Source organism: Rhizobium sp. 10N414 (assembly GCF_056394785.1).
On sequence record NZ_JBFTIN010000042.1, the window covers coordinates 1 to 42,464 of the forward strand.

The following is a 42,464-nucleotide window of genomic DNA, read 5'->3' on the forward strand; positions in this document are numbered from 1 at the left end:
CGCCCGACAACGGCATTGCCCTTCAGAGTAAGACCTTCCTCGCCGACTGCCACGCCATAGCGTGTCGCGCGGCCTTCGTCCTCAACGTAGTAGAGGTAACGTTCGTAGGTGTTGACGACGATACTGCCCGGCGCCTCGCCGCCCGAATAYGCAACCTCCCGTCGTTGAATAGGGGAAGTTCTTGAGGCATAGGGATTCCGGACTGAAGAATTCAACGTGCTGCACGAGGTCGCCATCATCGCCAGACAGCTCAAGAGTAGGCTCCGGCGCGTAATATGGTCTTTATCCATTGTTACCTGCTGATTGTGGTGTGCCCTGGTGTTTTATTAGCAGCGACGCATGTTAATGCCAAGTCATTGCTCTCCCTATAGTTGCCAAGTCGTTCCGATCCGATCGATGGTTAGAATGCGTCCGAACGCATGAAGCTGGCTCAAATTTGTGGGCTGTGCCGCATAGACTTCATGAAGCGTCAGCATGCGAAGGGAAGCCTTCTGTACCTGGTTCAACACCACGCGCATGCGGGATATTTCGACGCCCTGACCCGATGAAGAATGTGATACAATAGTCGGCCCTCTCCCAGTAACGGAACCGCGAACAGCTTTCGCAGTGATCGGCAAGCCAGCTCAGTCACGGCCGAGTTCACGACTGAGCCAGCCATTAGATTAAGCAGCGTCGGGACGGTGAAGTGTTTTCACCTCTAGAAAATCTTCCAATCCGAATACCCCGCCTTCGCGGCCGTTGCCCGACTGCTTGTAGCCGCCGAACGGACTCCCATAGCGATGGGGCGCGCCGTTGATATGAACCATGCCGGCGCGCAGTCGTCCTGCCACACGCTCGGCGCGGGCTGGATCGCTGGTCTGCACGTATGCCGCCAGCCCGTAGCTGGTATCGTTGGCGTTTGCGATCGCCTCCTCTTCGGTCTCAAACGGCATGATAGCCAAGACCGGACCAAACACTTCCTCCCGGGCAATCCGCATGGAGTTGTTGACGTCGGCAAAAATCGTCGGCTTGACGAAATAGCCGGTTTCGAAGCCCGACGGCTTGCCGGCACCACCGACGAGGAGGCGCGCGCCCTCCGCGATGCCGGCCTCGATCAATGCCTGCACGCGGCCATACTGGACGTCGCTGACAAGCGGCCCGATGTGGCCACCTTCCTCCGCGGGGTTTCCCACGGTGGCACTGCCGCCAACGCGCTGAGCGATCTCGACGGCCCTGTCGTAGACCGATTTCTGTACCAGTAGACGAGTTGGCGCGTCGCAGGATTGTCCGGAATTGTTGAAACATTCGAGGACGCTGCCAGTGATGCGGTCTTCGAGATCGGCGTCCTCAAAGACGAGGTTGGGAGACTTGCCGCCGAGTTCCAAGGTGACACGCTTGACGGTATCCGCTGCGTCCTTGCTGACGGCGATGCCGGCACGCGTCGATCCGGTGAAGGACATCATGTCGACGTCCCTGTGCCTCGAAAGGGCGGCGCCAGCATTAACACCGTCGCCATTGACGAGGTTGAAGGTGCCGGCTGGGAAGCCCGCCTCATGTACCATCTCCGCATAGAGCATGGCGTTGAGCGGAGTGAACTCGGAGGGCTTCAGCACGCAGGTCGAGCCTGTTGCCAACGCCGGAACCACCTTCAGCGCGATCTGGTTGATCGGCCAGTTCCAGGGGGTAATGAGGCCGCAGACCCCGATCGGCTCCCGCAAGAGCACGTCGCCGTTCGACAAAACGTCGCGCACCTTCAATTGCTTCAGTGCATCGATGAAGCCCTGCAGGTGACCTACGCCGACATCAGCCTGCTGCTCGCGGCTCATGGTGATCGGCGCGCCGAGTTCGAGCGTGATCGTCTGTGCCATCTCCTCGTAGCGGCGCTTGTAGATCTCAAGCAGCCTTTCGAGAAGCGCAAGTCGTTCCTCCACACTCGTGCGACTGTACGTGGCAAACGCAGTCTTCGCGGCAGCAACCGCACGATCGATATCGGCGGGCGTGCCCATGGAAATCACCGCGACCGGCTTCTCGGTCGCCGGATTGATAACCTCCAGATCGTTGGCAGCAAGCGGCGCTACCCATTCGCCATTGATATAGAATTTGCGCTTGTCGAGCATGTCGTTACTCCCGTCATACTTTGTTCTGTTTTGCGTTCAGCCAGTCCGTGACCAGGCGGCGATACTTCTCGCCGCTGAAACTTGGAAAATGGCCGCCGTGTACCGTTCTGGCCGGAATTCCCAGGAGCCGCTCCATCGATGCGAGGTAATCATCGGCATTCGAGTGGTAGGTGTCCTCGATCAACGGCCCGTCGTAGAGGATGTCTCCCGAAAACAGCGTTTCTGTTTCGGCTTCCCACAACGCGATTCCGCCTGGTGAGTGACCCGGCGTGTGGATAACCTCGAACCTACGGTCGCCGAGATCGATCACATCGCCATCCTCCAGAATGCGCGTGGCCGGCGCCTTTTTCACGCCATAGCACTTCGAGCAATAGGGCTCGGGCGGCAGCGCGTCGAAGATATCGTCGGTCACGTATGGATCAGCAAGCGTGTTTTGCCGGGTAGGGTCGGCGAGCAGATCGGCCTCCGCCGAATGGACGGCCCGGCATTCAAACTCGTGATGGCAACCGATATGGTCGAAATGGGTGTGGCTCGCGACGGCAATCAGATCCCGCTCGGTGACGAGCGGCACCCATTCGCGCAGCGAAACGACGCCCATGCCGCTGTCGACCAGCATATCCCGATCCCGTCCGCGCACATGCCAGACGTTGCAGCGATAGAACTCCTGGATGAAGGGCTCGGAAATCTGCGTGACATCGTCGGCCAGCCGCTTCAGCTCATACCATTTGTGCGCAGCGATCCGTTCCATCGTCTGGGCCTATGCCTGTTTCGACGGCAGGGCGACGATATCACCAACGTTGACCGCAAGCGTGAGCACTTGACCTTCGGCGACGACGGTTGATTGCGGCATATGCGCGACGATGCTGATATCAGGAGCGCCATTGGGCGCCAGATGGCATCGATAGTGGGTTCCGAAGAAGGCGCTGTTGGACACCGTGGCCTGCCCGAGCGCCGTAACGGCGCCATCGCCTTCGCCGGCACGGCGGAAATGTTCCGGCCGGATGCAGAGCATTGTCCCCTGCCCGGCGGACGGCGAGCCAGCCGTGAAGCAGGCTTTCGGCAATGTGACCTTCCCCAGCGCTGTTTCGACGACCGCCCCGGTGCCGTCGATATCTCTGATCTTGCCGGGAACGAAGTTGACCTCGCCCATAAAGCCTGCCGCAAACAACGAGCGTGGCCGCATGTAGATTTCCGACGGTGGTCCGAAGTCTTCGATTTTACCCTGGTTCATCACCACGATCCGATCGGCAATTGCCATGGCCTCTTCCTGATCGTGGGTTACGTGGACGAACGTCGTGCCGACACGCTTCTGGATGGCTTTCAGCTCATCCTGCATCTGCCGGCGAAGCTTGAGATCAAGCGCGCCGAGCGGTTCGTCGAGCAACAGGACGTCAGGGTCGACGGCGAGGGCCCGGGCAAGTGCAACACGCTGGCGTTGCCCACCCGAAAGCTCATGTGGTTTCTTGTCCCCCGAAGCCTTGAGCCCAACGAGGTCGAGAAAGCTCTTTGCGCGCTCCTCGCGCTCGGCCCTGCCGATGCCGCGCATTCTGAGGCCAAACCCGACATTGTCCTTTAGCTTCATGTGCGGGAACAGCGCGTAGTCCTGGAACATCGTCGTCGTTGGACGTCTTGCCGGTGGAACGTGGGTCATTTCCTTGCCCCCGATCGCAATTCGACCGCTACTCGGCGACAGAAAGCCTCCGAGAATGGACAGAAGCGTGGTCTTGCCACAGCCGGACGGTCCCAGCAGAACAATGAATTCGCCTGCAGCAATGTCGAGAGAAACATCGTCGAGAGCGGTGGAACTGCCGAAAGTCTTCGTTGCGTTTTCGATTAAAACCGCAGCGGTCATGATTTTTTCGTCCTTTTGAACAGGAACAGTTCCAGCATGATCAGCAAGGTGACAGAAACGAGGAACACCAGCGATCCGATGGCATTGGTCTTGGGATTGAGGCCCGAACGAAGCAGGCTCCRGATTTCGACCGGGAGCGTAACGTCGAAGCGCGACAGCAGAAAAGCGATGATGAATTCATCCCAGCTAAACGTCATCGACAGGAAGAAGGAGGCGAGCAGCGACGGCAGCAGCATTGGCGCCGTCACCAGCACCATCACCTTGATATCGCTGGCGCCGAGATCGCGTGCGGCGCGTTCAATGTTGATGTGATGGTCCCCCATCGACGAGTAGATGATCGCAAAGCACAGCGGCAGATTAATCACCACGTGACCGATGCCGACCGTCCATAGCGATAGGCCAATTCCGAATGCGTTGAGGACGGTCAGGAGTCCGAGCGCAATGATGAGGTAGCTGACTGTCATTGGCGCGATCAGCAAGCCGCGCTGCCAGGCCGAGCCCGGCAGCTTGAAGCGGGCGAGCGCGTAGGCCGCCAGGAAGCCGAGAAGGCACGCGACGAACGACGATATCGTCGCCACCAAGAAGGAGTGCAGCAGTGCCGACATCAGCTTGCGATCGGCAAAGACTGCTTCATACCATTGCAGGGAAAAGCCATTGAATGGCGGTACCGGCAGGCGCCCATCCTGGAACGAAAATAGCACCAGCACGATAACAGGCAAAAAGATGAAGCCGAAGATCAGAACCGCGTAGGCGCTGCAGGCGATACTGGTGATCCGGTTGCGTATCATCACGTTCTCTCAATCTTCAGCCAGCGCGCGCAAGCGACATAGGCTGCGGTGACCGCTAGCATCAGAATGATCGAGAGTGCTGCGGCCATCGGAAAGTCCGCGCGGCGACCAAGTTGCAGCATGATGATCTGAGGCAAGACAAGTTCGTTGTTGCCGCCCAGGATCTGCGGCGTGACATAGTCGCCGATGCAGAGCACGAAGGTGAGGAATGCTCCCGTCATGATGCCCGGCATGGTCAGGGGCAAAATGACGTGCCAGAACGTCTGAAATGCATTTGCGCCGAGGTCGGCAGCAGCGCGGCGGTAATTTGGCGAGAGCTGCACAAGGTTTGCGTAGATCGTCAGCGTCAAAAGCATGACGAAGAAGTGGACGAAGCCGATAACGGTCGCCGTACGGTTGCTGGCAAGCTCCAGCGGCTCGCTGATCACGCCGATGTTCATGAGTGTCTGATTGATGACGCCATTGCGCGACAGCACGAGCAGCCACGAATAGGAACGGACAACATAAGAGGTCCAGAACGGCAGGACCGCAAGAATTAACGCCGTTCGCTGGAACCTTTGCGGCACCCGCTCTGCAATGATCCAGGCCAGGGGATAGGCGAGCAGGATGGAGAGGGCCGTCACGATCGCGGTGATCTCGAGGGAATTCGTCAGCCCGCGAAACAGCGCATCCTTCTCGAAGAAGGCGATGTAGTTGCCAAGGTTCCAAACGCGGACGATCGAGCCGCCCTGTTGCGCCCAGAGACTCATTGCCGCCATGAACAGAAAAGGAGCAACGAAGAAGACGATCGTCCAGACGAGCGCCGGTGCCACGAAACCCCAGGCCTTTCGACGTTCGACATCTTCAAGTGAATGAGCAGCCACAGGCAAGTCTCCGACTTCCCTCTCCCATCCACGGGGAGAGGGTCTTGTGATTCAGTATAGAGGGGTCGAAGCTGTCAGTTTTGCAGCATTTCGGTCCAGGCGTCCTGCATCTTTGCGTCCAGTTCCGCGCTTGGGATCGGGTAAAGCTGCGTGCGCTTGAGATAGTCGGCCTGCTCGTCCCAGCGCAAAGCGGTTTTCTGTTCGGCACTCAGCTTCTCGCCGGCCTTGGCATTTGCGGGCATCGCCCAATAGCAAGAGGACGTCGCAAGTCGCGCCTGCCCTTCCGGGCTTACAATGTACTGCACGAATTTGAGGGCGAGGTCCTTTTTCGTGGAGTCCTTCATAACGCCGATCGACTGGGCCCAGCGCACTGCGCCCTGCTCAGGGATGACCCAATCGAGGTTGGGTTTGTCTTTCACCAGACCGGCCGTCAGCCACTCGCCTCCGCCAAAGACGATATCAACCTCGCCCGTCGCAAGTGCCGTTTGCGACGAGACGACGTCGCTCACCTGCTTGGCGTTGGCCTTGAGAGCAAACAGCTTGTCCTTGATTGCCGGCAGGTCGGCATCCGTCAGGCTCGCCGTTGCCTTGCCCAAATCGATACCGGTCAGTCCGATCATCGGCAGGTAGTAGTCATAGACCGCGATGCGGCCCTTGTACTTGTCGGACCAGAGCTTCGACATATCCTTCATGTCGGCCGGATCGACTTTTGTCTTGTCATAGGAAACCGTGTTGTAGCCGAACTTTTCGGTGACCGCATAGGTCTTGCCGTCGCGGGTGTTGTTGGGTTCCATGCGAACTTCAGGGAAGATATCTGCATTAGGAAGCGCGTCGGCCGGTATCTCCGCAAGAATGCCCTTGTCGACCGCGCGTTGCACGTCGACGCCATCGATAACGAGCACATCCCAGTCTCCCGGGCGCGACTGGTCGATGATGGAGAGACCCGCACCCGTACCCTCATATTCCTTCAAATTGACCTTTACGTTGTTCGCCTGCTCGAAGGGCTCGATCAGTGCGGGATCGGTGTGATCGCACCAGACAAGCGCATTCAATTCCTCCTGCGCCAGTACCGGCGCCGGGGTGATCGTTATTGTTGCGGCACCCAATGCGAGGATGGCAGCGGAGGCGAGGAGTCTGCGCGCAAAAGCGCCTTCAGTAATATCAATCATCATGTGGCCCTCTGTCGGTGACGCTCATTTCGGCGCCTTCATGAAAAAGATTGAATGAGTTCATTTTTTTAGTCAATATGATTTTTGAGGACATTCATTATTCGAGAGAGTCGCATATGACGGGACTGCGCGCCAAGCAGAAAGCCGATCGCAATCGCCGCATACTGGAGGCGGCGACGAGCCTTTTCCGGGAGGTCGGATATGACAGCGCCCGCATCGAAGACATTGCCGAGCGCGCGGAAGTGTCGGTTGGCACGTTCTACAACTACTACGAAAACAAGGGCGACATTCTCGTCGCCACCGTTTCGATGGAAGTCGAGGAAGTGTTGGCTTCCGGCAAGGACATCGTTGAAAATCCGCCGACCACTACGCTCGAAGCCCTGCAAGTACTGATCGACCAGTATTTTGACCATTCGCTGGTCTATCTCAGCAAGGAGATGTGGCGTACGGCCATGGCGATCTCCATCCAGCAACCCGAGAGCCCATTCAGCCGTCGATATACCGAACTCGACGGGCGCCTGTGCGATCAGGTTTCGACGCTGGTCCAGAAATTGCAGCTTCGCGGCGCTGTCATGCCTGGGATCGATGCGATTGCGGTGGGCCAGATGGTCTTCAATAACCTCAACATGATGTTCCTTGAGTTCGTCAAAGACGAAGCGATGACGCTGGATAGGCTCAAGGAACGCGTAGCACGGCAGAACCGGCCGCTTGCCGTCTTAATCAGCAGCCCCAAAATTCAATAGCAGGGAACATCAGGGATGGAACACCAGCAACAAGCTGTGCTTGCCGCAGCGGATCGCCTCGTCGAAGCCTTTGGCAGGCATGATCGTGATAGCTACTTCGCGGCATTTGCGCCCGCCGCCACCTTCATATTTCACAATCTCGACCGCCGCCTTCATACGCGTGCGGAATATGAGGCCGAATGGGCATTGTGGGAAACGCGCGACGGATTTCGTGTGCGGGCCTGCCGTTCCAGTGACCAGGATGTTCAGATTGCCGGCTCCGTCGCCATATTCACTCATTCCGTCGAGACGGATCTTGCTTTCAACGGTGAGCCGTCGACAAGCACCGAGCGCGAGACGATCGTCTTCGAGAAGCAGGCGAGCGGAGAATGGCTGGCGATCCACGAGCACCTTTCGCCGCAGCCCTGAGGCGACGATCGGAACCGCCCACAACGCTTTTTGCCCAGGTCTGCGCCCCTTGGTCGTATTGCCGGGAAATTTCATAGGAAAGACAAGAACGATGGTTGAGTTGAAGAAGCACCTTGAGGATCTACGCAAGAAGTTCGCCGATAGCGCCGAGTTCTTCGATCCGCGCTTCCGCCGTGTGGCCGAGAAGATCTTTAGGGGCGGCACACGCGCTGCACCTTATTCGGGCATTTCGACCTTCGCAGGCTTGCCCTACAGGGAGGTCAATTTCGCGGCCCCTGACTTCGGCGACCTGCAGGTCGCGGCAGTCGGCATTCCGATGGATCTCGGCGTCAGCAATCGGCCGGGTTCGCGATTTGGACCGAGGGCTGTGCGCGGCATCGAACGCATCGGTCCCTACAATCACGTGCTCGATTGCGCACCGGCCTATGATCTACGCGCTGCCGATATCGGTGATATCCCGTTCGGGAGCCGCTATCGGTTGGAGCAATGCCACGAGAATATTGAGGCAGCGATCCGCAAGATCGTCGAAGCCGGCGTCATTCCGCTCTCCGTCGGCGGCGACCATTCAATCACACACCCGATCCTCAAGGCAGTCGGCGCCAGAGAGCCCGTCGGCCTCATCCATATCGATGCCCACTGCGACACGGGGGGCCCGTTCGACCAGACGAAATTCCATCATGGCGGTCCGATGCGCAACGCCGTTCTGGACGGCGTCCTCGATCCGACCCGCACGATCCAGATCGGCATTAGGGGACCTTCCGAATATCTCTGGGAGTTTTCCTACGAGTCCGGAATGACGGTCATCCACGCCGAAGAGGTCGGTGGCATGGGTATCCCCGCCATCATCCAGAAGGCCCGAAAGATCGTCGGAGATGGCCCGACCTATCTGTCCTTCGATATCGACAGTCTCGATCCTGCGTTCGCGCCGGGCACCGGGACGCCAGAGATTGGTGGCCTGACGAGCCGTGAGGCGCTGGAACTGCTGCGCGGCCTCAAAGGTCTCAATTTCGTCGGTGGCGATGTCGTGGAGGTGGCTCCGCAGTATGACAATACCACCAACACCGCACAGGCTGGTGCGCAGGTATTGTTCGAGATCCTGAGCCTATTGGTTTTCAGCCCGGCTGTCGCGAGCGTACGGTGAACGCCGTCGCCTCGGGCCGCTGCTAGACTTCCTTACTCACGGGTGACGGCGTCCATGACGCCGTCACCCGCAAGCCACTGTTATGTCGTTTTGCCTTGCGGCCATCTCTTTCGTTTCACTGCGGATTGGGCAGACCGTAGCGGTCGCGTATCGTCTGCCCCTCGTATTGGCGGGGATACACGTTTCGATCCTGAAGGATCGGGATGATCTTGTCCACGAACTCAATGATGTCGTCCGGCGCCCGAGGCGGTTGCAGAGTGTAGCCATCGACCGTGCCGTCTTCCCAAAAGTCTATCATTTCGTTTGCTACCTCCTCCGGAGTGCCGAGCAAAAGCCGATGATGCCCCTCTGAACGACGTATGGCCTGCCGCGCAGTCAATTTCTCGTGGCGCAGCAGGTCGGATAGACCAAGCCCCATTCCCACCGCTTGCTGCCTGTTCGGGTCGGGGACGAAGCGTTCGTAGTCCAACACGGCATCCGGATCGAAACGGTCACGGTCCAAGCCATGCTCGCGCACGAAGCGTTCAAGCAGGCCATCTTCCGATCCGGTGCCGCTGTAAAGCTCATGCTTGCGAAGAGCCTCTTTTCGATTCGGCCCCAGGATGACAACAAGGCCCGGAACGATACGAATCCCGGATGGATCCCTGCCGAGCACAGCAGCTCTGCCGCGCACCTTGTCGCCGAAGGCTTTCCCTGCGGGTTTGGAAAGGATGTTGCAGTAGATGATCTCGCCGTGCCGCGCCGCAAGCTCGATGCCGCCGTCCGATGCGCCGGCCTGGGCAATCACGGGATGTCCCTGCGGTCCGCGCGGCACATTGAGCGGCCCGCGCACCTGAAAGAATTCGTCCTCGTGATTGATCGCGATTGCGCTGGCGCTATCCCAGAAGCGATCGGAGGCAACCTCACTCTCGCGGCGTGGGTCCCAGCTCGACCACAGCTTCTTCGCCACATCGAGAAATTCGGTCGCACGCGCATAGCGCTCGTTGCGTGGCGGAAGCGCCGCGCTGCCGAAATTGGCGGCGACGTTGGGATTGAACGACGAGACGATATTGACGATCAGGCGCCCGCCCGAAACGATATCGAGCGACTGGACGCGCCGCGCGAAGTTATAGGGCGAATTGTAGGTAGAGGAGACCGTGACGACAAAGCCGATATCAGGTACTTGAGCGGCTAGAGCCGTACACAGGATCAACGGATCGATCGTGTGGAAGGGGCGCCCGAGCGGTTCCGTCATCAACGCGGGATGGTCGGAAAAGAACACGGCGTCGAACAGCCCCTTGCGGGCGATTTCCGCCAAGCGCCGGTAATAGGCGGGATCGTTGATATCATGCCGACCACCGCTACGATATTTCCACGCATTCGCGAGATAGCCGGTGGAATTCAGCCCCACGTTTAGGTTCATGCGACGTTTTTGAATGCTCATGCGTCAGTCCGTTCTGCCTCTTCTTCTCTTGCAACGCCCACGCCCGCCTGCGGGCCCGGGATCGTACCGTTGACGGCGAAATCACCGACAATGCGATCGTGGTAGATACGTGGATTGTGGGACGCGATCGTGCGGGCGTTGCGCCAGTGGCGGTCGAGACCGTGGCCGCGCTTGACGGCGGATGCTCCCAACGCGTCAAACAGCACCGTGCTGGCGTCAAGGATCAGCGAGGTGACGACGGTCACGGACTGGCTGACCTCGAGTTCGGCATTGCGACCGGCCAGCGCGATCTGCTCCTGATCACCGCCCTGGTTGGCCTCATAGGCCCGCTGCAGGGCCCTTGCCGCCTGCAGTACGATCGCACCTGCACTGTAAGCGGCGCCCCTCACCTTCCCCACGACCTGCTGGACCTGGGAGTCCTGTGCCGATCGGGACGCATTGCCACGGCTATAGACCCTTTTTCTCGCCGCGACATGCCGCGCCAGATCGTTTGCCGCAGCGCGACCGATGCCGGCGAGCGAGGCGAGATGGACCAGTTGGAAGAACCCGCCGGAATAGCTTAAGCGCACCGCGCTTGGCTTGATCAGATCGTCGGCGACCTCGACGTCGCGGAAACGGGCAGTGCCGCTCGCTGTCAGCGACTGGCCGAAGCCATCCCAGTCGTCGATGATTTCGACGCCCGGCGCCGATGTCGGCACCAGCGCGCCGATCGGCTGCCCGTCCCCGTCGATCGCACCGAGCGTGATCCAGTCCGCGTAAAGCGAGCCGGTGGTGTAGAATTTCTCGCCGTCGAGCCGCCAGTTGGCGCCATTGCGGACCAGTCGCGTCGAATAGCTGCCGAGCGGCGTGTCGCCGACTTCGGAGAACCCGCTTCCGATCGTCTCGCCCTGCCCAAGCCTCTTCAGCCAAGCATCGCGCCAAGCGCTTTCGGGTGCATTCAGCAGATCCTCGGTAAAGCCGAAGTGGCTCCGATAGGCATTGGTGAGGTTCGGATCGGCTGCAGCGAGCTCGATGATGAGGCCGAAGAGTTCCGGCAAGGTCGCGCCTAGGCCACCGTTCGCGACTGGTAGCCGCAATCGCGAAAAGCCGGAGGTTTTGAGCCACTCATAGGCATCGAATGGCAATTCGTGCGCGAGGTCACGATCGACCGCACGCTCGCCAATCCGGGCGAAAACCGACCTGAAGGTTTCTGCGAGCCGCTCGAAGCGTTCGCTGGGCGGCGCGCCCCAGGCCCCATTGATATCAGTCATGACGTTGTTTCCTATTCAAAGCCGCACTACCGCCGGCTGACGACGGCGGTATCCGAGGCTCGGTTCCCGTTCCGGCCAAGGCGAGCCTCGCCTCAAGCGGCTGCCCGCTTCTCCGCCTCGAAATCGTGAAGCAGGATCGCGATTTCGAAGCCGCGGCGGGCCAGCCAGTGGGCGACGATGCGGGCACGCGATCCCAGCAGATCGTCGATCAACACGACACGGGCGCCGCGAACGGCGATTGTCCTATAGGCAACGCCGAGAAGCTGTCCGCCCTCGGACGAGATCGATCCGGGAAGGCTCGCGCGCGCGAATTCCTCCGGCGTGCGAACATCGAGCAGGTAGGTCGTGCGCGCCGGATCGGCGTTCCATCGCTCGGCAGTCTGTCGATCGATGAACGTCAGGCCGTCCTTTGCAGAAAGGCTATCACCGCGCTCAAGCGCAAATTGGCGCGCCTCTTCGCTTGGCTCACCGTAAGAGGCGGTGCGCCCGGTCTCCAGTTCGAAACCCGCATCCGTCCAGCCACGCGTGCCGTCGTCGAGATAGGAGACGGCGTTCGCAACGCCGGCATCGATCAGCGTCTGGGCGCCGAGAATGGCGCGTGGCAGGCCGGCGCAGGAAACGACGACCCTTGTTTTCGCCGAGGGGACGAGGTCCTGGAAGCGCAGCAACAGTTCGGCCCCGGGAACGCCGACGGCACCCGGCACATGAGCCTTCTCGTATTCGGCGAGCGTGCGCGTATCGAGGACGATGACGTCCTGACCCTGATCGCGCAGCGCTTTCAGTTCCACAGCGGACGTCACCGGCGTCTTCTTCTCCTTACGCGCCCTGGTGACAAAGGGAACGCCGGGAATATCGAATGTCGGAAGCTCTTCGCCGCCTTCCACCCAGGCGGGAATGCCCCCTTCCAAGAAGTGGATATCCGTCCAGCCCGCTTGCCGCAAACGGCTGACCGCCGCTTCGGCATTGCCGTCGCCGCCATCGGCCAGAACCGTGCGAACACTACGGCGCGGCACGAAGCGGTCGAGTTCGACGTCCAGGCGCCCGGCCGGCAGGTTCGTCGCAAACAGCGGCGACGCATAGCCGACGTCTTCGGCCGGGCGGATATCAAGCACCGCCAATTCCAGCTCATCGCCCAGCCAATCGATCAATGTGGCCTTGTCTATCAGATATTTAGACATGTTTCCTGCTCCTCGACATCAAGCGTTCGGATCCAGCCACAGATCGCCGAAGCTCCAGTTGAGGCCCTGCGATCCGGTGACGTAGTTCTTGACCCGCTTGTTGGCGACGATCTGGGCGCCGGCGGCGACGAGGTCGACAGAGGCGACTTCGTCGTGGATGAGGTGCTGGAACTTGCTCCAGACCTCCCAGCGCTTCTTCTCGTCGGGCTCGATCGCGGCCGCCTCGAGCAGCGCATCCGCCTCTGCATTCGCGTAGTGGCTGGCATTCGAGAACGGCAGCCCGATCTTGAAGTTCTTGCTCCAGTAGGCGCGCTGGATGCCGAGCGACGGATCGAAAGTGTTGGAAAGCGACTCCACGACGAGGTCGAAGGCGCGATCGGTGTAGACTGTCTTCAGGAAGGTCGGCAGGTCGTATTTCTTGATCTCGATTCCGACACCGATCTTTTCCAGCTGGCTTTTCAGCACATCGGCATAGCCTTGCGGCAGGTACGAGTTGTAGGTCAGCCGGAGATCGAAGCGCTTGCCATCCGCCTTGCGGGGATAGCCCGCCTCATCCAGCAGCTTTTCGGCTGCGGCCGTATCGTAGGGATGGGCCACGACGCTCTTGTCGTACCACTGCGGCAAGGCCGTGCTGACCGGGCTGGGCGACACCTGCGCATAACCATAGAGCGCGACGTCGACGATTTCCTGCAGGTTGATGGCCTGTGCGATGGCAAGCCGGACCTCGCGCTTGGCAAACAGCGGATTGTCGTAGTTGAAGAACAGCTGCTGCTGCGGGCCGGAATAGGCGTAGGTGGTCGTGTCGACGATGAGATTGGGGACCTGCTTCAGCCGGTCGAGATCGGCAAGCGGCACCGGATTGTCGCCGATGTCGGCTTCACCTGTCTCCAGGGCCGCGGACCGGGCGGCCGGATCGGTGACGATGCGCAGGATGATGCGGTCGAGATAGGGCTTGCCCGCATCCCAATAGTCGGGATTGCGTTCGAAGATCAGATGGCTGCCGGCCACCCATTCCGTCAGCTTGAAGGGGCCTGTGCCGATCGCGGTCTGCAGCGTCTGCCCGTCACCCGGCGCCAGTTTCTCGAAGATATGCTTCGGCACGATCGGGGATTCCGAGCTCGACTGCGCAGCAAGCAAGAACGGGGCAGGCTTCGACAACACGATAATCGCGGTGAGCGGATCCGGCGTCTCGACCGCCACCACGTTCTGATAGGTGATGCGACCGCGCGGATGCGCTTCCTTCAGTCGGAAGATCGAGAAGGCGACGTCATCGGAGGTGAAGTCCTTGCCGTCGTGCCACTTCACGCCCTTGCGAAGCTTGAATGTGTAGCGAAGATTGTCATCGGAGACCGCCCATTCCGTTGCCAGGAGCGGCTGCGGCCTGACATCGAGGTCGAAGGTGAGCAGGCCCTCAACGATCTTCGGGCCGATCGCCTGGCCGGTGCCCGACGACGTGTTGATGGCAAAGAGAGCATTGCCCGGATCCACCCGGTAGAGCCAGTTCAAGGTGCCGCCCGTCGCCGGTGCAGCGCCTTGTCCAAAGGAGATCGACGGGAGCAGGGTGCTGGCGCTTGCAAGCAACATCAGCTGGTTGAAACTGCGACGGTTGATGGACACGCGAAGAGCTCCTCTCGGGTTTGGATTGTGGTCCGCTGAGGGGAAGCTTCAGTTCTGTGCCTCGAAAGCCGAAGTGAAAGTTTCTTCTCGTCCGGGAAAGAATAATTGCGTCTGAACGATTGTTCGAAGTCGGCGCACCACAGAGGAACAGCTACTCAATTTCCGCGATTTGACGGGATGATGTTTTCGTCGATGAGCACCCCGACGAAACGCAGGAATTGAGCGCGCCGGCGAAAGAATTTCTTTCCGTGAAATCAAACAGATATTTCTGAACTTGAACCGCCGGCCAGCCAACCGTTGACGGGAAATAGAGGGGTGAACGCCCCTTTCACCGTCATTCCCGGAGGCAAAATGCCGTTCGAAACAAATGCTGACGACACGCTGCTGGCAAAAGCGGCCGAGCTGCGCCAGGCGTTCCACCGTGATGCCGTCGAGAGAGACAAACAGGGCGGCAGCCCCGTCGAGCAGATCAGGCTTCTGAAGGCTAGCGGCCTGCCCTCCGCGCAGATCGCCAGGGAATATGGCGGCCAGGGCGCCTCATGGCTGACGATCCTGCGTATCGTCCGGGAGTTTGCCAAGACCGACGGTTCGCTCGCGCACCTGTTCGGCTACCATCATCTGCCGCTCAACCTCATCCTGTTTCGCGGCTCGCCGGCGCAGAAAGAGAAATGGCTGACCGGCTCGGCGGCCGGCGGCTGGATCTGGAGCAATTCCGGGAACGCCTTGTCGAAGACGTCGAGCGGCGAACGGACGGCAACGGGCTGGATCATCAACGGCAGTCGTCCATTCTCCTCGGGCACGCATATCGCCGATTACATCCAGATCTCCTGGGAAAATGCCGACGGCGCCCGGCTGACCGCCGCCGTTCCCGCCGACCGGGAAGGCATTGTCATCGTGAATGACTGGGACGGCATCGGCCAGAGGCAGACCGGCAGCGGTACGGTCCGCTTCGTGAATCTTGAGGTTCACGACGACGAACTGATCAGCTCGCCCGACGTGCCGCTGACGCCCTACTCCTCCCTCACATCGCTCCTCCAGCAGAGCGTGCTCCTCAATGTCTTCGTCGGCAGCGCGCAGGGTATACTGGAGGAAGGCCGCGGCTATACGGCAACGAGTTCGCGGCCATGGGTCTATTCCGGCGTCGAGCGGCACACCGACGACCCCTGGGTCAAGCGCCAATATGGCGACCTCTACATTCGAACGCTGGCGGCAACGGAGCTGGCCGACAAGGCGGCGCGCAGCCTCGACGCTGCCTACGCCGAAGGGCCTTCGCTGACCGCCGCGGGCCGTGGCGCAGCCGCGATCGATGTCGCGACGGCCAACGTCTATGCCGGTGAAGTCGGACTTGCCGTCTCCAGCGAGATCTTCGAGGTGATGGGCGCCCGCTCCGCGACCGTTGCCAACGGCTTCGACCGCTTCTGGCGCAACGTCAGAACGCACACGCTCCACAATCCCGCCGAGTACAAGAAGCGCACCGTCGGCACATGGCTGCTGACTGGTGAATTTCCCGTGCCGGCCATCTATCGCTGAAAGGGACCGCAATGGCGAGACGCAAGGACAAGATCAAACTCGGCGCATTTCTGCTCTTCACCGGGCATCACGTGGCCGCATGGCGTCATCCGAAAGCCTCCGTCGGCACCGAATTCGAGAACTATGTGGAACTGGCTAAGCTCGCCGAAGCGGCGAAGTTCGACACGATTTTCTTCGCAGACGGTGTCGCCGCGCGCATCAAGGATGTCGAGGCTGCGAGCCGCAAGGCTCACAGCGGTGTCTATCCCTTTGAGCCGATCACCCTGCTCTCCGCGCTGTCCTCCGTTACCCGCAATATCGGGCTGATCGCCACCGCCTCCACCAGCTACTCCGATCCCTACAATCTCGCGCGGCAATTCGGCTCGCTCGACCGGCTGAGCGGCGGCCGGGCCGGCTGGAACCTCGTGACTTCCTCCGACCCTGACGCCGCCTTCAATTTCGGCCACGAGGCTCAGATCCTCCATTCCGACCGCTATGAACGAGCCGAGGAATTTGCTGATGTGGTGCTCGGCCTCTGGGACAGCTGGGAAGACGATGCTTTCTTGCGGGATCGCGAAAGCGGCCGCTATTTCGACCCGGCCAAGCTGCATCGCCTCGATCACACTGGAAAGCATTTCAAGGTCCGCGGCCCGCTCAACATTCCGCGCTCGCCACAGGGGCGACCGGTTGTCGTGCAAGCGGGCGCCTCCGAACCCGGCAAGGAGCTTGCCGCCCGCACGGCGGAAGCCATCTTTGCCGCCCAGATCACGCTGGAGGAAGCGACGGGCTTCTACGCCGACGTCAAGGGACGGCTTGCCAAATACGGCCGCTCGCACGACGATCTGAAGATCCTGCCCGGCATTTTCCCGGTCGTCGGCCGCACACAATCGGAGGCCCAGGAAAAGTTCGAATCCCTTCAGGAACTCGTTCAGCCGGAGGTCGGGTTGAACCTGATTTCCCAGCTATCCGGCGTCGACCTCAGGGACTATCCGCTCGATGGACCGGTGCCCGAAAATCCGCCTGCGACGAATGCCGGCAAGAGCCGTCAGGCGTTGGTTCTGGACCTCGCCCGGCGTGAGAAGCTGACGATCCGGCAGCTCTACCTCCGCATCGCCGGCGCGCGCGGTCATTGGCAAGTGGTGGGAACGCCAACTGACATTGCCGATACGCTGGAAGAGCGCTTCGAAAACTATGGCGCCGACGGCTTCAATATCATGGCGCCGATCATGCCGGGTGGCCTTGCGGATTTCATCGAGCTTGTGGTGCCGGAACTGCGCCGCCGCGGTCTTTTCCGCCATGAATATGAGGGCACGACGTTACGCGAAAACCTCGGCCTCAAGCGCCCCGAAAACAGCCATGGCGTCAATCGGGGCGCAGTCGCGGCCGAGTAAGGAGAACAGACATGAGCCGCGATACGCTTTTTCTCATCGCTCCCGGCTTCTCGGATCCGAAGCACCCCGGCCAGACCTTCGTCTGCCCCCATTGCAACGCGATCGAGGGCTTGCTTTCGAGCTTCCCCGAACTTGCCGCCCGCATTGAGGTGCGGAGAGTTCACTTCCCTCGCCCGCGCACGCAGGTCATCGAGGCGGTTGGCGAGGAAAACCAGTCCTTGCCGGTGCTGGTCCTCGCATCCAACCCGCCACCCGATGCTGCGGACTGGAAAGGCAAGCGCTTCGTCTCCAAGACCAGCCGCATTCTCGAACTGCTTTCAGAGCGGCATGGCTTTCCGCGACTTCACGACTGACGGAGATAAGACGATGACCGTAAAGCCCTCAGGCTTCGAACCAGCCCTGCTACCTCCCCTCCTCTTCGAGCCGGACCAGACCGATCCCTATCTCGCCAAGGCGGTCGAACTCAGGAACATCTTCGCTGTCGATGCCGTCGAGCGGGATCAACAGGGCGGGAGGCCGACGGAGCAGGTCCGGCTTCTCAAGGAGAGCGGCCTCGTCAATCTCCTCATTCCCACGGAATTCGGTGGCGAGGGACAACCCTATTCGACGGCTCTGCGCATCGTGCGCGAATTCGCCAAGGTCGACGGCTCGCTTGGCCACCTGTTCGGCTATCACTTCAGCCCGATTCAGAATGCCCTGACGGGGGCCAGCGACGAACGATCGGCCGCGATCCTGCGGCAATCGGCCGAGGGTCGGTGGTTTTGGGGCAATACAACGAACAGCTTCTCCAAAAGCCTCTTCGGCAAAAGGATAGAAGGTGGCGTCCTGTTGAACGGCTATCGGCCATTCGCCTCCGGGTCGCATGTCGCCGACTATTTGATGGTCGCATGGGAAGACGGGGAAACGAACGCCCGCAGCTTCGCCTATATTCCCGCCAATCGCGACGGCATAACGATAGCCGACGATTGGGATGGGATTGGCCAACGGCAGACCGGCAGCGGTCGCGTCCTCTACAAGGATGTGGCGGTGAAGGATGAAGAGCTGCCGGAACGCCCCAGGGATCCGGCTGCCCTTCTCATTCCGCAGCAACAGCAGAGCGTTCTCCTCAACGTCTTCATCGGCAGCGCGCAAGGCGCCCTGATCGCAGCGCGGGATTATACGATCACGAAGTCTCGGCCGTGGATCTACTCCGGTGTCGAACGCCATTCGGACGACCCGTGGATCAAGCGACAGTACGGTGAACTCTGGACCAAGGTGCAGGCCGCAACCGCACTGGCTGACAGAGCCGCAGTCGCCATCGATGCAGCCTATGCCAAGGGCCCGGCGCTCACGGCAGAGGAGCGCGGCGCGACCGCGATCGCCGTGGCTTCCGCCAATGTCCTGGCCGGCAAGGTCGCGCTCGACGTCACCAGCGAAATATTCGAGGTGATGGGCGCCCGTTCGGCCGTGCGCCCCTACGGCTTCGATCGTTTCTGGCGCAACGTCCGCATCCATACGCTCCACAATCCGGCAGAGTACAAGACCCGCAATGTCGGCTCCTGGTTCCTGACTGGCGACTATCCCGAGCCGGGGATATTCCAATGAGCCGACGGCAGCTTCATCTCAACATCAATATCCTGCACTCGGGGTTCTCCCCGGCGGCCTGGCGCATGGAAGGCAGCGACCCGCGCGCCTCCTTCGACATCAACCACTACATCAAGGTCGCTGGCATCGCGGAACGAGGCACCTTCGATGCCGTCTTCCTGGCCGACCAGGCGGCCATATCGGACCGCATCGACTTCCGCCCACTGACTTCGCTGGAACCGACGATCGTGCTTGCGATTGTTGCGGCCAGCACGGAACGGATCGGGCTGATCGGCACGGCCTCCACCACTTACAACGAGCCCTACAATATCGCCCGGCGCTTCGCGACGCTCGACCATGCCAGCGGCGGGCGCGCCGGCTGGAACATCGTCACCAGCGCGGATCTGGCGCAAAGCCGGAATTTCGGCCTCGAAAAGCCCGTGGCCCATGCGAGCCGCTATGAGCGGGCCGGCGAATTTGCCTCCGTGGTCAAGGCGCTATGGGACAGCTGGGAGGAAGAGGCCTTCGTCGGCGACGTCGCGACGGGACGTTTCGTCGATCCCGGCCGCGTGCATCCGATCGCTCACAACGGCAAGCACTTCTCCGTGCATGGGCCGCACAATATCCCGCGCCCGCCACAGGGGCACCCGGTTCTCGTGCAGGCGGGCGGATCAGACGACGGGCGCGCGCTCGCCGCCGAACATGCCGAAGCCGTGTTCTCCGCCTCACAATCCTTCGAAGAGTCGCTGGATTACGCCAGGGATTTGCGTCGTCGCGCCGCTCGTTACGGTCGCTCGGAAAACAGCATCCTTGTGCTTGCGGGCCTCGCCACCATCATCGGCAGCACCGAAGCGGAAGCGAGGCGCAGACAGGAAGAGCTGCGCGACCTCATTCCGCTGGAGTACAGCCTTGCCCGGCTGGCCGGCGTCCTGCAGGTCGATCAGAAGAAGCTCGAACTCGACAAGCCATTGCCTGAGGACATACCGCTGCCGGCTGACGGCGGGCACACGTTCTTCCACGCCACATTGGCGCTGACGCGGCGGCAGGGATTGACCGTTCGAGGCCTGATACGCGCGCTCAACGGCGGTACCGGGCATCGCACGATTGTCGGAACGCCTGCCGCGATCGCTGACGATATCGAGACATGGTTCACCGCCGGTGCGGCTGATGGTTTCAACCTCATGCCCGATGTGCTGCCGCATGGGCTTGAGGTTTTCGTCGATGAAGTGGTTCCGATCCTGCGTCGCCGCGGTCTGTTCAGGCAGGAATACACCGGGCGCACATTGCGCGATCACCTTGGCCTCACGCGACCACACAACCCCTACGCCACCGCGGCGGAATAGCGGCCCGGAAAGGACGCTCCCATGACACCATCCCTTGCGGCAAAACCAACCGGCACCGACCGGCTGGCGACGCTATCAGCCGAACGCTATCGCCAGGCGCAGCACCTCGGCAGCGACTGGAACGAAACGATCGATACGCTGCTCTCCCACCGCAGCGTGCGCAGCTATTTGCCGGATCCGGTTCCACACACCGCTGTCGAACTTGCCGTTGCCGCCGCGCAGTCGGCTGCCAGCTCCTCCAACCTGCAGGCATGGAGTGTCGTCGCCGTCGAGGACCCCGAGCGGCAGAGCCGCCTGAACGCCGTTGCCGGCAATCAGCGCCAGATCGCCCAGGCACCCCTCCTGCTCGTCTGGCTCGCGGACCTTGCCCGGCCTCGGGCGATCGCAGCGGACGGCGGCTCGGCGGGCGACGGCCTCGACTATATCGAGAGCTTTCTGCTTGGCGTGATCGATGCGGCACTTGCGGCGCAGAATGCGGTCGTTGCCTTTGAATCGCTGGGGCTTGGGACGTGCTACATCGGTGCGATCCGCAACGATCCGGAAACGGTGGCCCGGGAACTCGCCTTGCCGGAAGGCGTCTTCCCGGTCTTCGGCCTGACGGTCGGCTTTCCGGACCCGGCGCAGCCCGCCGGCGTAAAGCCACGCCTGCCGCAATCGACGGTCCTGCATCGTGAGCAATATGCGGATGACGCCCGGGCGCGGGATCTTGCCGGCTACAACAAGGCATTGCGAAGCTTTCAGGCGGAGCAGGCGATGCCGGCGATCGACTGGACCGATCAGGTCCGCAATCGTATTGGCACGGTCGAGGCGCTGAAGGGCCGGCACGTGCTAGCCGCGGCCGCGCGCAGGCTGGGTTTTCGGCTTAAATAGAGCGGCAGGGCCTGGAAGAACAACTTATTCGGCCGCCATCATGTCGGCGGCCGGCCGGATGCGGCGCGCGATGATCTCGTCCATCGTCTGCAGAGCGCGCGCTTCCGCGAGCAGCCACTCGCGAAACAGATCGACGCGCATCAATCGCGCCGTATGCGCCGTGGTGGCGAAGAAATAGGACGAACTGACGGGCTGCGGCACGCCAAAGGGGCAGACCAGCCGCCCGGAGCGGATCTCTGCTTCCGCCAGCCGGATCTTGCCGAGCCCCAGCCCCTGCCCCGCCAGCGCTGCATCAAGGACGAGGGAGGACTGGTTGAGACGAAAACCACCCTGCGACGGAAGGCAGGAAAGCCCGGCGGCGCGCAACCATCCACCCCAATCCGGGCAGGATTGATCATGCTCGGCGCCCTCCTCATGCAGCAGCGGCACGTCTTCGATCGCCTCCGGCTTGCCCCACAGCCCATACGTATCCGCAAACTCCGGGCTGCACACCGGCAGCACGGCTTCGGAAAAGAGATGATCGACGATGAGCCCCGGATATGGACCGCTGCCGTAGCGGATCACGCAATCGGCGTCGCCGGCATCAAGGTTCGTCAACTGGGTCGACGCATCGACCAGGACCTGAAGGCGCGGGGCGGCCCGCCGTAGCGCATCGAGGCGCGGGATGAGCCACTTGCTGGCAAAGGACGGGGCGACCGAAACGCGGATCGGCTGTTCATGATCGCTCTGCACGAACTGAGCCATGGCGGTCAGAACCGCATCGAAGGCCCCGGTCAATCCAGGCACCAATGCCAGCCCGGCCGGCGTCAGATTCAACTGGCCACGCACCCGGTTGAAAAGCGGCTGGCCGAGATAGTCTTCCAGCAGGCGGATCTGTTGACCGACCGCAGCCGACGTCACATGCAACTCTTCGGCAGCACGAACGAAATTCAGATGTCGCGCCGTCGCGACGAAGGCCCGCAGCGATGTCAGCGGCGGCAGTCGCGCAAGCGTGGGCTGGATTGCTTTTCTGCGGGAGTCGGCAAAGGTGCTCATTGCGTGATTGCACCACAAACCGCCCCATGAAGACGAGAACCGGCTTTCCTTCCAACCCTGCCGGCGGAACATTTTCTTGCGCTGCAGACCTCGATCAGAGATGCAAAAACTCATTTTCGGAAATTGTATATCTTTTTAGTAGATTAAAGGGATCGACTACCTACCGACGCACTGGCGCGAAGTTTTCCTTTCCCGGACGCGGAGAAAAACATTCTTCCGGTTTTGCGCCACGCTGCCCGATGATTGCCACGACGATGCTTCGACAGAGGCATTTCAAACGCAATTCAGGGGGTATTCATGGACATCAGCAGACGCCAGCTAAACAAGCTTCTTGCCGCGACAGGCCTTACAGCGTTCCTACCGCTTAACGCCTTCGCCGAGACTACGGCACCGACAAGGGGCGGCACCTTGAACTTTATTGTCGAGCCGGAGCCGCCGACGATCCTGGCGCTGGCCCACACCGCAGGCGGTACCCAGAAAGTCAGCCCGAAGATCACCGAAGGTCTTTTGACCTACGACTTCGATCTGACACCGAAGCCACAGCTCGCCACGGAATGGTCAATCAGCGACGATGGACTGAACTACACCTTCAAGCTCCGCCCGAACGTGAAGTGGCATGACGGCAAGCCCTTCTCATCGGACGACGTTGCTTATTCCATCGAGCTTCTGAAGCAGGTCCACCCGCGTGGCCGCGGCACCTTCGCCAATGTCACGAAGGTCGAAACGCCCGATCCGCTGACCGCCGTGATCCGGCTTTCCAAACCGGCGCCCTATCTGCTGAGTGCTCTCTACGGGGCCGAGTCGCCGATCGTGCCCAAGCACGTCTATGACGGCGTCAAGATCGCTGACGTCCCAACCAATCCGAATGGCGGTGCCCCGATCGGTACGGGACCATTCGTCTTCAAGGAGTGGGTACGCGGATCGCATATCATCCTCGAGCGTAATCCTGATTACTGGGACGCCGGCAAACCCTATCTCGACCAGGTCATTGTGCGCTTCGTGCCTGATGGCGCGGCCCGCGCCGCCGGTTTTGAGACCGGCGAATTCGATATCGGCGGCGACAATCCCATTCCGCTAAGCGATCTCGAACGTGTGAAGGCACTGCCGAACATTGCCGTCGATTCACGCGGCTACGAGACCAAGGGCGACCAGACGCAGCTGATCTTCAATCTCGACAACGAGTATCTGAAGAATGTCAGCGTTCGCCGCGCGATCGCCCACGCCATCGACCTCGACGTCATCCTGAACACCGTCTGGTACGGCTACGGCCATGTTTCGCCGACCCCGATCAGCACCTTCCTGCCGCGCTATCTCGACACCTCGATCAAGCCCTACGCCTTCGACCTGAAAGCCGCTGAACAGCTGCTCGACGAGGCCGGCTACAAGCGCGGAGCGGACGGCGTCCGCTTCAACCTGCGACTGACCCACAATTCCTACAACGAAGGCTTCAAGCGGGTCGCCGAATATCTGAAGCAGAACCTGACGCGCATCGGCATCAACGCCACGATCGATTCCTACGACTTCTCCACCTACATCAAGAAGGTCTACACCGACCGTGCCTTCGACGTGACGGCCGAATATCTCGGCAACCAGTTCGATCCAACGCTTGGCGTGCAGCGCATCTACTGGTCGAAGAATTTCAAGCTCGGCCTGCCGTTCTCGAACGCCAGTCACTACAACAACCCGGAGGTGGACAAGCTGCTCGAAGCCGCATCCGTCGAGATCGACGATGCGAAACGCAAGCAGCAATTCTTCGCCTTCCAGAAGATCGTTGCCGACGAAGTGCCGGTGGTGAACCTGATTTCACTGGAGAACGTCACCGTCTTCAACAAGCGGGTCAAGAACCACACGATCGGGGCCGAGGGTGTGCAGTCCAACTTCGCTGATGTCTACATCAAGGACGGCGAAGGCTGAGGTGCGGCGGCAGGACCTGCACAGGAAAGGGGCGCATCGTCGATGCGCCCCTTTTGCTTTTTGGAGGTGAGATCACGCGACGCGGACGGGCGTGAATTTCGTGAGGATACGATCGGCGAGTGCAATCGCCTGGGCGCGCTGCTCGGTGATCGAACTCGACTCCCATGCAACGCCCCGCAGCGGATGGCCGATGGCGCTGAGATTGCGGTGGACGAGCCCCTCCTCGTTGATGAGATCACCCGCCGGCGTCGCATCAATGCCATAGCCGGTGCTGTGAGGGCGAACCTCGCCGCTCGCGACCAGGCTCTTCACGAAGGGGTCGGATACCTGGCGCCAATCATGCAACTGATGGCCACGACAATCGATCACGCCGTCGAACGGCACCGTCTCAACGCCTGTCGCTGTCTTCAGGCTGGCGGTGATCTCGCTGCCCTCAATGGCAAATCCAAGGATACGGGCGCGGCCATGCTCCAGCCGACCTTCCGAAATCACCCGCTCGATAATCGCGTGGCTTTCCGGCGCCGAGCGATGCGCGGTAACGTCCCAGTAGGCCCTGAGATGCCGGGTGAACCGCAGACGCTCACGATCGCTGGCCCCTTGCCACAGCGAGAGAATATGGGGGCGGATCGCCAAGGGCAGCCCTTGCCAGTCTGCACCCTCAGCCGAAATCGACCGTCGTTCCGCCTTGACGCGCGACAACAGTTCGCGCGCGGTTGATGGCAACGGGCCATCGGCCAGAAAGTCGCGCGCTGCGTCGACAGTCCTGCGACCCTCCACGAACTGGCCACGGCGCGATATCACGCGGTAACGGCCGCGATAACCCCGCGCCTCCATGCTGGCCACGGCATCGACCATCGACAGGCTCGAACCTATCAGGAGAATTTCCTCGCAGCCTTTCAGACGGTCGAGCGCCAGTGCGTCCCACGGATTGGCTGCAAAACGCGGGTGACCGGCGAGTTGAGCCTCGGCGGCCGACAGGCGCGGTTGGAAAACGCCAAGGGCCAGCACGGCCTCATCCGCCTCCACAGAGGTACCGTCAGCCGTGGTAATGCGGATCCGGCTCGGCGTTGCCACCAGCCCGGATGCCGACGACCGGATATGCCTTAGCGTCGAACCGAGCCGCGCGTTCGCGACCGCACGCGCGAGCTCGTCACGGACATAGGTTCCATAGAGGTAACGCGGCGGACTGCTTGTGCCCGCCTCGGCGGGAGGCGTCCAGCCGTAGGCCGGGCCATTCTCGACGAGCCAGCGCGAGAGATGGCCTGGATCCTCTGGATAGAGGGAGAAGATTTCAGCCGGACCGTTCACCAGATGGGCCGGATCGGGTGTGCTGTAGGCAACACCTCGCCCAAGCTCCTCTCGTCGCTCGATGATGGTGATCGCCAATGGCACTTCGGTCTTGTCGAGCAGCTTGAGCGCCGTCAGCGCCCCGGCGAAGCCCCCGCCGACAATGGCGACGGAGTGATGCGGAATACGATCGATGCGCAATAGACCTACTCTCCCACCGGCGTCGGTGGGGCGTGATATGTCGGGATATGAGAACGGGCGGACGCCCTTATGCGATCAGCTTGTCGCGACTGCGATGGCGCCCATTCAGCAGTTCGAGGGCGTTTCGGCTGGCAATCAGCTCGGCTTCATGCTCGCTCAGTCCGGCCGCCGCAAAGGCTGCGGCCAGTCCGTCCTGCGTCGGCTCGTGCCCAAGGATCGGCCAGTCGCTGCCGGTCAGAACATGGTCGGCGCCGACGAGACTGGTCACGAAGCGGATAAAGCGTGCCTCCGACGGCATGATGTCGATATAGAGGTGACGCCGCTTGCCCGCTGGCGCATCCGCGAAAATGGACGGCAGTTCGCCGAAGGGGCCGGTCAGGGCGAGTGCCGAAATGCCGAGCGCGGTAATGACGACCCGAAGTTCCGGCAATTCGTCGAAGACGCCCGACGTCACCAGCGAGATCGCGGCGGCGGCGTTGATCGTGCCACGACTTAAGCGGGTCCCGAGCCTGCCGAGGCCGGACAGCTGCGTTGAAAGCGGCTCGGGGTTGATGGGATGCAGGAAGACGGGAACGCCGAGCTCCGCAGCAACCCTCAGGACGGGCCGGGCTTCCGGCGCATCGATCAACCTCTCACCTCTCGCGCTGTCGAGAAACAGGCCGGACAGATTGAGGTCGACGATGGCGCGCCGTGCCTCGACCGCCGCCGCTTCTCCGCCGAAGGTGTCCACGGTCGCCAGCGCGAAAAGCCGATCGGGATGGCGCGCAACCGTCGCTGCTAGGTCGTCGTTCAGCTTGCGGCTGACCGCGCCAAGATCGGCATCAGGTGCCGCGACGATCGACAGCGCGACCCCGATCACGCGGCGCGAGATACCGGCCGCATCGCTATCTGCGATCAGCACATCGATATCGGAGATCTTCGTGCCGATCCGTGCCCACAGCGGATCGAGCGGGCGACCGGGCGCGCGGTAGACCTCCCAGCCTTCGGGCAGGAAATGCGTATGGAAATCGACGATATCGAGCTTGCTCATGGTGGCTCCGTGGCGATCGCTGCGCGGCAGGGACTAGAAGACCTTACCTTCTTCCAGGTGTGTCGTGGTTCCATTGATGTAGAAGTCACCGACCACCCTCGCCTTGTGCAGCAAGGGATTGTGATTGAGCACGGTGCGGATGTTGCGCCAGTGCCGATCGAGATTGAGATGGCGCGACGTCGCGGAGCCGCCGCCGAGTTCGAAGACGTTGGTTGCGGCCGCCAGTGCAATCTGCGAAGCCACGATCTGTGTGCGTGCAGTCGTCAGCGCGCTCTCGATCAACGCGGTCTCCAGCGCCTGCGGATCGCCGGCGGCGAACGCGGCGGCCGTCTTGTCGAGCGCACGCGCGTTTTCGCGGATCAACGTGTCGACGGCAAAGGAGCCGGCGGCGACCTCACCGAGAATCTTCTGGACGAAGGGATCCGCACTGGCGGTTTCAGCCGCGCTATGGGCTGCCGAGCGGGCCTGGCGGCGCACATATTCCGTCCCTTCGGCGAGCGCGCCACGCACAGCGCCCGCCATTGACGCCGCAAGGTGCAGCTGCCGCAAGGTCGAGGTGTGGCGTCCAACGAGCGTGTTGAGGCCGCGCGTGGAGATTTCATGCGGCAGTACCTCGACGTCTTCGAGCAGAACACCACCGCTCGCGGTCAGCCGCTGGCCCATGCCATCCCAGTCGTCGAGAATGGTGATGCCGGGACGATCGACCGGAAGCAAAACGCTCACGAACTCACCGTCATCGTTCTTCGCACTGAATGATGCGAAGTCCGAGAACGCCGTGCCCGTCGCATACCATTTGCGGCCGTTGAGACGGTAACTATCGTCCGATCTCGTCAAACGTGTCGTCACCTCGCCCGGCCGCTTGGTGCCCTGTTCCGTATGAGCTCCGCCGAAAAGCTTGCCCGAGAGAACGCGACTGAGCTGTGTTCGGTCGATAGCAGTGCTGGGGCTGAGGATCAGGCTTTCGGTGAAATTGAAATGGCTGCGCAGCGCGTGAGCGACATTCGAATCCGCGGCGCCGATCGCCATGATCGTTTCGATGTAGTCGGCAACGGATCCACCCGGACCGCCGAGCGCCACAGGAATGCGCAGCGCCCCCAGACCTGCCTCCTTGAACAGGCGGAAGGCCTCGAATGGAAGCTCCCTTTCCAGATCGCGTCTTGCCGCCTCCTTCGCGATTTCGGCCGCCAGATCAGGAACTTTTGCCAATAGCGTCGAGAGATCGTTCACCGCCTCCGCAGGTTTCGGGGTGGCGGACAGTGCTGAAGGAGCGGTATTCGGCATGCGGGAACCTTCTCGGCCGGAAAAAGAAAAGAAGGGACCCGCCATATCGGCGGATCCCTGAAGTCATGATCAGGCGACCGCGCGTGTCAGCGGCACGACATTGTCGGCACCGCCTGCGACGCTACGCGGCACGCGACCTTCGACCGGATGGCTCGGATCGTTGAAGCCGGGCGTCGAGGGATGGCCCGTCGTGACAAGTCGGTCGACCAACGCCTCGTCCTCAGCGTCGAGCTTGACGTCGAGCGCGCGGATGTAGCTGTCCCAGTGTTCTTCCGTGCGCGGACCGGCGATGGCCGCCGAGATCAGCTTGTTGTTCAGCACCCAGGCGAGCGCGAACTCGGTCGGAGAGACGCCCTTGCGGGTAGCGTGGGCAGCGATCTCGGAGGCAATGGCGATCGATTCAGGACGCCATTCGGTCTCGAGGATACGCTTGTCGCCGCGACCGGCGCGGGTATCGGCGGCCGGTTCCTTGCCCGGCTCGTACTTGCCCGTCAGGACACCGCGGGCCAGCGGCGAATAGGAGACGACGCCGAGACCATAGTGATGGGCCGCCGGCAGCTGCTCGGCTTCGGCGGTGCGGTTGACGATGTTGTAGAGCGGCTGGCTTGCGACCGGACGATCGATGCCAAGTTCATCGGCCAACTGCGCGACTTCGGCGATGCGCCAGCCGCGGAAGTTGGAGACGCCGAAGTAGCGGAGCTTGCCGGCGCGGATCAGGTCGGCGATCGCGCGCACCGGCTCTTCCAGCGGCGCATCGAAGACAGCGCGGTGGAAATAGAGGATGTCGATATAGTCGGTGTTGAGACGGCGCAGCGAATTCTCGACGGTCTCGATGACCCACTTGCGGGAATGACCGCCGAGGTTCGGACCCTTCTTATGCGAATTGACAAACTTCGTCGCCAGAACCCAGTGATCGCGATGCGCCTTGATGCCCTTGCCGACGACCTCTTCCGACTTGCCGTCGTGATAGACGTCGGCGGTGTCGATGAAGTTGATGCCCTGCTCGCGGGCCTTGTCGATGATGCGGAACGCGACGTCATCGGGCGTTGGGCCGCCGAACATCATGGTTCCCAGGCTGAGCGGTGACACCTTGAGCGCGCTGCGCCCGAGATAACGATAATCGACCATTGTATTCTCCTTCTTACTGAGCGTGATGGCTTACTGAGCGTGATGGCAGGCGGCGGCGTGGCCGCTGCCGAACTGGCGGAATGCCGGATCTGCGGACCGGCAAATATCGGTGGCGAGCGGACAGCGCGTATGGAAGCGGCAGCCGGCCGGTGGATTGTGCGGGCTCGGCAGATCGCCTGATATGGGCGCGGCCTGCTTGCGCCGCGACGGATCGGGCACGGCGGCGAGCAGCGCCTGCGTATAGGGATGCTTGGCGCCCTTCCACAGCTCGCTCGTCGGAGCGCTCTCGACGATGCGGCCGAGATACATGACGAGCACGCGATCGGCGAAATAGCGAACCACCGAGAGATCGTGAGAGATGAAGAGATAGGAAAGCGATAGCTCCGTCTTCATCTCGACCAGCAAATTGAGGATCTGCGCCTGGATCGAGAGGTCAAGCGCCGAAACAGGTTCGTCGCAGATGACGAGTTCCGGCTGCAGGATGAGCGCGCGGGCAATGCCGATACGCTGGCGCTGGCCGCCGGAGAACTCATGTGGATAGCGATCGAGCGAATCCGCCGGCAGGCCGACATGGGCCACCATCTGCGCGGCGATCGCCTCGCGCTGCTTGCGCTCGCCGATACCGTGAACCGCGAGAGGAGCCGTTAGGATGGTGCGTATCGTCTGCCGCGGGTTAAGCGAGGCAAACGGATCCTGGAAGATCATCTGGATGCTGCGCCGGACCGACTGCAGTTCGCGCCCCGCCATGGCGGTGACGTCCCTGCCCTTGAAAGTGACGCTCCCCGACGATGGATCGACGAGCCGCACCAGCGACTTGCCGAGTGTGGATTTGCCACAGCCGGACTCGCCGACCAGCGCCACCGTCTCGCCTTCGGCGATATCAAGCGACACGCCATCGACGGCGCGCACGGTGCCAGCGGCTCCGGGATAATGGGTCGAAAGCCGATCAACCGACAGAAGCGACATTGGCGTTCTCCGCAATGGCTGGAACATAGGGGCACGCCACCTGCCGGCCGGCCGGCAGTGCGATAAGTTGCGGTACGACGGAGGCGCAGGAGGGCCGGGCGACCGGACAACGCGGACGGAACGAACAGCCCTTCTCGCCGGCAGCCGAAACGATCGAGCCCGGGATCTCCGAGAGCGGTCCGTCGCGGTAGTGATAGTCCGCCTTCAGCCGCGGCGAAGCCGACAGCAAGCCATTCGTGTAGGGATGGTACGGCCTCTCGAACACCTCGCCCGGAAGTCCCTCCTCGATCTTGCGCCCGGCATACATGACGACGACGCGATCGGCCCATTGCGCGACGATGCCGAGATCGTGGGTGATCAAAATGACGGCCATGTTCAGCTGCACCCGAAGATTATCGAGCAGCTGCAGCACCTGCGCCTGGATCGTCACATCAAGCGCCGTCGTCGCTTCATCGGCGATCAGCAGTTTCGGATTGCAGGCAACAGCGATGGCGATCATGACGCGCTGGCGCATGCCACCGGAAAGCTGGTGCGGATACTCGTCGATACGGCGGCGGGCTTCTGGAATGCTGACGAGATCCAACAGCGCAATGGCGCGCTCTCGGGCCTGACGCCGGTTGAGATCCTCATGAATGCGCAGCACTTCGATGATCTGATCGCCGATCGTCAGCACCGGATTGAGCGATGTCATCGGCTCCTGAAAGATCATGGCGATGTCGCGGCCGCGGATGCGGCGCAGGTCCCGTTCCGGGAGGCCTACAAGATCACGCCCGTCGAAGCGGATCTGCCCTTTAGCCTTTGCGTGCCGCGGCAACAGGCCGATGAGGCCGAGCGCCGTTAACGACTTGCCGGAGCCGGATTCCCCTACGATGGCGAGCATCTCGCCCGGATTGACGGAAAAGCTGACACCCTTCACAGGTTCGGCGGCCCCAAAACGCACTGAGAAGTCTGAAACCTCGAGGAGTTTCGTCATCACCGATCCTCCGAAAAGCGCGGGTTGAGCGCGTCGTTCAGACCATCGCCGATCAGGTTGAGCGAAAGCACTGTGAAGACGATCGCAAGACCGGGAAGCGCCGTCAGGTACCAGGCGGTGCGGATGACATCGCGCCCTGCCCCAATCATCGAGCCCCAGGAGACGCGGTTGGGATCGCCAAGCCCCATGAAGGAGAGCGCCGATTCCATCAGGATCGCGCTTGCCACCATTACCGAAGAGGTGACGATCAGTGGCGGCAGCGCATTGGGAAGGATCTCGCGGAAGATGATGCGGGAATGGCCGAAGCCGAGGCTGCGGGCAGCCTGCACATAGTCCTTCTCGCGAATGGCCCGGAATTCCGCGCGCGTCAGTCGCGCCACCGTCGGCCAAGAGACGATCGCGATGGCGATGGTCACGGTCGCTGTCGTCGGCTGGGCGATTGCCACGAGAACGACGAGCAGCACGAAGCTCGGAATGGTCTGGAAGATCTCGATGAACTTGACGAGGATATCGTCGATCAGACCACCGAAGTAGCCGGCGACGGCGCCGATGGCGATCCCCACAGTCAAGCCGAGCGCGGTGGCCGCCAGCCCGACGGTCAGCGATATCCGGGCGCCGTGAACGATGCCGGCAAGCACATTGCGGCCCATGGAGTCCGTGCCCAGCGGATAAGCAGGGTTCTGCCCGGGCCACAGGAAGGGGCGCGCAACCATCTCGAGCGGATCGCCGGGAAAGAGAAGCGGCGCCAACAACGCCGACACCGCAACGAGCAGCAGAATGCCTGTACCGAAGAGTGCATTGTAGTTGCCGAGGAAGACTTTCAATTCCCGACGCATGCCGCGCCAGGCCGTACCCGAAACAGAGGCACGGACGTCGGGGGCGTGGATATGTGTCCAGCGCGGCTGCTTGGGCGCTTCCGGTGCTGGTTGATCGCGCTCGACCTTTTTCTGTGGCGCGAAGTCTATCGCCTGGCCGGCCAGTGTTCCAAGTTTTTGAGTATTCATCGGCTTGCTCCAATTCGAGGATCTATCCACGCCTGCAGCAGGTCGACGGCTGCGTTTGCGACGATCACGAGGAAGGAAGACAGGAGGAGAATGCCGAGCAGCACGCTGAAATCGCGCGCCATGACGGCTTCGAAGGCAAGGCGCCCGAGGCCGGGCCAGCTATAGACGGTCTCGACCACGACCGCGCCGCCCAGCATCCCGCCAAAGTGCATGCCGGCCATGGTGGTGATAGGGATCAGAGCGTTGCGAAGGACGTGTCGCGTCGTCAACACGAAGGGCGAGACACCCTTGGCGCGCGCGGTTCGCACGAAATCCTGCGACTTGACTTCGAGCATCGAGGCGCGCGTCAGGCGGGCATAGATCGCAAGGTAAAAAAGCGCGAGCGAGGTTGCGGGCAGCACCATGTAGCGCGCCCTGTCGAGCAGCGCCGGGAACCCTGTCAGCCGCGAGCCAATCGTGCTGTCTCCGCCGCTCGGCAGCCATCCAAGCTTGACCGAGAAGAGCAGGATCAGCATCAGGCCGATCCAGAAGCCGGGAATCGAATAGAAGAGCAAAGAGACGACGGAAATTATACGATCGGGAAGGCGCCCGGAGAAGGCGGCCATCAGCGAACCGAGCAGCAGTCCGACGGCAATTGCAATCGCCAATGCCGCCACCATCAGCACCAGCGTGCCCGGCAGCCGTTGGCCGATCAGATCGGCGACCGGCATGCCGTAGCGCGGCGAAAAGCCAAGGCTGAAATGCGCGAGGTTGTCCAGATAGTTGGCAAGCTGAACAAGGATCGGGTTATCAAGCCCGAAGCGCTCGCGCAGTGCCGCCATCGTCTCGACTGTGGCCGAGCCGGATTCCGCCGCCATCACATCGGCCGCATCGCCAGGCGCCAGCTTCAGCAGGAAGAAATTGAGGATGACGATCCCGAGCATCGTGGGCACGGCCTGAATGATCGTCCTGCTGATCGTTCGACCGATCCGCCTGTAAGCCGACATGTGCCCCACCTCGCGATCTGAAAAGAATTCACCTCGTCTCGTCGCTCAGTAGTTGACTAATTCTGTGGGTTTTGTCAAATCCATATTGGTAAATAATTCCAACGATGCAGCCATTTGGCGCGCTTTTGGAAACTTAATACCGCCTATCGACACTGCGTAGGTTTTCATCCCACTTCAAAGCAGTCACGGGGCAAAAATCTCTAAAGCAGGCTCGATCCGCGGAATGACACTGAAGCGGGCCGTGACGGCCCCTGAATCACGAGGGTTGAACAAGATGTCACTATTTCCCGCACCCACGCGCCGCAGCTTTCTTCTGGCCTCGGTCGCACTCGGCGTCACCGCGACAGCACGGCTTCCCGCCTTCGCAGCCACCGCAACGCGCGGCGGCACGGCAACGCTTCTGCTGGCTGCCGAGCCGCCCGTCCTGACGACGATCGCCCATACCGCCTATAACGCGGTCTATGTCTCGCCGAAGACCACTGAAGGCCTTCTCACCTATGACTTCGACCTCAATCCGAAACCGCTGCTGGCCAAGGAGTGGACTGTCAGCCCCGATGGCCTGACCTACACCTTCAAGCTGCGCGACGGCGTGAAATGGCATGACGGACAGCCCTTCACCTCCGCCGATGTCGCCTTCTCGATCAAGACCCTGAAGGAAGTGCACCCGCGCGGCCGCAACACCTTCCTCAATCTCGTCGACATCGAAACGCCCGATGCACAGACGGCCATCCTCAAGCTTTCCAAGCCCGCGCCCTATCTGATCACCGCACTTGCCGCCTCCGAAACGCCGATCGTGCCGCGCCATATCTATGAAGGCACCAAGGTTGCGGAAAATCCGGCCAATCTTGCGCCGATCGGAACCGGTCCTTTCAAGTTCAAGGAATGGGTGCGCGGCAGCCACATCGTCTACGAACGCAACCCCGATTACTGGGATCAGCCCCGCCCCTATCTCGACCAACTGATCATCCGTTTCATTCCTGATGCCGCCGCCCGCTCGATCGCGATCGAGACCGGAGAAATTGATCTGGCGCCGTCGACACCCGTGCCGCTCAGCGACCTCGAACGGCTGCAGAGCGCCGAAGGGCTCGCCTTCGAGACCAAGGGCTACCAATACCAGAACGGCGTCAGCCGCATCGAATTCAACCTCGAGCGCCCGTTCTTCAAGGACGTGAGGGTGCGTCGCGCCTTTGCGCACGTCATTGATCGCAACGTCATTCTCAACACCATCAACTACGGCTACGGCGCCGCGATCCCCGGCCCGATCAATCCCAACCTCGCGAAATGGTTCGTGCCGGATCTCAAGACCTACCCGATCGATCTCGCCGCGGCCGAGAAGCTTCTCGATGAAGCAGGCTTCCCGCGCGGCGCAGACGGCATCCGTGCGCACATCAATCTCGACTTCGTGCCGAGTGGCGAAACCTATCCGCGTGGTTCGGAGTATATCCGCCAGGCGCTTGCCAAGGTGGGTATCGACGCCAAGGTCCGCAGCCAGGATTTCGCGACCTACACCAAGCGCATTTACACCGACCGCGATTTCGACTTCGCCTTCGAAGGCATGAGCAACCTGTTCGACCCGACGGTCGGCGTTCAGCGCCTCTACTGGAGCAAGAACTTCAAGCCTGGCGTCCCCTTCTCGAACGGCGCGGCCTACAGCAATCCCAAGGTCGATGAATTGCTCGAAGCCGCAGCGATCGAAGTCGATCCGGCAAAGCGTGTCGAGCAGTGGCGCGAGATCCAGCAAATCCTCGTCGACGACGTGCCCGCGATCGACATCGTCAGCCAGCCGGAACTGACCATCTACAACAAACGGATCTCCGATCACACCGTCGGCGGCGAAGGCATCGCAGGCAGCCTCGCCTTCGCCTACGTCGCAGCATCCTGACGCCAAACCAGCAGGAATATACTCATGACCATTCAACATCCCCCCGGATCGATCGTCGGCCTGCCGAAGTTTGCGGCACCCACCGACTTCCCGGAAAGCCCGCTATCCCAGGCGCTGAAGCAGCCCGTTCTCCTCGGCCTCTTCTTGCCGATTCAGGCCGGGGGCTGGACGCAATCGACGCTCGAGCGATCGACCGACTGGCGCTTCGATTACAACAAGGCCTTGACGTTGAGGGCGGAAGAACTCGGCTTCGACCTCGTCTTCGCGCTGTCGCAATGGTTGCCGAAGGGCGGCTATGGCGGCGTCTTCGACGGCCAGGCGCTGGATAGCTTCGTGTCGACGGCGGCGCTGGCGGGCCTCACCAAGAAGATTATGCTCATCTCGACCATGCATGTCCTTTATGGTCCATGGCATCCGCTGCATCTGGCAAAGTTCGGCGCGACGCTCGACCATATCACCGGCGGCCGCTGGGGCATTAACGTGGTCACCGGCCACCGGGCGGTCGAGCACGAGATGTTCGGCTGGCCGCGCATCGAGCACGACAAGCGCTACGAACTGGCCGCCGAATTCCTCGAAGTCGTCCAGCGCCTCTGGAGCGACAGCGAGAACTTCTCCTTCGAAGGCGAAAGCAGCTGGAAGCTCGGCGGCGGCTTCGTCACGCCGAAGCCAAACTTCGGCCGCCCGATCCTCGTCAACGCCACCGGTTCGGATGCCGGAATTGCCTTTGCCGGTCGCTATTCGGATATCGTTTTCATCACCAGCCCGACCGGCGCCGACATCAACAGCGCACTGGAATCGCTGCCGGCGCATACGAAGCGGGTCAAGGATTCGGCAATCAGCGTCGGCCGTACTGTGCGCACGCTGCTCAATCCGATGGTGATCTGCCGGCCGACGGAGAAGGAGGCGTGGGAACTCGCCGACCGCATCGTCGCCCATGCCGACCAACGCTCGCCGCAAGGCTTCCAGTCGCTGAACTCGGATGCCCATGCCTGGAAGGGCCGCGATCCCCAGGATCCATACCGCGCCATCGGCGGCAATATCCGCGTCATCGGCTCGCCCGAACAGGTGGTCGATCAGTTCGTCAAGCTGAAGGAGGCCGGCGTCGACGGCCTGCAGCTCAGCTTCTTCGACTTCCGCGACGATCTCGAATTCTTCGGCACCGACGTCCTGCCCCTGATGAAGCAAGCCGGACTGCGCCACTAGGAGGAACGCCATGACAAGCCCAGCTATAACAGGAAATGCCATTTCCGAAATCTGGTACACGCGCTGCCCGGTGCCGACGCCCGTCGGCCTTGCCGCGCAACTCGGCTATCTCGAGGAAAACTTCCGCAATGACGGCGTGACGCTGAAGTCGATCATCGATTCACCCGACCGCAACATCCGCCAGAGCCATTTCAACCACACGCTCGACTGGTCGTTCCGCCATGGCGGCAACGTTCCGCCGATCCGCGCGCGCTCCGAGGGACGCAAGACACGCCTCGTCGGCATCACCTGGACCGATGAATTCCAGGCGATCATCACCCTGCCGGAAACCGGCATCAAGACCACGAAGGACCTGAAGGGGCGCCGTTTCGGCATTGCCCGTCGCCCGGAAGGCATCGTCGATTTCATGCGCGCCACCGCGTTGAAGGGGCTGCTTTCGGCGCTGTCGCTTGACGGGCTGGCGCTCGACGCTGTGGAGATCATCGATATCGCGCTTTCCGATTCCGTGCTCTCGACGCAGGAAGGCCCCTCTCTCTTCGGGCTGAAGCGCAGGCAGCCCTATGGCGAGGAAGTTGCAGCCCTCATTCGCGGCGACGTCGACGCAATCTATGTGAAGGGCACGGCCGGCATCAATGTCGCCAACCTGATTGGCGCCGTTGAGGTGGCCGAGTTCGGCTTCCACCCCGATCCCAAGATCCGCATCAACTCTGGCTCGCCGCGCGTTTTGACGGTGGACGAGCTTCTGGCCGACGATAGGCCGGATCTCGTCGCCCGCCTGCTGGAATCGATCTTTAAGGCCAGCGCATGGGCCGAAGCGCATCCCGAGGAAACGAGGCGCTTCGTCGCGCGGGAGGCCGGCGCCACCGAAGAGCAGGTTGTCGCCGCCAATGGCCCCGACATCCACAAGCACCTTGGCCTTGGCCTGCAGCCAGAACTGGTGGATGCGATCGGCCACTACAAGAACTTTCTGCGCGACTTCGGCTTCCTCGCCGCCGACTTCGACATCGCCGACTGGGTCGACCGCCGTCATATCGACAGCTTCAACAGGCGTGCCGTTGCCTGAACCGGGAGATTGAACAACCATGCTTCAGGAAAAAATCGATCCGGTGGACAAGGCACGACGGCTCGCCGTCGACTTCGCCGGACGCGCCGCGCATTACGATAAGACGGGTGATTTTCCATTCGAGAACTTCACCCGTCTCTTCGACGCCGGCCTGCTCGGACTGGTGACGGCGGCTGAGCACGGCGGCCATGGCGCCGGCCTTGCCGAGGCGCAGGCCGTCATCAGCGAGATCGCGCGCGGCGAACCTTCGACCGCACTCGTGCTCGCCATGCACTACAATAGCCACTACAGCCTGCGCCGCTTCGCAAAGTGGCCGGACCACCTTGCCGAGCGGGTACTCACGGCCAATCGGCTTGGGCCGGCCCTGATCAATGCCGCCCAGGCCGAGCCGCGCATCGGCTCTCCCGCCCACGGCGCGCTGCCCGAGACCATCGCGCGCCGAGACGGTGACGTCTGGCGCATCAGCGGCCACAAGAGCTACGTGACAGGCATACCCGTGCTGAAATGGGTGTCGCTGCTGGCCCTGACCGACGAGGAGGAGCCGAGACTGGCCTCCTTCCTCGTTCCGACCGACAGCCCCGGCCTGCAGATTGAAAAGGCATGGAATGCCGCCGGCATGCATGCGACGGCCAGCGACGATATCATCCTCGACAATGTCGCCGTTCCACTCGAAGACATCATCGAAGCCCAGCCGGCTTCCGAACCGCTGCGCCGCGAAGAACATGCAACCGCCTTCTTCTTCTCGCTGATATCAGCGGTCTACCACGGCGTGGCGCTTTCCGCCCGCGACCGCGTGCTCGCCTTCGCCGCCCACCATACGCCGGCAAGCCTCGGCGCTCCGCTATCGACGGTTCCGCGCATTCAGGATGGGCTGGGAGAGATCGAAGTCCGCCTTGCAACCAATGCCCGATTGCTGCGCTCGCTCGGCGAAGACGTCGACGCTGGCAGGGTCGTTGGAATGGACGGCATGCATGTCCGCCACGTCGTCATCGACAATGCGGTGGCGATCACCAGCCTCGCTCTCGAGCTCGCCGGAAACCCTGGCCTCAATCGTGATTTCCAGCTCGAGCGCCACCATCGAGACGCCATCACCGCCCGCTCCCATGCCCCGCAGAGCCACATGATCCGGACGATCGCCGCCCGCAACGCACTCGGTCGTCTCGCATCACGATAGCGGGACGCCGATCTCCGGTTTTACTGTTTGATTTCACAAGCACAGGCCGACGATGAGCAAAGACAGCGAATTCCTCTGGTACATACCAAACGACACGAGGCCGGGGCATCGCGGCGATTCCGTGGTTGAACATCACAACAGCCTGGCCACGTTGGCGGAACACGCCAGGGCGCTCGAGGAGCATGGCTGGAAGGGTGCGCTGATCGGAACGGGTTGGGGCAGACCGGACACATTTACCCTAGCCGCTGCACTTGCGGCACGCACGACGACGTTCGAACCGCTGATAGCGATCCGCCCGGGTTACTGGCGACCCGCGAACTTCGCCTCGGCCGCCGCCACCCTCGACCATCTCACTGGCGGGCGTGTCCGTGTCAACATCGTCTCCGGCCTCGACAATCTCTCGGCCTATGGCGACAGGGAGGGAGACCAGGCAGAGCGCTACGCTCGCACCAAGGAATTCATGCGGCTGGTGCGCAGGCTCTGGACGGAGGAAAACGTCAGCTATGACGGCGAATACTTCGGCGTCGCGGGTTCGACCGTCGTGCCGCGCATCGAGGCGCACGGCGATCGTCGCCACCCGAAGCTCTATTTCGGCGGCGCTTCCGAGGCGGCCGAGCGCGTCGCGGCCACCGAAGCGGATGTCCAGCTCTTCTGGGGAGAGCCGCTCGATGGTGTCCGCGAGCGCATCGCGCGCCTGCAGGCGCTGAGCCGGGAGCTTGATCGAGATCTGCCGCCACTCGAGTTCGGGCTCAGGATCACCACGCTGGTGCGCGACACCACCGAGCAGGCCTGGGCCGACGCCGAAGCAAAGGTGGCAGAGATGGCCAAGGGCAATGGCGCCGGCTGGAGCGATCATCGCAGGGCAGTCGCGGTCGGCCAGCAGCGACTGTTCGACCTGCATCGATCGGGAGACGTCCTGGACGACAACCTCTACACCGCCCCCGGCAAATACGGCGGTGGCGGCGCCGGCACGACCTGGCTGGTCGGCTCGGCGGCCGACGTCGCCAAGTCCCTGCGCAAGTACGAGGATCTGGGCATCACCCATTTCGTGCTCTCCGATACGCCCTACCTCGCGGAGATCAAACGCCAGGGTAACCAGTTGCTGCCGCTTCTACGCAGGTGAGCCCTAAGTGACCACTTCGTTTCCGGCTCATGATTGGCGGGCAGACTTGACGTACTTCCCAACAACCTTCGCCACGTCTTCGGCGCTGGCGAATTCGCCGCGATCGGCCGCATCCAACCCGGCTTCGATCTCGGCAAGCTGCCACTCCTGCTGCTCAACGAAAGCCTTGATGGCCTCGGCAGCCATATAGGCGCGAGAGCGATCCAGCTTTTCCGCAATCTGATTAAGCTTGCTCGCGGTTTCATCCGAAACCCGCACGGTAAATGCAGTGGTCAAAGTACCTGTCTTTCCTTGGTTCACTTTTATTATTGGTGAACCACGATGGTTCGTCAAAGTTCTCGCCACACGTGTTTTCGGGCGATTATTAGGAATACGCGATGCCACCCTCCAGATTGAGCGGCGGCAATACATCGTTGTCGTTGAGTGGAATTTGGTTGCGGGGGCCTGATAGCACGGAGACTTGTAAAAGTGCCGGTCTTGATGGGATTCGAACAGAGATTTGCGCGTTAGATAAGAGATTACCGGTTCGGTACCTTCGTACGCGAAGGATCGACTGCGGCATACCCCCACTATGAAACACCTTCAGTCGTTTCTCACGCAAGCGCCGCCATCCGTTGGGTTCAACATGTCATTTGGCTTTTTACGTCGCGGCCGTGATCGCCAAAGCGACCTCGTTGATGCGGGTGCTAGGACTTTGGATAGACCGACGCGATAACTCGTGCTGTCGCGGCACCGGTTAAGAGGTAGGGCCTCGGCGGTGGCGGGACAGGAACTTGCCTTGTCCCGCCTCCCGAAACGCACTCAATGTCGCCAATAGCAGGAGATCATCCGCCACTGACGTGCCACGCGAAGGTCAATTGACGGCAGTTTAAGATACTACCCTCGCCCGGTTTCGATCGCCGCGCGTTCAGACTCGACAGCATCGCTTTCGCCATCACTCAGCTTGCACTGCATCTACTGTCAGTCAGACCGTCTGGGCGATATCCCGCTCCCAGTACCAGGCAACATACATCGACTTTCGGCCATGCTTGCGGCTCTTGAGAAAACTGCGAATGGACCGGGCGTCTGCTTTTTCACAGGCAGCCCAGACGAAGGTGTCGCCACCGCAAGCAACGATCGCGGCTTTGGCCTGATCCGCAGGAATACCGCTCGCAGCCATGGGATAATGCCTACGATGCAACCAGCGCGCCTTGAGCGTGCTCTCGGTCGGCAGCGGCTGCTCCTCGCGGCCATCCTCCACTTCGATGATCGCCTCGATATCAGTCCCAGGCGCGGCTTCCGCGATGATGCGGGCGATCGCCGGCGGGGGCAGGATTTAATCATTACTTGCGATCCCCTCGATCGTCGGCGACCGGCATGTCCGAACCGGGCAGGATCAGGGACAGCCGCTTGGCGTCGGTGAAGACTTCAGGTTATGCGCCTTGCTCTTGCTGTCGCGCTTCCGCCAGCGATGCGACGATTGCGGCGATGGAGCGAAACAGGACGAGCGGGTCGTCCTTCGAGGGCGTGAAGCCTCGGCGCTGCCAGAACTGCGCCGCTTCGTGATCGACGGCGTTGACCATCAACGCCCGCCCGCCGATCAGAGCGGCGGCCTGGACGCAACGCTCAAGAGCATGTTTCACCAGACCTGTGCCGATGCCTATCCCCACCCATTCCGTGTCCGTGGCAAGCTGGCCGAGGAGAAGACAGGGAACCGGATCGGGCGGTTGCCCGGTGCGGATCGAGCGCGGGAGGATCGCAGGGACGACGGCGGTAGGCGCCAGGCCGTAATACCCGACGACGCGCCCGCCCTCATGGACGACGAGAACCGCCGTGAAACCTTTCTCCTGATTGGAAAGCGCGCGCGTCTTCAGCCAATGATCGAGCGTCGGCTTGCCGCAGGAAAATTCGGAAACATCATGCGCCGCCGTAAGCGGTTCTGGAGCCGATAAGGCCACGGCTTATTGCTTCGCCTCGTAATCAACTTCCCACGGCGCGGGCCGCCTGACCAGTTCCACCATCTCCGGAACAGGAGCGACCGGTAGGGACAAGACACCCATGAAATCGGCAAAGCCTTCAGGGCTCATGCGGATGAGCCCCTGCTCCATAACGACTTCCTCTGCGGCGCGCACGGCCGCCTCCCGCACAAAATCGGTGCGCGAGCGGCCGCGCAGGCTTGCCGCGCGATCAATCATTGCAACATCTGCTTCAGGCAGACGCATCGAGATCGGATATTCCTTGCGTTCGACAGTGGCGGCCATGACATATCTCCTTTACGAGGAAAATAGCGATTTGTAGTGCCAAATGCAATACGAAACTATCAGTCTCGTTCACGGGTTCAGCGACTCTACGAGACGCTCGAGGACGTTTCCGAGGAAAAGTGTATTGAAGCGGCGAACGTGATCCGTTCGCTGGTCAAGGACATCATCCTCACGCCGGTGAACGGAAAAATCGAGATCGACGTTCGCTTCGATCTAGCGGGGATCCTGACGCTTTCGGTCAAAAAGGAAAACCCCGCAGCGTGTGCAGCGGGGTCGCAAGTAAATTTGGTTGCGGGGGCAGGATTTGAACCTGCGGCCTTCAGGTTATGAGCCTGACGAGCTACCGGGCTGCTCCACCCCGCGCCAAGTGCAAAACCCTTTGGGTTTTGCACGTCCGAGTAAACCGCTTGCGGTTTGCTCTTACTGCCCGAGCAAATTGCCGAAGGCGATTTGTCTCGTGTAAGGGACGCACTGCATGTTTCCGGGCCCATTATAGCASAAAGGCCGCTTTGTGGGCGGCCCTTTTGATCGGCTTRGGGCCGTTTTCGTGATGAGAAGATTATCTTTGTTTGTTGCGTTTAGCAGACCTGGCAGCGACCGACTCTCCCGCGTCTTAAGACGAAGTACCATAGGCGCTGGGGCGTTTCACGGCCGTGTTCGGAATGGGAACGGGTGCAGCCGCCCCGCCATAACCACCAGGTCAGCGAAGCGCAACAAATGAGAAGCTGGTGCAGTTTTCACTGCGTTTGAACACGTCTTGCATCATCTCC

37 protein-coding genes, 1 tRNA gene, 1 rRNA gene and 2 pseudogenes are annotated in these 42,464 nt (G+C 61.6%); 15 read left to right on the forward strand and 26 right to left on the reverse strand.

Annotated elements, in window-relative coordinates:
• The 7 genes and pseudogenes from AC1DE4_RS26455 to AC1DE4_RS26485 form a co-directional block, all read right to left on the reverse strand.
• A pseudogene (locus AC1DE4_RS26455) lies at positions 1 to 290 on the reverse strand (L,D-transpeptidase); the annotation flags it as partial.
• A 372-nt stretch (positions 291 to 662) separates the two neighbouring features.
• Complete coding sequence (locus tag AC1DE4_RS26460) at positions 663 to 2,096, reverse strand: aldehyde dehydrogenase family protein (RefSeq protein WP_477883787.1); 1,434 nt, start codon at positions 2,094 to 2,096, stop codon at positions 663 to 665.
• Between the two features lie 13 nt (positions 2,097 to 2,109).
• Positions 2,110 to 2,844, reverse strand: a complete 735-nt coding sequence (locus AC1DE4_RS26465; protein ID WP_477883789.1) for an MBL fold metallo-hydrolase — start codon at positions 2,842 to 2,844, stop codon at positions 2,110 to 2,112.
• 9 nt (positions 2,845 to 2,853) lie between these two features.
• Complete coding sequence (locus tag AC1DE4_RS26470) at positions 2,854 to 3,948, reverse strand: ABC transporter ATP-binding protein (protein ID WP_477883791.1); 1,095 nt, start codon at positions 3,946 to 3,948, stop codon at positions 2,854 to 2,856.
• A complete protein-coding gene (locus tag AC1DE4_RS26475) occupies positions 3,945 to 4,736 on the reverse strand; it encodes an ABC transporter permease (RefSeq protein WP_477883793.1) in 792 nt (263 codons plus the stop codon). Before AC1DE4_RS26475 ends, AC1DE4_RS26470 begins: the two co-directional genes overlap by 4 nt.
• Positions 4,736 to 5,599: an ABC transporter permease gene (locus AC1DE4_RS26480; RefSeq protein ID WP_192304486.1), complete on the reverse strand. Its 864-nt coding sequence runs from the start codon at positions 5,597 to 5,599 to the stop codon at positions 4,736 to 4,738. Before AC1DE4_RS26480 ends, AC1DE4_RS26475 begins: the two co-directional genes overlap by 1 nt.
• Before the next feature lie 74 nt (positions 5,600 to 5,673).
• A complete protein-coding gene (locus AC1DE4_RS26485) occupies positions 5,674 to 6,771 on the reverse strand; it encodes a polyamine ABC transporter substrate-binding protein (protein ID WP_192304484.1) in 1,098 nt (365 codons plus the stop codon).
• A 113-nt stretch (positions 6,772 to 6,884) separates the two neighbouring features.
• Here AC1DE4_RS26485 and AC1DE4_RS26490 point away from each other — a divergent pair, with 113 nt between their 5' ends.
• The 3 genes from AC1DE4_RS26490 to speB all read left to right on the forward strand — a co-directional run bounded on the left by AC1DE4_RS26490 (position 6,885) and on the right by speB (position 9,060).
• Positions 6,885 to 7,511, forward strand: a complete 627-nt coding sequence (locus AC1DE4_RS26490; protein ID WP_026372095.1) for a TetR/AcrR family transcriptional regulator — start codon at positions 6,885 to 6,887, stop codon at positions 7,509 to 7,511.
• 15 nt (positions 7,512 to 7,526) lie between these two features.
• Complete coding sequence (locus AC1DE4_RS26495) at positions 7,527 to 7,919, forward strand: YybH family protein (RefSeq protein WP_018859531.1); 393 nt, start codon at positions 7,527 to 7,529, stop codon at positions 7,917 to 7,919.
• Positions 7,920 to 8,010: 91 nt separating this feature from the next.
• Complete coding sequence (gene speB, locus AC1DE4_RS26500; protein ID WP_018859530.1) at positions 8,011 to 9,060, forward strand: agmatinase; 1,050 nt, start codon at positions 8,011 to 8,013, stop codon at positions 9,058 to 9,060.
• A gap of 115 nt (positions 9,061 to 9,175) precedes the next feature.
• Here speB and AC1DE4_RS26505 read toward each other — a convergent pair whose 3' ends face one another.
• The 4 genes from AC1DE4_RS26505 to AC1DE4_RS26520 form a co-directional block, all read right to left on the reverse strand.
• Entirely contained in the window at positions 9,176 to 10,483 is a 1,308-nt protein-coding gene (locus AC1DE4_RS26505; RefSeq protein ID WP_477883796.1) for an NtaA/DmoA family FMN-dependent monooxygenase, read from the reverse strand.
• Positions 10,480 to 11,733, reverse strand: a complete 1,254-nt coding sequence (locus tag AC1DE4_RS26510) for an acyl-CoA dehydrogenase family protein (protein WP_477883798.1) — start codon at positions 11,731 to 11,733, stop codon at positions 10,480 to 10,482. The genes AC1DE4_RS26505 and AC1DE4_RS26510 overlap by 4 nt, the downstream gene beginning before the upstream one ends.
• Positions 11,734 to 11,825: 92 nt before the next feature.
• Positions 11,826 to 12,911, reverse strand: a complete 1,086-nt coding sequence (locus AC1DE4_RS26515; protein WP_477883800.1) for a rhodanese-like domain-containing protein — start codon at positions 12,909 to 12,911, stop codon at positions 11,826 to 11,828.
• A gap of 18 nt (positions 12,912 to 12,929) precedes the next feature.
• Positions 12,930 to 14,528 carry an ABC transporter substrate-binding protein gene (locus AC1DE4_RS26520; protein ID WP_018859521.1) on the reverse strand — a complete coding sequence of 533 codons (1,599 nt, stop codon included), beginning with the start codon at positions 14,526 to 14,528 and terminating at the stop codon, positions 12,930 to 12,932.
• 351 nt (positions 14,529 to 14,879) lie between these two features.
• Here AC1DE4_RS26520 and AC1DE4_RS26525 point away from each other — a divergent pair, with 351 nt between their 5' ends.
• From AC1DE4_RS26525 to AC1DE4_RS26550, 6 genes are read left to right on the forward strand one after another with little or no spacing between them, the layout of a single operon-like run.
• The gene (locus AC1DE4_RS26525; RefSeq protein WP_192304476.1) at positions 14,880 to 16,058 is read left to right on the forward strand and encodes an acyl-CoA dehydrogenase family protein; all 1,179 of its coding nucleotides are present in this window, start codon (positions 14,880 to 14,882) and stop codon (positions 16,056 to 16,058) included.
• A gap of 11 nt (positions 16,059 to 16,069) precedes the next feature.
• Positions 16,070 to 17,428 (forward strand): LLM class flavin-dependent oxidoreductase, encoded by a 1,359-nt coding sequence (locus AC1DE4_RS26530; protein ID WP_477883803.1) that lies wholly within the window; start codon positions 16,070 to 16,072, stop codon positions 17,426 to 17,428.
• An 11-nt stretch (positions 17,429 to 17,439) separates the two neighbouring features.
• Positions 17,440 to 17,781, forward strand: coding sequence for a DUF3088 domain-containing protein (locus tag AC1DE4_RS26535; protein ID WP_477883805.1), 342 nt, complete (start codon positions 17,440 to 17,442; stop codon positions 17,779 to 17,781).
• Positions 17,782 to 17,794: 13 nt separating this feature from the next.
• Positions 17,795 to 19,012: an acyl-CoA dehydrogenase family protein gene (locus tag AC1DE4_RS26540; protein ID WP_477883807.1), complete on the forward strand. Its 1,218-nt coding sequence runs from the start codon at positions 17,795 to 17,797 to the stop codon at positions 19,010 to 19,012.
• Positions 19,009 to 20,334, forward strand: coding sequence for an LLM class flavin-dependent oxidoreductase (locus AC1DE4_RS26545; RefSeq protein WP_477883809.1), 1,326 nt, complete (start codon positions 19,009 to 19,011; stop codon positions 20,332 to 20,334). The genes AC1DE4_RS26540 and AC1DE4_RS26545 overlap by 4 nt, the downstream gene beginning before the upstream one ends.
• Positions 20,335 to 20,355: 21 nt before the next feature.
• Entirely contained in the window at positions 20,356 to 21,204 is an 849-nt protein-coding gene (locus AC1DE4_RS26550; RefSeq protein WP_477883811.1) for an NADPH-dependent oxidoreductase, read from the forward strand.
• Between the two features lie 24 nt (positions 21,205 to 21,228).
• Here the strand turns inward: AC1DE4_RS26550 and AC1DE4_RS26555 are convergent, their stop codons facing one another.
• Positions 21,229 to 22,239: a LysR substrate-binding domain-containing protein gene (locus AC1DE4_RS26555; RefSeq protein ID WP_477883813.1), complete on the reverse strand. Its 1,011-nt coding sequence runs from the start codon at positions 22,237 to 22,239 to the stop codon at positions 21,229 to 21,231.
• 297 nt (positions 22,240 to 22,536) lie between these two features.
• Between AC1DE4_RS26555 and AC1DE4_RS26560 the strand changes: the two genes are divergently transcribed.
• Positions 22,537 to 24,153: an ABC transporter substrate-binding protein gene (locus AC1DE4_RS26560; RefSeq protein WP_477883815.1), complete on the forward strand. Its 1,617-nt coding sequence runs from the start codon at positions 22,537 to 22,539 to the stop codon at positions 24,151 to 24,153.
• Between the two features lie 72 nt (positions 24,154 to 24,225).
• Here AC1DE4_RS26560 and AC1DE4_RS26565 read toward each other — a convergent pair whose 3' ends face one another.
• The 8 genes from AC1DE4_RS26565 to AC1DE4_RS26600 all read right to left on the reverse strand — a co-directional run bounded on the left by AC1DE4_RS26565 (position 24,226) and on the right by AC1DE4_RS26600 (position 33,009).
• A complete protein-coding gene (locus AC1DE4_RS26565) occupies positions 24,226 to 25,641 on the reverse strand; it encodes an FAD/NAD(P)-binding protein (RefSeq protein WP_477883817.1) in 1,416 nt (471 codons plus the stop codon).
• A gap of 67 nt (positions 25,642 to 25,708) precedes the next feature.
• Positions 25,709 to 26,671, reverse strand: a complete 963-nt coding sequence (locus AC1DE4_RS26570) for an amidohydrolase family protein (RefSeq protein WP_477883819.1) — start codon at positions 26,669 to 26,671, stop codon at positions 25,709 to 25,711.
• Positions 26,672 to 26,704: 33 nt separating this feature from the next.
• Positions 26,705 to 27,952 carry an acyl-CoA dehydrogenase family protein gene (locus AC1DE4_RS26575; protein WP_477883821.1) on the reverse strand — a complete coding sequence of 416 codons (1,248 nt, stop codon included), beginning with the start codon at positions 27,950 to 27,952 and terminating at the stop codon, positions 26,705 to 26,707.
• Between the two features lie 69 nt (positions 27,953 to 28,021).
• Positions 28,022 to 29,080: an aldo/keto reductase gene (locus tag AC1DE4_RS26580; RefSeq protein ID WP_192242004.1), complete on the reverse strand. Its 1,059-nt coding sequence runs from the start codon at positions 29,078 to 29,080 to the stop codon at positions 28,022 to 28,024.
• Between the two features lie 30 nt (positions 29,081 to 29,110).
• Positions 29,111 to 30,046, reverse strand: coding sequence for an ABC transporter ATP-binding protein (locus AC1DE4_RS26585; RefSeq protein WP_018859508.1), 936 nt, complete (start codon positions 30,044 to 30,046; stop codon positions 29,111 to 29,113).
• Positions 30,027 to 31,019, reverse strand: coding sequence for an ABC transporter ATP-binding protein (locus AC1DE4_RS26590; RefSeq protein ID WP_192306706.1), 993 nt, complete (start codon positions 31,017 to 31,019; stop codon positions 30,027 to 30,029). The genes AC1DE4_RS26585 and AC1DE4_RS26590 overlap by 20 nt, the downstream gene beginning before the upstream one ends.
• Positions 31,019 to 32,023 (reverse strand): ABC transporter permease, encoded by a 1,005-nt coding sequence (locus AC1DE4_RS26595; protein WP_477883824.1) that lies wholly within the window; start codon positions 32,021 to 32,023, stop codon positions 31,019 to 31,021. Before AC1DE4_RS26595 ends, AC1DE4_RS26590 begins: the two co-directional genes overlap by 1 nt.
• Entirely contained in the window at positions 32,020 to 33,009 is a 990-nt protein-coding gene (locus tag AC1DE4_RS26600) for an ABC transporter permease (RefSeq protein ID WP_477883826.1), read from the reverse strand. The genes AC1DE4_RS26595 and AC1DE4_RS26600 overlap by 4 nt, the downstream gene beginning before the upstream one ends.
• Positions 33,010 to 33,283: 274 nt before the next feature.
• Here AC1DE4_RS26600 and AC1DE4_RS26605 point away from each other — a divergent pair, with 274 nt between their 5' ends.
• From AC1DE4_RS26605 to AC1DE4_RS26625, 5 genes are read left to right on the forward strand one after another with little or no spacing between them, the layout of a single operon-like run.
• Positions 33,284 to 34,891 carry an ABC transporter substrate-binding protein gene (locus AC1DE4_RS26605; RefSeq protein WP_112646632.1) on the forward strand — a complete coding sequence of 536 codons (1,608 nt, stop codon included), beginning with the start codon at positions 33,284 to 33,286 and terminating at the stop codon, positions 34,889 to 34,891.
• 24 nt (positions 34,892 to 34,915) lie between these two features.
• Positions 34,916 to 36,094 carry an LLM class flavin-dependent oxidoreductase gene (locus AC1DE4_RS26610; protein ID WP_169680960.1) on the forward strand — a complete coding sequence of 393 codons (1,179 nt, stop codon included), beginning with the start codon at positions 34,916 to 34,918 and terminating at the stop codon, positions 36,092 to 36,094.
• 10 nt (positions 36,095 to 36,104) lie between these two features.
• Positions 36,105 to 37,157 (forward strand): ABC transporter substrate-binding protein, encoded by a 1,053-nt coding sequence (locus AC1DE4_RS26615; RefSeq protein ID WP_477883829.1) that lies wholly within the window; start codon positions 36,105 to 36,107, stop codon positions 37,155 to 37,157.
• A 19-nt stretch (positions 37,158 to 37,176) separates the two neighbouring features.
• Entirely contained in the window at positions 37,177 to 38,331 is a 1,155-nt protein-coding gene (locus tag AC1DE4_RS26620) for an acyl-CoA dehydrogenase family protein (protein ID WP_477883831.1), read from the forward strand.
• A 52-nt stretch (positions 38,332 to 38,383) separates the two neighbouring features.
• The gene (locus AC1DE4_RS26625) at positions 38,384 to 39,454 is read left to right on the forward strand and encodes an LLM class flavin-dependent oxidoreductase (RefSeq protein WP_477883833.1); all 1,071 of its coding nucleotides are present in this window, start codon (positions 38,384 to 38,386) and stop codon (positions 39,452 to 39,454) included.
• Positions 39,455 to 39,481: 27 nt separating this feature from the next.
• Here the strand turns inward: AC1DE4_RS26625 and AC1DE4_RS26630 are convergent, their stop codons facing one another.
• The 6 genes and pseudogenes from AC1DE4_RS26630 to rrf all read right to left on the reverse strand — a co-directional run bounded on the left by AC1DE4_RS26630 (position 39,482) and on the right by rrf (position 42,394).
• Positions 39,482 to 39,730 carry a CopG family ribbon-helix-helix protein gene (locus tag AC1DE4_RS26630; RefSeq protein ID WP_169681008.1) on the reverse strand — a complete coding sequence of 83 codons (249 nt, stop codon included), beginning with the start codon at positions 39,728 to 39,730 and terminating at the stop codon, positions 39,482 to 39,484.
• 688 nt (positions 39,731 to 40,418) lie between these two features.
• A pseudogene (locus AC1DE4_RS26635) lies at positions 40,419 to 40,757 on the reverse strand (SIP domain-containing protein); the annotation flags it as partial.
• Positions 40,758 to 40,866: 109 nt separating this feature from the next.
• On the reverse strand, positions 40,867 to 41,391 hold the full coding sequence (locus AC1DE4_RS26640) for a GNAT family N-acetyltransferase (RefSeq protein WP_062370610.1): 525 nt from the start codon (positions 41,389 to 41,391) through the stop codon (positions 40,867 to 40,869).
• 3 nt (positions 41,392 to 41,394) lie between these two features.
• The gene (locus AC1DE4_RS26645; protein ID WP_477883835.1) at positions 41,395 to 41,694 is read right to left on the reverse strand and encodes a type II toxin-antitoxin system TacA family antitoxin; all 300 of its coding nucleotides are present in this window, start codon (positions 41,692 to 41,694) and stop codon (positions 41,395 to 41,397) included.
• Positions 41,695 to 41,980: 286 nt separating this feature from the next.
• A tRNA-Met gene (locus tag AC1DE4_RS26650) sits at positions 41,981 to 42,057 on the reverse strand.
• Positions 42,058 to 42,279: 222 nt separating this feature from the next.
• Positions 42,280 to 42,394: ribosomal RNA gene (gene rrf / locus AC1DE4_RS26655) — 5S ribosomal RNA — on the reverse strand.
• Between the last annotated feature and the right edge of the window lie 70 nt (positions 42,395 to 42,464).

Coding starts and splice junctions, on each gene's coding strand:
- AC1DE4_RS26555 (WP_477883813.1), bottom strand. CDS start 22,239: ATGAGCACCTTTGCCGACTCCCGCAGAAAAGCAATCCAGCCCACGCTT.
- AC1DE4_RS26525 (WP_192304476.1), top strand. CDS start 14,880: ATGCCGTTCGAAACAAATGCTGACGACACGCTGCTGGCAAAAGCGGCC.
- AC1DE4_RS26625 (WP_477883833.1), top strand. CDS start 38,384: ATGAGCAAAGACAGCGAATTCCTCTGGTACATACCAAACGACACGAGG.
- AC1DE4_RS26510 (WP_477883798.1), bottom strand. CDS start 11,733: ATGACTGATATCAATGGGGCCTGGGGCGCGCCGCCCAGCGAACGCTTC.
- AC1DE4_RS26615 (WP_477883829.1), top strand. CDS start 36,105: ATGACAAGCCCAGCTATAACAGGAAATGCCATTTCCGAAATCTGGTAC.
- AC1DE4_RS26540 (WP_477883807.1), top strand. CDS start 17,795: ATGACCGTAAAGCCCTCAGGCTTCGAACCAGCCCTGCTACCTCCCCTC.
- AC1DE4_RS26545 (WP_477883809.1), top strand. CDS start 19,009: ATGAGCCGACGGCAGCTTCATCTCAACATCAATATCCTGCACTCGGGG.
- AC1DE4_RS26570 (WP_477883819.1), bottom strand. CDS start 26,671: ATGAGCAAGCTCGATATCGTCGATTTCCATACGCATTTCCTGCCCGAA.
- AC1DE4_RS26580 (WP_192242004.1), bottom strand. CDS start 29,080: ATGGTCGATTATCGTTATCTCGGGCGCAGCGCGCTCAAGGTGTCACCG.
- AC1DE4_RS26600 (WP_477883826.1), bottom strand. CDS start 33,009: ATGTCGGCTTACAGGCGGATCGGTCGAACGATCAGCAGGACGATCATT.
- AC1DE4_RS26575 (WP_477883821.1), bottom strand. CDS start 27,952: ATGCCGAATACCGCTCCTTCAGCACTGTCCGCCACCCCGAAACCTGCG.
- AC1DE4_RS26490 (WP_026372095.1), top strand. CDS start 6,885: ATGACGGGACTGCGCGCCAAGCAGAAAGCCGATCGCAATCGCCGCATA.
- AC1DE4_RS26585 (WP_018859508.1), bottom strand. CDS start 30,046: ATGTCGCTTCTGTCGGTTGATCGGCTTTCGACCCATTATCCCGGAGCC.
- AC1DE4_RS26560 (WP_477883815.1), top strand. CDS start 22,537: ATGGACATCAGCAGACGCCAGCTAAACAAGCTTCTTGCCGCGACAGGC.
- AC1DE4_RS26550 (WP_477883811.1), top strand. CDS start 20,356: ATGACACCATCCCTTGCGGCAAAACCAACCGGCACCGACCGGCTGGCG.
- AC1DE4_RS26505 (WP_477883796.1), bottom strand. CDS start 10,483: ATGAGCATTCAAAAACGTCGCATGAACCTAAACGTGGGGCTGAATTCC.
- AC1DE4_RS26535 (WP_477883805.1), top strand. CDS start 17,440: ATGAGCCGCGATACGCTTTTTCTCATCGCTCCCGGCTTCTCGGATCCG.
- AC1DE4_RS26610 (WP_169680960.1), top strand. CDS start 34,916: ATGACCATTCAACATCCCCCCGGATCGATCGTCGGCCTGCCGAAGTTT.
- AC1DE4_RS26530 (WP_477883803.1), top strand. CDS start 16,070: ATGGCGAGACGCAAGGACAAGATCAAACTCGGCGCATTTCTGCTCTTC.
- AC1DE4_RS26605 (WP_112646632.1), top strand. CDS start 33,284: ATGTCACTATTTCCCGCACCCACGCGCCGCAGCTTTCTTCTGGCCTCG.
- AC1DE4_RS26595 (WP_477883824.1), bottom strand. CDS start 32,023: ATGAATACTCAAAAACTTGGAACACTGGCCGGCCAGGCGATAGACTTC.
- AC1DE4_RS26465 (WP_477883789.1), bottom strand. CDS start 2,844: ATGGAACGGATCGCTGCGCACAAATGGTATGAGCTGAAGCGGCTGGCC.
- speB (WP_018859530.1), top strand. CDS start 8,011: ATGGTTGAGTTGAAGAAGCACCTTGAGGATCTACGCAAGAAGTTCGCC.
- AC1DE4_RS26515 (WP_477883800.1), bottom strand. CDS start 12,911: ATGTCTAAATATCTGATAGACAAGGCCACATTGATCGATTGGCTGGGC.
- AC1DE4_RS26495 (WP_018859531.1), top strand. CDS start 7,527: ATGGAACACCAGCAACAAGCTGTGCTTGCCGCAGCGGATCGCCTCGTC.
- AC1DE4_RS26590 (WP_192306706.1), bottom strand. CDS start 31,019: ATGACGAAACTCCTCGAGGTTTCAGACTTCTCAGTGCGTTTTGGGGCC.
- AC1DE4_RS26645 (WP_477883835.1), bottom strand. CDS start 41,694: ATGGCCGCCACTGTCGAACGCAAGGAATATCCGATCTCGATGCGTCTG.
- AC1DE4_RS26460 (WP_477883787.1), bottom strand. CDS start 2,096: ATGCTCGACAAGCGCAAATTCTATATCAATGGCGAATGGGTAGCGCCG.
- AC1DE4_RS26485 (WP_192304484.1), bottom strand. CDS start 6,771: ATGATGATTGATATTACTGAAGGCGCTTTTGCGCGCAGACTCCTCGCC.
- AC1DE4_RS26470 (WP_477883791.1), bottom strand. CDS start 3,948: ATGACCGCTGCGGTTTTAATCGAAAACGCAACGAAGACTTTCGGCAGT.
- AC1DE4_RS26620 (WP_477883831.1), top strand. CDS start 37,177: ATGCTTCAGGAAAAAATCGATCCGGTGGACAAGGCACGACGGCTCGCC.